This window comes from Spirosoma utsteinense, from assembly GCF_014282275.1.
Lineage (GTDB): Bacteria > Bacteroidota > Bacteroidia > Cytophagales > Spirosomataceae > Spirosoma > Spirosoma utsteinense.
This window is the reverse complement of record NZ_VFIA01000038.1, coordinates 1-47874: the sequence shown is the minus strand read 5'-3', so window position 1 is coordinate 47874 and position 47874 is coordinate 1. Positions and strand designations below refer to the sequence as shown.

At 52.7% G+C, this 47874-nt stretch carries 47 protein-coding genes; 20 read left to right on the top strand and 27 right to left on the bottom strand.

Translation table 11 applies throughout. From position 1 onward, the window contains the following. Window positions 1–266: 266 nt before the first annotated feature. Window positions 267–599: a hypothetical protein gene (locus FH603_RS22615; RefSeq protein WP_186740317.1), complete on the top strand. Its 333-nt coding sequence runs from the start codon at window positions 267–269 to the stop codon at window positions 597–599. 150 nt (window positions 600–749) lie between these two features. On the opposite strand, the gene FH603_RS22610 is transcribed toward FH603_RS22615, so the two are convergent. Together FH603_RS22610 and FH603_RS22605 are read right to left on the bottom strand one after the other, a co-directional pair. Next, window positions 750–1181, bottom strand: a complete 432-nt coding sequence (locus FH603_RS22610; protein WP_186740315.1) for a hypothetical protein — start codon at window positions 1179–1181, stop codon at window positions 750–752. Window positions 1182–1275: 94 nt separating this feature from the next. Beyond that, window positions 1276–1875, bottom strand: coding sequence for a phosphatase PAP2 family protein (locus tag FH603_RS22605; protein ID WP_186740313.1), 600 nt, complete (start codon window positions 1873–1875; stop codon window positions 1276–1278). A gap of 242 nt (window positions 1876–2117) precedes the next feature. Here FH603_RS22605 and FH603_RS28995 point away from each other — a divergent pair, with 242 nt between their 5' ends. Continuing rightward, entirely contained in the window at window positions 2118–2240 is a 123-nt protein-coding gene (locus FH603_RS28995; RefSeq protein ID WP_262891312.1) for a hypothetical protein, read from the top strand. 63 nt (window positions 2241–2303) lie between these two features. On the opposite strand, the gene FH603_RS22600 is transcribed toward FH603_RS28995, so the two are convergent. The 11 genes from FH603_RS22600 to FH603_RS22550 form a co-directional block, all read right to left on the bottom strand. Further along, window positions 2304–3020 carry an outer membrane lipoprotein-sorting protein gene (locus FH603_RS22600; protein WP_186740311.1) on the bottom strand — a complete coding sequence of 239 codons (717 nt, stop codon included), beginning with the start codon at window positions 3018–3020 and terminating at the stop codon, window positions 2304–2306. 84 nt (window positions 3021–3104) lie between these two features. After that, entirely contained in the window at window positions 3105–5666 is a 2562-nt protein-coding gene (locus FH603_RS22595) for a TonB-dependent receptor (protein ID WP_186740309.1), read from the bottom strand. Between the two features lie 164 nt (window positions 5667–5830). After that, window positions 5831–7342 carry a DUF1593 domain-containing protein gene (locus FH603_RS22590; protein ID WP_186740307.1) on the bottom strand — a complete coding sequence of 504 codons (1512 nt, stop codon included), beginning with the start codon at window positions 7340–7342 and terminating at the stop codon, window positions 5831–5833. Between the two features lie 52 nt (window positions 7343–7394). After that, window positions 7395–8972: a sulfatase family protein gene (locus FH603_RS22585; protein ID WP_186740305.1), complete on the bottom strand. Its 1578-nt coding sequence runs from the start codon at window positions 8970–8972 to the stop codon at window positions 7395–7397. Window positions 8973–8995: 23 nt separating this feature from the next. Then, complete coding sequence (locus tag FH603_RS22580; RefSeq protein ID WP_186740302.1) at window positions 8996–10132, bottom strand: formylglycine-generating enzyme family protein; 1137 nt, start codon at window positions 10130–10132, stop codon at window positions 8996–8998. A gap of 167 nt (window positions 10133–10299) precedes the next feature. Beyond that, a complete protein-coding gene (locus FH603_RS22575) occupies window positions 10300–10830 on the bottom strand; it encodes a ferritin (RefSeq protein WP_186740300.1) in 531 nt (176 codons plus the stop codon). A gap of 117 nt (window positions 10831–10947) precedes the next feature. After that, window positions 10948–11304 carry a hypothetical protein gene (locus tag FH603_RS22570; protein WP_186740296.1) on the bottom strand — a complete coding sequence of 119 codons (357 nt, stop codon included), beginning with the start codon at window positions 11302–11304 and terminating at the stop codon, window positions 10948–10950. A 218-nt stretch (window positions 11305–11522) separates the two neighbouring features. Beyond that, window positions 11523–12773, bottom strand: a complete 1251-nt coding sequence (locus FH603_RS22565) for a cation:proton antiporter (protein WP_186740294.1) — start codon at window positions 12771–12773, stop codon at window positions 11523–11525. 243 nt (window positions 12774–13016) lie between these two features. Next, window positions 13017–13907, bottom strand: a complete 891-nt coding sequence (locus tag FH603_RS22560) for a YitT family protein (RefSeq protein ID WP_186740292.1) — start codon at window positions 13905–13907, stop codon at window positions 13017–13019. Between the two features lie 22 nt (window positions 13908–13929). Then, window positions 13930–16224, bottom strand: coding sequence for an efflux RND transporter permease subunit (locus FH603_RS22555; RefSeq protein ID WP_186740289.1), 2295 nt, complete (start codon window positions 16222–16224; stop codon window positions 13930–13932). A gap of 176 nt (window positions 16225–16400) precedes the next feature. After that, entirely contained in the window at window positions 16401–16787 is a 387-nt protein-coding gene (locus FH603_RS22550; RefSeq protein WP_186740280.1) for a hypothetical protein, read from the bottom strand. 245 nt (window positions 16788–17032) lie between these two features. On the opposite strand from FH603_RS22550, the gene FH603_RS22545 reads away from it, so the two are divergent. From FH603_RS22545 to FH603_RS22525, 5 genes are read left to right on the top strand one after another with little or no spacing between them, the layout of a single operon-like run. Then, window positions 17033–17458: a MarR family winged helix-turn-helix transcriptional regulator gene (locus tag FH603_RS22545; RefSeq protein WP_186740278.1), complete on the top strand. Its 426-nt coding sequence runs from the start codon at window positions 17033–17035 to the stop codon at window positions 17456–17458. Between the two features lie 2 nt (window positions 17459–17460). Next, entirely contained in the window at window positions 17461–18792 is a 1332-nt protein-coding gene (locus tag FH603_RS22540) for a TolC family protein (protein ID WP_186740276.1), read from the top strand. A 20-nt stretch (window positions 18793–18812) separates the two neighbouring features. Next, window positions 18813–19931, top strand: coding sequence for an HlyD family secretion protein (locus FH603_RS22535; protein ID WP_186740273.1), 1119 nt, complete (start codon window positions 18813–18815; stop codon window positions 19929–19931). Beyond that, window positions 19931–21487: a DHA2 family efflux MFS transporter permease subunit gene (locus FH603_RS22530; RefSeq protein ID WP_186740256.1), complete on the top strand. Its 1557-nt coding sequence runs from the start codon at window positions 19931–19933 to the stop codon at window positions 21485–21487. Before FH603_RS22535 ends, FH603_RS22530 begins: the two co-directional genes overlap by 1 nt. Before the next feature lie 17 nt (window positions 21488–21504). Next, window positions 21505–21957, top strand: coding sequence for a MarR family winged helix-turn-helix transcriptional regulator (locus FH603_RS22525; RefSeq protein WP_186740254.1), 453 nt, complete (start codon window positions 21505–21507; stop codon window positions 21955–21957). Window positions 21958–21987: 30 nt separating this feature from the next. On the opposite strand, the gene FH603_RS22520 is transcribed toward FH603_RS22525, so the two are convergent. Then, complete coding sequence (locus FH603_RS22520) at window positions 21988–23541, bottom strand: M61 family metallopeptidase (protein ID WP_186740252.1); 1554 nt, start codon at window positions 23539–23541, stop codon at window positions 21988–21990. A gap of 194 nt (window positions 23542–23735) precedes the next feature. Between FH603_RS22520 and rpmH the strand changes: the two genes are divergently transcribed. From rpmH to FH603_RS22490, 6 genes are all read left to right on the top strand, one after another. Then, window positions 23736–23903 carry a 50S ribosomal protein L34 gene (rpmH, locus tag FH603_RS22515; protein ID WP_080241397.1) on the top strand — a complete coding sequence of 56 codons (168 nt, stop codon included), beginning with the start codon at window positions 23736–23738 and terminating at the stop codon, window positions 23901–23903. A gap of 104 nt (window positions 23904–24007) precedes the next feature. Next, window positions 24008–24409 (top strand): ribonuclease P protein component, encoded by a 402-nt coding sequence (locus FH603_RS22510; protein ID WP_186740250.1) that lies wholly within the window; start codon window positions 24008–24010, stop codon window positions 24407–24409. 76 nt (window positions 24410–24485) lie between these two features. Continuing rightward, on the top strand, window positions 24486–26156 hold the full coding sequence (locus FH603_RS22505; protein ID WP_186740248.1) for a S41 family peptidase: 1671 nt from the start codon (window positions 24486–24488) through the stop codon (window positions 26154–26156). Window positions 26157–26352: 196 nt separating this feature from the next. Further along, complete coding sequence (gene tsaB, locus FH603_RS22500; RefSeq protein WP_186740246.1) at window positions 26353–27045, top strand: tRNA (adenosine(37)-N6)-threonylcarbamoyltransferase complex dimerization subunit type 1 TsaB; 693 nt, start codon at window positions 26353–26355, stop codon at window positions 27043–27045. Window positions 27046–27158: 113 nt separating this feature from the next. Continuing rightward, a complete protein-coding gene (locus FH603_RS22495; protein WP_186740244.1) occupies window positions 27159–27938 on the top strand; it encodes a type III pantothenate kinase in 780 nt (259 codons plus the stop codon). A 263-nt stretch (window positions 27939–28201) separates the two neighbouring features. Next, a complete protein-coding gene (locus tag FH603_RS22490; protein WP_186740242.1) occupies window positions 28202–28873 on the top strand; it encodes a hypothetical protein in 672 nt (223 codons plus the stop codon). A gap of 51 nt (window positions 28874–28924) precedes the next feature. On the opposite strand, the gene FH603_RS22485 is transcribed toward FH603_RS22490, so the two are convergent. Continuing rightward, window positions 28925–29122, bottom strand: a complete 198-nt coding sequence (locus FH603_RS22485; RefSeq protein WP_186740240.1) for a type II toxin-antitoxin system antitoxin — start codon at window positions 29120–29122, stop codon at window positions 28925–28927. 120 nt (window positions 29123–29242) lie between these two features. Then, complete coding sequence (locus FH603_RS22480; protein ID WP_186740238.1) at window positions 29243–30094, bottom strand: SPFH domain-containing protein; 852 nt, start codon at window positions 30092–30094, stop codon at window positions 29243–29245. Between the two features lie 276 nt (window positions 30095–30370). Here FH603_RS22480 and lysS point away from each other — a divergent pair, with 276 nt between their 5' ends. Then, window positions 30371–32149, top strand: coding sequence for a lysine--tRNA ligase (gene lysS, locus FH603_RS22475; protein ID WP_186740236.1), 1779 nt, complete (start codon window positions 30371–30373; stop codon window positions 32147–32149). An 84-nt stretch (window positions 32150–32233) separates the two neighbouring features. Here the strand turns inward: lysS and FH603_RS22470 are convergent, their stop codons facing one another. After that, complete coding sequence (locus FH603_RS22470) at window positions 32234–32440, bottom strand: cold-shock protein (RefSeq protein WP_186740234.1); 207 nt, start codon at window positions 32438–32440, stop codon at window positions 32234–32236. Window positions 32441–32791: 351 nt separating this feature from the next. Between FH603_RS22470 and FH603_RS22465 the strand changes: the two genes are divergently transcribed. Continuing rightward, window positions 32792–33013, top strand: a complete 222-nt coding sequence (locus FH603_RS22465) for a PspC domain-containing protein (protein ID WP_186740232.1) — start codon at window positions 32792–32794, stop codon at window positions 33011–33013. Window positions 33014–33053: 40 nt separating this feature from the next. Here the strand turns inward: FH603_RS22465 and FH603_RS22460 are convergent, their stop codons facing one another. The 3 genes from FH603_RS22460 to FH603_RS22450 form a co-directional block, all read right to left on the bottom strand. Next, on the bottom strand, window positions 33054–34085 hold the full coding sequence (locus tag FH603_RS22460) for a glycosyltransferase family 2 protein (RefSeq protein WP_186740230.1): 1032 nt from the start codon (window positions 34083–34085) through the stop codon (window positions 33054–33056). Window positions 34086–34194: 109 nt separating this feature from the next. Then, complete coding sequence (locus tag FH603_RS22455; RefSeq protein WP_186740228.1) at window positions 34195–34524, bottom strand: YbaB/EbfC family nucleoid-associated protein; 330 nt, start codon at window positions 34522–34524, stop codon at window positions 34195–34197. A 95-nt stretch (window positions 34525–34619) separates the two neighbouring features. Next, complete coding sequence (locus FH603_RS22450; RefSeq protein WP_235985604.1) at window positions 34620–36281, bottom strand: T9SS type B sorting domain-containing protein; 1662 nt, start codon at window positions 36279–36281, stop codon at window positions 34620–34622. A 599-nt stretch (window positions 36282–36880) separates the two neighbouring features. On the opposite strand from FH603_RS22450, the gene FH603_RS22445 reads away from it, so the two are divergent. Together FH603_RS22445 and trxA are read left to right on the top strand one after the other, a co-directional pair. Then, window positions 36881–38158: a bifunctional 3,4-dihydroxy-2-butanone-4-phosphate synthase/GTP cyclohydrolase II gene (locus FH603_RS22445; protein ID WP_208493188.1), complete on the top strand. Its 1278-nt coding sequence runs from the start codon at window positions 36881–36883 to the stop codon at window positions 38156–38158. 136 nt (window positions 38159–38294) lie between these two features. Beyond that, on the top strand, window positions 38295–38600 hold the full coding sequence (gene trxA, locus FH603_RS22440; RefSeq protein ID WP_186740224.1) for a thioredoxin: 306 nt from the start codon (window positions 38295–38297) through the stop codon (window positions 38598–38600). Between the two features lie 26 nt (window positions 38601–38626). On the opposite strand, the gene FH603_RS22435 is transcribed toward trxA, so the two are convergent. Both FH603_RS22435 and FH603_RS22430 read right to left on the bottom strand, forming a co-directional pair. Beyond that, window positions 38627–39106 carry a hypothetical protein gene (locus FH603_RS22435; protein ID WP_186740222.1) on the bottom strand — a complete coding sequence of 160 codons (480 nt, stop codon included), beginning with the start codon at window positions 39104–39106 and terminating at the stop codon, window positions 38627–38629. 352 nt (window positions 39107–39458) lie between these two features. After that, window positions 39459–40397, bottom strand: coding sequence for a polysaccharide deacetylase family protein (locus tag FH603_RS22430; RefSeq protein ID WP_186740220.1), 939 nt, complete (start codon window positions 40395–40397; stop codon window positions 39459–39461). Window positions 40398–40942: 545 nt separating this feature from the next. Here FH603_RS22430 and tnpA point away from each other — a divergent pair. After that, window positions 40943–41404, top strand: coding sequence for an IS200/IS605 family transposase (gene tnpA / locus FH603_RS22425; protein WP_186740218.1), 462 nt, complete (start codon window positions 40943–40945; stop codon window positions 41402–41404). Window positions 41405–41605: 201 nt separating this feature from the next. Here tnpA and FH603_RS22420 read toward each other — a convergent pair whose 3' ends face one another. The 3 genes from FH603_RS22420 to FH603_RS22410 are packed head-to-tail and all read right to left on the bottom strand — an operon-like array spanning window position 41606 to window position 44543. Next, entirely contained in the window at window positions 41606–42775 is a 1170-nt protein-coding gene (locus FH603_RS22420) for an acetyltransferase domain-containing protein (RefSeq protein WP_186740216.1), read from the bottom strand. A gap of 40 nt (window positions 42776–42815) precedes the next feature. After that, window positions 42816–44294 carry an MFS transporter gene (locus tag FH603_RS22415; RefSeq protein WP_317171333.1) on the bottom strand — a complete coding sequence of 493 codons (1479 nt, stop codon included), beginning with the start codon at window positions 44292–44294 and terminating at the stop codon, window positions 42816–42818. 27 nt (window positions 44295–44321) lie between these two features. Then, complete coding sequence (locus FH603_RS22410; protein ID WP_186740214.1) at window positions 44322–44543, bottom strand: hypothetical protein; 222 nt, start codon at window positions 44541–44543, stop codon at window positions 44322–44324. Window positions 44544–44593: 50 nt separating this feature from the next. Between FH603_RS22410 and FH603_RS22405 the strand changes: the two genes are divergently transcribed. Next, entirely contained in the window at window positions 44594–45781 is a 1188-nt protein-coding gene (locus FH603_RS22405) for a cysteine desulfurase family protein (RefSeq protein ID WP_186740212.1), read from the top strand. 115 nt (window positions 45782–45896) lie between these two features. Further along, window positions 45897–46136: a hypothetical protein gene (locus FH603_RS22400; RefSeq protein ID WP_186740210.1), complete on the top strand. Its 240-nt coding sequence runs from the start codon at window positions 45897–45899 to the stop codon at window positions 46134–46136. 58 nt (window positions 46137–46194) lie between these two features. Here FH603_RS22400 and FH603_RS22395 read toward each other — a convergent pair whose 3' ends face one another. Both FH603_RS22395 and FH603_RS22390 read right to left on the bottom strand, forming a co-directional pair. Continuing rightward, window positions 46195–47316, bottom strand: coding sequence for a Fic family protein (locus FH603_RS22395; RefSeq protein ID WP_235985605.1), 1122 nt, complete (start codon window positions 47314–47316; stop codon window positions 46195–46197). Between the two features lie 200 nt (window positions 47317–47516). Further along, window positions 47517–47756 carry a hypothetical protein gene (locus FH603_RS22390; protein ID WP_186740208.1) on the bottom strand — a complete coding sequence of 80 codons (240 nt, stop codon included), beginning with the start codon at window positions 47754–47756 and terminating at the stop codon, window positions 47517–47519. Between the last annotated feature and the right edge of the window lie 118 nt (window positions 47757–47874).

Sequence of the window (47874 nt, the reverse complement as noted above, 5' to 3'; positions counted from 1 at the left end):
TGAGCTTTATATTGTTGTTTTTCAATGGTTTGCAACAAATCCAAGTCTTCCTTGATTTTAGTCGAGTAATTCATCCCACTAATATACGACATGAAGCTTCTGATTTAGTATAATTGTACTATCTGAATAAGTGGAAAGTGATTAAAAACGGGTTTATTCTTTCGGCAAGTAGTTTTCTAATAGTTAGTGTGATGGCTTGCCATCATAAAGAAGTTGCTAATTCCTTACTATCTAGAACTGATACACTAACTATTCTACAAACAGTTTTGGATGATGAAGAATTAATAAGCGCGGCCGTTTTATACTTTCCTAGGCGGCCTTTAAAAGTTGTTCAAAATAAGATTGTTGAGCCAGATTATAGGTTAATGTTTAATGACCAACCGGTTAAACTTTTAGTTGTAGAAGAGCAAGACATTGATATTAGAGAAGCCTATCCAAAACAGCTAATTGTTAACTTCACTAGGTTTAAAGCTATGCATAGAGATACGGTTCTCTTAGTGAGGATTGTGTATCCTGGAAACGCAACTGATGTTTATCAAATGTGTCGTAAGTATAGTGGTTCTTGGGAAATTTTATCCGACCAAAAAGGCAAGCTTTAATTTGAAAAACACAATTCAAGATTTGTTCCAAGAATTAGGTCAATAGTACTATCCCCAGAGCTGTTGTATAACTAATTTTATGTAAATCAACTTTTCTCAGAAAGGCGCAAAAATAGTGCTGACTTGATTTACCGGCTAAGTACAAAAAGACTAGTCTATTAAACTTACCGAATACCCTTTTATCACGATAGGCCGGGTTCGTGCAGAAGGTATATTTTTGAATTTGCTTTCCTGATCAAACATCGACAAAACAAATCGCTTCTGTGTTTTCAGATCGTCAATAATTAATTCCTCTCCATGCTCACCAACTAAGTAAATATTAGCTCTATCAATGTTCTGCGTCAGTAGCTTTTGTTGCGTTTCTCGATCTAAAATAAACTCATACTGCAATTTTTTACCTTGGAACACCCTAGCTCGGACGCTACCATGAGGCTCAAGCTTAACCATGACTTTTCCATTTAAGGTTTGTACCACAGTCGAACGATCAACACTAGAGGCTTCCTGATACGAAGCCAATAAGAGAAGTGCAGATAAGCAGATTGATAAAAATGATGATCTGCTATTAAAGTTGAGTCCTTTCATAACCGATGATATTTAGGTGTATTGATTTTTAAGAGCAAGATAAACAAACTAACTGTTAAAACTACATTTATAGTTAAAAGTTGTATAAGTGTGATTATGTTAATACAGCAGCTCCGTACAAGGCAGTCCCGGATACCAAGCCAATCAATGCCCCTACCAAGATCTCCAATAAGGTGTGCCTCCCTAACACTAGCCTAGAGGCTCCAATTAAGATTGCGAAAACCCCCATCATTAATCCCAAAGGTTGATTGATACTATAGACCGCCCAAGTTAGAAAAAAGGAAAGCGACGTATGTAAAGACGCTTTGATATACCGATTTACCCCGTATGAACTAACAACCAACAGCAATGTGCAGGCAGTTCCGTAGCAGAAGGGGCGGGGTTGATGTGTAATAAACAAAATTCCTGTCATTAAGGATATTGCCCCAATCAAGACTGGATAGAATTGAGCGCGTTGTCTTTGATCTGACACATCAAAATTAGTGTATTGACTCTGCTTAACTTTTTGGTAGTTGTACCATGAGATAGGTATGACTACTCCACCCAGTAGCAATGCGGAGATGATAATGGCATTTCTGGTCGGCAACTGTTGGAACGTTATATAGAGGACAAATAAAGAAATTGTAAGAAGGGGATGTCCTAGAACGGAGAGTGCCTTTGCCGTTCTGTAGATGAAGGGGGAAACCGTTTTCATGAGTAAGTACTTGGGGTGACCACCAAACAGAAGGTGACGAGTTATTGCTCATAAGCTTACCTACAAATTCTTCTGTCGTATAATCGATGTGGCTGTTGCAAAAGTCACAGAACTATTTGTTGAGCCAGCTAAGATCCCCAACGATGAATAGTTTTAGGCCATGAAATAGCAGGCAGAATCGTTTGGCCAAGTGCCTAACCGGCTTTTGCAACAGCCACATCACTTATATAACAACGTGAACTATGGATGATTTAAAAAATGAAATTATGCACGTTATTGTCATGGCTCCGGCCACCCAGCCCGACAAAATAAACGTATTGAATGTCAACTACTTAACCAGTAAGCTACCCATAATTCACTTTTAAAAACAGGAAAGCCACTCTGGGTAGAATGGCTTTCTGTAATGAACACAGGTAAAATGGCGGCTGTTATTTGGCAGCTTTCTTGAAAATAGCGTCATCCACTTTAGGATTGACCATAATCTTGGTCGTCAGCATGTTCAGCGTTCCCATCTGGGCATTGGCAATTTCCATGGTGTTAGCGAACTTGATACCGTCAGTGTCTTTATAGTCCGAAAATCCGATTTCTCCTGCCTGGCCGTTCATATCCATTTTCACTTTACTGACCATGTACGTAGCCGCATCGAGGTACTCATCGATCACCTGGCCATCTTTCGTGGTTATTTTGAGGTGGTAATTGTCTTTGCCATCTACCTTCTCGTTACCCACCAGCTCCACTTTATTACCTTTCTCTTTATAGCCAACCAGCGGGCCGAACGGGTCGAGCTGGCCGACCTGCTGCTTGATCTGATCGGCGGGCATGTCTTCGGGGTCGCCGGTGCCGCCCATCATGGCCGGACGAATCATCCAGCCCGTTGAACCGTCAACGACCTGTACCATCGAATTGCCCATCACCGACGATTCGGTGCGCATCGACTTACCCACGACGATCGTGGTTTTGCTGGGGATTTCCATGCCCTGCACCGACAGTGACCGCTCGGTAACCAGCGTCGTTACGCCTTTTAGCTTATCCATGCCGCCAAGAGCAGCCACGTGTTTGTCGACAATGTCGTCTACGGTTTGGGCATAAGCACCTACTGAGGCAAAGACAGCCAGCGTAGCCGTCAGTATTCTGTTCGTTTTCATTCGAATTGGTTTTTGTTTTAGTTGGTAGGTAAGATTGATTCAGGAAAGCAAGATACGGGCTGAACGGTAAAATCCGGTCTGGCCTTACTGCCGGGGCGTTCCTCCGCCACCAGCCGCCGGAGCCTGACCAGCTCCGTCGCTTTTTACGTCATCGTTATTAACCGACTTGGCTTTCTTGCGGGGCGCGTCCATCGTCATTTTCCCGATTTTATAGGTGAAAGTTACCCGAACACCCCGGTTATAAAGATATACGTCGTTCACCTGATTGAACTGGGGCGAGTTGAGCACGGTGTGGATATTGAACCGGCTGGTCAGGAAGTTTTCGGCGGCCAGACCTACGCTACCCTTCTTGTTGGCAAACTCTTTCTTGACGCCCACCGTGTAGAATCCGAAGCCGCCCTGGGTACCCTGTAACTGCACCTGCGTCCCCTGCATGAACCCGAAGGCCTGCGCCCCCCAGCCATTCTTGAATTGTGCCGATGCGAACGAACCCCCACTCAGGTTGAACCCGGTATTGGTCAGTTCCTGAGACAACCCATCGACGCCGGTCGTTTGCCCGGTCAGGCTGGTGTAGAAGAAATTCAGAAACACGCCCACGTTGATTTTTGAGGTTATGGCCACATTGGCAAACGTGTTAGTCCCATAGGTGTACTGGCGGCCAATGTTCTGGTAGGTGGTAACGATAGCTCCCACCAGCGTATCCGACGGTTCCCGTATCTGCGTGATGGCGTTGTTGGTTACCCGCCCGAAGAACGTAGCATTGACAAACGTCTTTTTGATGGTCTTGCTCAGGCCCAGCTCAAAGTTATTGGTTAACTCAGGCCGCAGGGCCGGGTTACCGATGGTGATGTTCTGCGGGTTAGCCGCGTTGAAGTTTGGGTTCAGCTGTTGCAGGCCGGGCCGCTGAATCCGGCGGTTGTAGGCCAGTTTTACGGTGGTGCCTTTGATGGTCTTCGAGGCATTCAGGCTGGGCACCAGCACGCCATAGTTACCGATACCGATAGGCCCGTCTTCTTTCGTACTGGCGTCGATAAAGGTGTGTTCGTAGCGCAGTCCCCCCTTCAGTGTATACCGTTTCTTAGTGGTGTAGGTATACGAGGTGTAGCCGGCCGCAATGTTCTGGTGGTACAGTAAGGACCCCAGGGTACCATTGTTCTCTGTCGTGAACCCACCCGTTGGCCCGGCCAGCAGGTACTGGTAATCGCTGTTCACCTCCCGGAAAATCCCTTTAGCCCCAAACTCGATCAACTGATTTTTTTTGATAGGCGTCTGGTAATCGGTCTGGAGGGTGAACTCCTGATTGACGTTTTTATTCAGGTTCCGCTGACGGCCGGTGAGGGCCTCGGAGCCGTTGAGCAGATCGGCGTCGAAGTTATTGGTCAGGTCGTTGCGGCTGTAGAGGGTCGAGATGCTCCACTCCTGCTGGGGTTTGAAGGTATGCAGGTAATCGAGGTTCATGTCGACGGTACCCGACAGGTTCTTCGACTCCACATTCCGGTTGGAGACAGAGCCAGGCGTTCCGTTGGTGAAAAGACGCGTAACCAGGTCCTGCTGGCTGATCATGTTCCGAACGCCATACCGTACCCCCGCCGTCAGACTCTGGTTTTTGGCCAGGTCGTAATCGAAACCAAGGTTGTATTGACCAAATAACCCCCGGCTGTCACCATCGCCCGTCTGGCGGGTCAGCGTCGACACTCCGCCGACTACGCTTGTCTGTTCGAGCGATGTTTTGGTGATGGTGTTGTACATAGCCCGGCCGAAACCACCCAGCGTGAAGCCCGCTTTACCCTTGCGGTAGCCGCCGTTGAGCGACAGCAGCGACCCCCGGTTACCCACGCCTGAATCGACGTTGAGGTTGAGGCCCTGCAAACTGTTCTTTTTGGTGATGATGTTGATAATACCGCCCGACCCTTCAGCGTCGTACTTGGCCGACGGGCTGGTGATAACTTCAACGGTTTTGATCTGATCGGCTGGGATTTGCTTGAGCGCGTCGGCCACGCTGCTGGCAATGATGGTAGACGGTTTGTTGTTGATCAGCACCCGGATATTCTGGCTACCGCGCAGGGACACGTTCCCATCCAGATCGACCGTAAGCAGGGGTACTTTACGCAGGATATCGGTGGCATCTCCCCCTTTGGCGGTAATGTCTTTGTCGGCATTGTAAACCAGCCGGTCTACTTTCTCCTCGATCATGGCAGCCTGTCCGGTCACGGTCACCTCATCGAGTGTTTTCGTACTTGAACTCAGTTTTATCGTGCCTACATCCAGACTTTGCCCGTTGGCCAGGGTCAGGCTTTCGATGGTTTTGTTACGAAACCCGACGAACGTAATCAGAACCCGGTAATCGCCGGCAACGAGCTTCGTCAGGGCGAATTTACCTTTATCATCCGCCACCGTTCCGTCTACGGCCTTTCCGGTGGTTTTGTTATACAGCGCGATGCTGGCAAACTCAATCGCTTTCGCCTGCGTCGAATCGACGACAGAGCCCGTTATTCGGGCGGTGCCTTTAGGACTCTGGTCACCCGCCGTACCGGGCAGCGCTTTCGGTTGAGCCGTACCGCCCCCCATAGGAAACTGAGCCTGGGCCGGGGTAAATAAACTGGCGGTTAATAACGAGGTGGCAAGAAGTAAAATTTTAGTTTTCATGGACTTGTGCTTGGACACTACAAAGGTGTATCCAGGAACAGACGCCCGAAAATGAAAGCGGATAAAGGCACGAAACAACCGGATGGACGCGGGTTAATGAGCGACGAACGGCTTACGATGAGCGAAAAAAAACGGCCTCACCAGCCCCAGGAATCCAATAAGCATCAGTTGTTGGTAGTGACAATAACGCGCTGGTAGCGGGTCAGTTGGGGCGTTCGGGCGTCGGTCACTTCCAGAATCAGGTGAATCGTTTCACCGCTAGCGGCATCGGCGGGCACCGTGAACGAAGCCTTTTGTTTGTCGGCATTGACGAGCTTAACTTTCCCTTTATACGTCCCAACTTCGTCATACTGCCACCAGTTGTAGGTGAGCGCGTCACCGTCAGGATCGGTAGCAGAGCCGCTCAGAAAAACGGCCTGACCGGGCTTCGCCGAGAGCAGTGCGCTATGGCTGAGTTTAACAACCGGCGGGTGGTTGGCTTTTTTGTACGACTTCACGCACCAGTCGGCACGGGCGGCAAAATCGTTTTGCAGCACCGGAATCCAGCGTGTTTGTGGATAGGCGGCATCCTGCTTTTTCGTAAACGGATTGTAATCGGTGACGCCTTTACCGTCCTCCCAGCGGTATGGATTCGAAGCCGACCGAACCATCCGTCCACCCCAGCCGCCGTACGAAATGTCGTCCATACTCCGCAGGCCCACATCGATCAGGTAGAAGAAAGCCGGCGAGTCACCTTCGGAAATAAAATCATACTGGCTGCGGTCGTACTTTTTCGCTTCTGCCATGTCGCCATGTGTGTGTTCGGGGTCGCCGGGTAGCTGGCGGCCATCGCCCCACAGGTAATAAGCGTCGAGCAGCGGACCATGCCCGAACTTGATCTGCTCGGCAAACCACGCCCCACCCAGATAGGGTTTCAGCTCAGCAGGCACCACGCGGGGCCACAGGTAGGCAAAGCTCCAGAACTGGTCGGAGTTGTAGAGCACTTTGATCGTCGGCCAGTTGGGCGCAATGTATTTTTGATAGGTCGCATCCTGATCGAGAACCGCATAGATCACAGCCTTGTCAGACACCTTTTTGGCGATAGTCGGCCAGTCTGCGGTATTTTTATAGGTATTTTCGATGGACTTGAGGGCCCGGGCTACGGTGTTGGTGCCACCCCATATTTGCAGATAGACCGGACTGGGGTCGTTATCGAGCAGAATTTTTTTGATAAAGTCCGAGCCTTCGGTGTCGGTGCTCATCTCACCCTCAAAATCGATGTTACCGACCTTGACCAGACGCTGGAGTTTTTCGGGTGTTGGGTATCCGGGGGCATGCTTGCTCAGGTTGGGATACACCTGGGCATATTTATCGATGTATGCCTGCATCCAGGTCGTACCGGGCCAGCGGAGGTCGGTTCGTTTGCCATACCGCTCGGCGGTGGATGGCATTTCCGACGTCATCGTTGTGCCTTTGCCGTCACCTTTATAATGCCACTGCGAACTACTGTAAACCAGTCCCACAATATCGAACTCGTTGGCATAGAGCAGCAACCGGACAAACGTATCGACATCGTCCACTTCACCATCGGTGGTAACGACAGTACGTGGTTTGGCAGACGGCGGGTTGGCCGTCTGGGCATGAAGCAATGGGCAAACAACGGTTACCAGCAGGGCCAGAAGCAATCGGACTTTCATAAGAGTGGGGGGATTAAACGGGCGAAGATACGGATTTGAAACACCCTACTCCTTATTGAGCCTTATCCTGCACCAGTTTCAACGCTTCCTCATCCTTGTACTGGACGATCTGCTCTTTCAACTGCTGCTTCAGGTCGACGGTAACCTTTTCGTATCCCTTTTTCCCGTATAGGTTGTTCAGGTTCTGCGGGTCTTTCCTGATGTCATACAATTCCCAGAAGTCGTCGGGACCGTAGAAACGGGCCAGGGTATACTGGCTGGTACGCAGGCCGAAATGGGGAGCCACGTGATGGGGCTGCGGGTATTCATAGTAGTGGTAGTAGGCCTGCTGTCGCCAGGGTGTTTTCTGGCCGGTCAGCAGCGGCAGAAACGATTTACCCTGAATTTCTTTAGGGATGGCGGTTCCCGTCAGGTTCAGCACCGTGGGTGCCCAGTCGATATTGGATACCAGGCTCTCTACTTTGGTACCGGGTTTGATAACGCCGGGATAGCGGATAACGAAGGGCGTTTTCAGCGACTCTTCATAAATGAACCGCTTGTCGAACCAGCCGTGCTCACCCAGGTAAAAACCCTGATCGGAGGTATAGATAACGACGGTATTTTTGGCCAGTCCGGTTTTGTCCAGATAGGCCAGCAACGTACCAATGTTGCGGTCCAGCGACCGCGCCGTGGCCAGGTAATCTTTCATGTAGCGCTGGTATTTCCACTCCGCCAGTGCTTTGCCGCTCAACTTCTTCCGGTCGAACTCCTTACTGACCTTATTTTCGTAATAGTCATAGAACGCGGCTTTCTGCTCGGGCGTAAACCGACTATACGATCCCTGACCGGCTTTGCTTTCATAGTCGGCATGTACTTTCAGATCATTGCTCAGGATCATGGTCTTATCGATGGTCATATCCTGTTTCTGAGCCGCTACGCGCCCTTTATAATCGTCGTAGAAGGTGGGGGGCAACGGAAAGGTAACGTCGTCGAACGACCCCAGATCAGGCAGATCGGGAAGCCACTCGCGGTGGGTGGCTTTATGACCGACTACCAGAAAAAACGGCTTCGATGTGTCGCGCTGGCTGAGCCAGTCGGTCGACAGTTGCGTCACCACATTCGTTACGTAGCCGGGACGCCGGGTTGTCTTGTTGTTGGAATCAATAAAATCGGAGTTGTAGTAACTGCCATGTCCCGGCAACACGTTGAGGTAGTCGAATCCGTGTGGCAGACTACCCAGGTGCATTTTCCCGATCCAGGCCGTCTGGTAGCCGTTCTTCTGAAGCTCTTCTGGAAAAACGGCCTGGTTTACATCGAACTGACGCTCGTTGAACTTGTAGCCGTTCATGTGGCTAAACTTACCCGTCAGCAGCGTGGCCCGGCTCGGCCCGCAGATCGAGTTGGTAACTACGTTATTATAGAGAATAGCGCCTTCACTGGCAATCCGGTCGATGTTGGGTGTTTTCATCAACTTACTCCCGTAGGCACTGATGGCCTGAGACGTATGATCGTCTGTGATGATAAAGATAATGTTAGGCCGTTCGGCGGCAGGGTTTACCGCTGGCTTAGGCCTGTAAGCGGGTATAGTTACCAGCAAAGCTGCTGTAACAACGACCCCGAGTAGGGAGCCAAAAACAATCTTTTTATTCATGACTTATTCGTTAAGGTCTTGTGCTATCGGGAGGCAACACAGCGAAAACCCGTATGCGAGAGGCCCGTATCGGGGCTGGAACTCATACGGGCGGCTGTTCGGTAACTGGTACAATAGGAATCATTACATAAAAAAGAGCCACCCCGCATAACCCGTTTGGAAACGGTGGGTTCCTGTGGATCGTAACTTTGGGCTGGTCCCTGCGGATTTCTGATATCGTTCTGCTGTGCCAGCTGCTCATAATAATCGGCCCGGTAGTAGTCGCGGCACCACTCCCATACGTTGCCCGCCATGTCGAACAATCCGTAGCCATTGGCTGGAAACGACCGCACCGGAGCCGCCCGCTCAAACCCATCGCTGACCATGTTTTGCACGGGAAACCGCCCCTGCCAGGCGTTGGCTTTGGCTTTACCGGACTCGATGGGTTCATTGCCCCAGGGGTATACCGCCTGTGACAGACCGCCCCGCGCGGCCCATTCCCACTCGGCTTCAGTAGGTAACCGCTTCCCGGCCCATCGGGCATAAGCCACCGCATCGTCCCAGGAAACCTGTACCACCGGATACTCATCCCTGCCTTCGATCGAGCTGCGGGGCCCTTCGGGATGTTGCCAGTCGGCACCCGGCACCCACTGCCACCATTGGCCATAATCGCGCAGTGAAACGGGTTGCGAAGGAGGTGTGAACACCAGCGAACTGGCGACGAAGAGGTTATCTGCGGGTTTGGGTGTGTTGGGCGGCAGTTGTTTACGAAGTTCTTCCCAGTCAGGTTTTTGCTCCGCCGTTGTCACGTAACCCGTTGCCTCTACAAACGCCCGAAACTGGGCATTCGTCACTTCCGTCGCATCCATCCAGAACCCGTCTACCGAAACCGGATGCATTGGCGATTCGTCTGGCCGACTCTGGTTGTCGTCGGCCCCCATCAGAAACCGACCCGCCGGAATGAATACCATACCAGACCGACTGGCTTTATTGACACCACCCGCCGTCTGGTCGCTTTTCACCGAGGCAAACCGCGTCGGCACGGCGGTTGTGTGACAGGTCGCGATGGGCGCGGTATCGGTTTGGGACGTCAGCGTTTTGTCGTCGGCCCGGCGCGGAACACAGGCACTAAGGCAGCTCGCAACAATGATCGAGCCCATCAGTAAGGAGCGTAAAGGCATGATACGCTTATGTTTCAACCTCAATTTCGTTGCGTGTCTTCACCCAGACACGTCGCGTAACAAGGCTGGATCAGGGTAGTTTCTACTGTACAAAGCCCGCCGAGTTTGGTAAGGCACAAAAAAAGCCAGCGCGTTGAGCGCTGACCTTCATTCAGGGTAGATTTATATTATTCGAAGGCGTTGCCATCGTACGATACTTCGGACAACTGTTTGTCCAGTTCAAAGATCTGATCGGCAGGAATCTGACCAAACAGTTCGATACAACGCCGGGCGATGTACTCTTCTTCCATTTGTTCCTTTATGTACCACTTCAGCAACTCTTCGGTGACGAAATCACTTTCGCGACGGCAAATGGCGACAATGCGGTTGATGGAATCCGTTACGGCAATTTCCTGCTCCAGCGCGCCTTCATAGATCGACCGTAACGTATCGAACTCCTGCTGAACGGGCGGAATCTCCGGAGAAATGGACGTAGCTCCCTGGTCGTTGAGGTAGTGGAAAAACTTCATGGCATGTTCGCGCTCTTCTTCCGACTGTTTATAGAAGAAACCCGCACTATAGTCGAACCCGTTTCGGTCGCACCAGCCAGCCATAGCCAGGTACCTGGACGATGAAACCATCTCCATCTGAATCTGCTGATTCAGCGCTAACTCAACGCTTTCTTTGATTGGGGTACGAAGTCTTGCCAAATCTTTCATAGTAGTGGTTTCTTGTGAATCAGTGATGGGTGATGCTCTAAATTAACAACAAAAAAGTGTCTGGCCATACAGCTCGTTTAGAATTACACACGTCAGTATAGCCTGTAAACGAATGAATTACGACAGACGACAACCGCACTCCCGCAGCAGACTGTTCAGGTCGAGCATGGCCTGTGCTCCGCCCAGTAGCTCACGCAGATGAATTACTTCGCAAAGCGTCAGGACATAACAGCGCTCAGAACGCGGGGGAGTCAGTATTTCGACATCGTCGGCAGCGTCGGTACTGAGCGCCATTTGCCGGACATCTACCGTATCGACCATACGCCGAAACTGCGCGAAATCCCGCGAAGACATCGGCGTAAAGGTATCCCAAAAGGCAAGGATCAGCCGGTTCGATGCGTCACACTGATAAACGGCACCCCGGCTGGTTTTGAATACTTCCTGATACGAATTTGGCAAATCACTCACGAGCATGACAAGGCTGGCTGATGCGACAAAGATAAAGACAGACAGTTGATTTAGACAAATTCTAAATTACTTTTCTTGCCGTTGTCGCCGTTTTCACCCTGGTAATGGGTATCCGTTCCGTTCGTCTCCCATTCAACTCGTCTGTACACGTCCAGCCAACGTTAAATCATGTACTGGTTCATTAGCCGGCTGGACGCTTTTCAGGCCAGACCCACAGCGTCGGCTCAGGAGTTCACAGGGTCCGATGCAGAAGTTGTCCGGCGGTCCAGACGCTTCATTACGGGTGTCGATGAAATCCCATGCAGGAATACGGAGATGAGAATTGTCCAGCCCGTCAGCGCCCAGATGCGCGCCGGATCAGCAAACGAAGCGTGTTGCAAACCGAACGCGATATAGAACAGGGAGCCGATACCCCGAATCCCGAAACTGGCAATGATCCAGCGCTTGAGGCCGCGTGCGCCGGTGCGCCATAACGTGAGCCAGCCACCCAGCGGACGAATAATAAGTACCAGCAACAGACCCAGCACGGCATCCTGCCAGGTTAAAGGCAGGAGTATTCCTTTAGCAATAGCCCCACCGAACAACAGCAGCAGCAAGGCAATAAGAAGCCGTTCGATCTGGTCGGTAAAGGCGTGCATATAGGTATGGTACTCATGGGTACGCTCCCGGCTTCGTATGGTGATGGCAGCGATGAATACCGCCAGAAATCCGTAGCCATGAGCCAGTTCGGTAAGTCCGTAACTGATCAGGGTTACGGCCAGCGCCACGAAGCCATACGCTGTAGTTTTGATACTGATCCGCTGTGGCAGGCCAAAAATCAGGTAAGACAGCAACTGGCCCGATAGCCAGCCGCCCAGCACGCCTACGCCCACCCGATAAGCCAGGTCATAAAGCGCCCAATGCGTCAGTTCGGCCGTTGACGTCACCGCCGACTGGGCCAGCGTGATGGCCAGATACACGAACGGAAACGCCATACCATCGTTCAGGCCAGCCTCTGCCGTAAGCGCAAACCGGACCGAATCTTCTCCGCCTTCGTTGGGGTCGCCTACCTGCACATCGCCCGCCAGCACCGGATCGGTAGGGGCCAGACCAGCAGCCAGCAGCAAGGCCGACGCGAGCGGCCAACCGGCCCATCCCCAGGCGATCACGGCAAAGACAGCAATGGTCACCACCATCGTCAGCCACACTAAGCGGATAGGTAACCGCCACCCGCGCAGGCTAAAACGCCGGTCTATCTTCAGCCCTGTCCCCGTCAGCGCAATAATCACACACAGTTCTGTCAAATGGGTAGTAAGCTCAGGGTACAGTAAAGGCGAGGGGTCTGGCAACGGCAGGGGTAACTGGTACAGCAGCCAGCCCCCAATTACGAACAGAATCGGGTAGGAAAGCGGGTATTCTTTTAACAAAGAGGGTAGCCAGGCTACCGCCAAAATAGCCACGGCCACAATGACCAGCCACAAATTATACGATCCCATATGCATTTATTCGGCGCTTCAGATCAGTATATAAGCCTCCCTGCCGGCAGTGCTTCGCACCCGCCGGACATCAGCATATACCGCTATACACCATTGATTATTAGAACTTAGATAACACCCAGACTAGTGAAGGGTTTTCAAATGACTGGTCGTATAGTGGTAACGGCATGCTACTAAAACATACCGTTATCCCTATACGACCAGTGATTGATGCCGACGATTCTTGCGTCGTTAGAAAGGGGTTTAGTGCAGCGGTCTTCCTTTTACCATACCGCCTTTTGTGTCGTCGATGCCGTGATTGACAATGAAAGCTTTATCGTCAATGCGGTTGATGCGATCCTTCAGGCGAGTCAGTTCGAGCCGGGTAACAACCGCATACAGAATGTTGGTATCCTGCTGGCTATGGCCTCGTTTTCCGTAGCCTTTCTCGCCCTTGAAAACAGTGACGCCCCGCCCCATATCCTCGGTGATCATATGCCGAATGGCTTGATGATGGTCCGAAATGATGATGACAGCGGTATATTCTTCAATACCATGAATCAGAAAATCCACTGTTTTGGAAGCCGACAGGTAAGTCAGCATGGCGTAGAGGGCCGTTTCGATGTTCAGGAGCACGGCAGCCGCGCCGAATACCAGCACGTTGATGACCATGATCACATCGCCAACGGTTAGCGCCGACCGGCGGCTGATCCAGATGGCCAGTACTTCGGTGCCGTCCAGCACCCCCCCTCCGCGAATGGCCAGACCAATACCAGCACCCAGGAAAAAGCCGCCGAATACCGAAATCAGCAGTTTATCGGTCGTTACAACCGGGTAAGGGACAACGACCAGACAGAACGCCAGCAGGCTAATGGCAATAATGGTCCGGATGGCAAAACCCGTCGAGATCTGACGATAGCCCATCCAGATGAAGGGAATATTGACGAGGATGACCAGCAAGGCCAGGTCAACGCCAGTGGTAATTTCCAGCAGCAGGGCAATACCCATGGCACCCCCATCGATGAAATTATTGGGCAGTAAAAAGCCCTTTAGCCCCATACCGGCACACAGCACTCCGGCACACAGGAAAGCCATATCTTTCAAACGCTGGATATGAGACTGAGACGAAGAGACAACAGTTGTTTGCGAAACCATACCCGTTTGTTCTTAAATGTGTTCATACGCGATAGCGTTTTAAAGTCAGTAATAGCGCAGGCAGCAGGACCAGATTGGTCAGGCAGGCCATTAATACAGTCGTGGCAACGAGCACCCCCAGGGCCGCCGTTCCGCCAAAGCCGGAAACAGCAAAAACCCCAAATCCACCCGCCAGGATCAGGGCAGTATAGATCAGGCTTATCCCCGTTTCGTGAATCGCCTGTGTAATGGCAGCCGATGGCTCAAAGCCCAGCTGAAGCTGACGTCGATAGCTGGTCAGGAAATAGACCGTGCCATCTGAAGCCAGCCCGAAAGCGATGCTAAAGATCAAAATCGTCGATGGTTTGAAAGCGATATCGGTATAGCCCATGATACCCGCAGTTACTACCAGTGGAATCAAACACGGTAGCTTCGACAGCAGGATGATCGGGACCGACCGAAACAGGATCATCCCCACCAGCGCAATCAGTCCAATGGCCAGCAGTAAACTCTCGTATAGGTTACCCAATAAATAATCGTTGCTCTGAAGGAAAACCAGGCTATGACCGGTCAGGCTAACCTTGTAGGGCGTTCCGGCAAAGAGCGAGTCCAGCCGGGGCCGCAGACGGGCCAGCAACGCTTTCAGCCGAATGGAACCCACATCGGCCATCTGGTAGCTTACGCGCGTAACCTGCCGGGCCGAGTCCAGAAACGATGGTGCCAGCGATGAGCTTTTTCCCGTCAGCGGAGTATCGCCAACGAGCTTTTTCAGCTCCATAGCGGGCGGCAGCACATAATAGCGCGGATTACCACCCCGGTAAGTCTGGTAGGCAAACCGGATAGCGTCGACCAGCGAGTTGGGTTTGGAAAACTCCGGATAATCGTCCATGATCCGTTCCATAGCCCGTATTTTGTACAGCGCCCGGCCCGCATTGCCCGTTACCCCATTGGGGGTGCCGGTATCGATCATTACCTCCAGCGGCAGGGCACCTTTGAACTGCTTCTCAATGAACCGCAGGTCGGTGTAGACCGGGTCGTTCTTGGGCAGGTCATCGACCACATACCCCTCCACCCGAATGCGGGTCAGGCCAAAGGCGCTCCCCAGCGTTACGATGGCAATAATGCCATAGATCAGTTTGCGACGATGATGCACCAGGTGATCGATCTGCGTGAGCAAACTCCGCCAGCGCCCTCCCTGCAACGTCTGTAGCTGCGCTGGCCTGGGTACGGGCAGGTAGCTGAGCAGGATCGGAATCAGCACCAGGCACACCAGGTAGACCGCCATAACGCTGATAGCCGCCACCACGCCAAACTCCATCAGCATCCGGCTATTGGTGAAGTAAAACACCCCAAATCCAATCGCTGTAGTTACGTTGGCCAGCAGCGCCGAAAGCCCGATCTGCGAGATCATCATCTCCAGCGCCCGTTGTTTGTCGCCGTGCTGCGCCAGTTCTTCGTGGTATTTATTAACCAGGAACACGCAGTTTGGCACCCCGATCACAATGAGCAGGGGCGGTAGCAAACCGGTTAGCAGCGTAATGTCATACCCGAAGAGAGACAGCGTTCCCACCGCAATGCAAACACCGATAGCCACGACCGTCATGGACAGCCAGACCACCCGGCCCGACCGGAACAGCAACCAGACCATCAGGCCCGTTACGCCCGCAGCCAGCCCCATGAACAGTTTCATTTCGCGGGAGACCTTCTTCATCACCTCCGTTCGAATGGACGGCAAACCGGAGTAATGCAGGTCGACATGGTTTTTCCCGGCAAACGCCTGCCCGTAGCGCCGGATGGTTTCTACCAGTTCGATCCGGTCGCGCGAGTTGAGCTTTCGCTCATCGAAGGAAATGGCCATCAGCGTAGCCTTCGTTTCCGGGTTGAAGAGCAGCCCTTCGTAAAAAGGCAGCGACAGCACCTGTTCTTTCAAACTATCGACCGCCAGCTGCGTTTTTGGGCGCTGCCGGATCAATGGATTCACCGTCCAGCTTTCCCCGTTTTTTCCGAGTGTATACAGCCGCGTTGTCGACAGTACCTGCTTCACGCCCGGCAGTTTACCCACGCGGTCGGTCATGTCATACCAGCCCTGATAAACAGGCAAATCGAACCAGCGGTCACTTTGCCAGCCAACGACCATGAGCGTACCGTCGGCACCGAAGCGCTGCCGGAAACGATCATATTGCTGCTGGGTTGAATCGGACAGAGGCAATACCCGGGCAACCTGGTAAGAGAGTTGCAGGCGGGTACCGAAATAAGCCATCAAACCGGTTAACAAAACGAGCAGACCCAGCCAGAAAGGGCGATAAGAAAGAATGGCACGGGCAACATAGGACCACATAGGACGAGTAGAAAACGGCGGTTGCTGAACAACAGGTTCTCAGGCAATCCGGTCATGAAAAGCAACCGGAATAACGATAGAACCTGATTTAACAACGAGACGGGAGTGATGAGAATACCGCTTGACCGACGAACGATCGTTCTGTCTGGTCATAAAAAATTGAAAAAGAAACCGCGTCAGGGCGCGTTGATGGCAATCTGATGCTCGAAGATGGGGAGCAGAAAGCCGAACGAAAAATAAGAATCATGACGTCGGCCCGGTAAGGCAATGCCCTTCAACCAGTAAAAGGCCGACAGTACCCAGGGTAAGACAAGCAGCGAAGGCAAAAACGAAAACCCTGCATGCGGACCAACCAGCGCCACCGCTTCGTAGCCATAGACCAACGACGAGAAGTCCGATTGGTCGTCAACACTTGGAGTATCGACAGACAGGGTATAGAGCTGCCTTGCCGGAACCGACGATGAGTCGATGGCCCGGATAGGCAACAGCACCAACAGCCAGACGGCAAGTAAGCCCCCTATCCATTTTATTGCCTGCCCGATATATGGAACCTTCTTTCCCATGATAGATAAGTAAAGTACGCTTTATTTCTCGGGAAGAACAACCGTTTTCCAACGCTCTCCCCTCCCGCCTGAGCAGGACGCCCATCTAAATTCCTGATCGCCAACTGGTTTCTGAAACACGCAGGAACCACGAAGCGTGCGTAACCAATGAAGGCGACAAGAATACAGATTAAATTTGTCTAAACGAAATTTGTTTAAACAAATTTGTGTTAGATATTTGTCCCGGTTCCTATAAAGAAGACGCCATGAACTACCGTAACGAGTACCACCGACTAATTTCCAACCTGCACAAGACTGATGGATATATCGTCAATTTCTTCCAGCAAAAGCTGGCACCGTTCGATCTGTCGGTACAACAATATGTGGCCCTGCGCCGGCTGTCTGAGGTTTACCCCGATAGTCTGGCAGCGGGCGAGTTAAAAGCCAAAATGGACGATCTGAACTCAGATATGACCCGGCTAACCGATCGGCTGGTTGCCAAGAACCTGGTAGTGCGTGAGGTTGACCCGCAAAACCGCCGACGGGTGATGCTCCGGCTAACGGAAGAATCCCACCAGTTTGTTGAGAAGGTAGCCAGTGAGTTTAAGGATCTTGAATCCATTGTAAGCCCGCTAACCGACGAAGAAGTCAATATAATGAATACGCTCCTGGATAAAATCAGAAAACAGTAACCATGAAAAAGTACGTAATTGGGGCTGGTGTATGGCTGATGAGCCTGAGCTGGGCAACGGCTCAACCCAGCCCCGCGAATCTGCCCCTGGATCGGGCAGTTCAACTGGCTCTGCAAAATAACAAAGGGATAAAACTGGCCGATTCGCGGACCAGAGCCGCCGAGGCCCGCGCCCAGGAAGCTAAAGACCGCAGCCTGCCCCAGGCAGCCGCTTCCCTGGCTTACTCCCGCTATAGCCTGACCGGGCCGTTCTCGCTGGGTGAAGGTAGTGACGGTAAAGCACTGCTCGGTATTCCGGCGGGGGCTTTCAACGCGACCATTGGCGGAGTCACGCTCAGCAAGGAAATCTTCGGCGGCTTTGCCGAAAAGTCGGCTCGTCTGTCGGCTGACCTGTTAGCCCGGGCCAGTCAGCTCGATGCCCGGCGCAACCGGGCCGAACTGGTTTACACCGTCACCGATGCCTATTACAACATTGTCAAGCTCGTTCGGTCAACGTCGGTGATCGAGCAGAATATCCGGCAGTTCGACGAGCGGGAACGGGATGCCCGAAACCTCGAAAAGGAAGGCATTGTAACGGCTAACGAAGTGCTGAAGATCCAGTTGCAGAAGAACAACCTGCAACTCAGTCGTCTGCAGGTGGACAAAGCCCGCCAAACAGCGCTGTATAACTTCAACCTGCTCCTCGGTCTCCCCGACGATCAGGCAGTGATCATCGACACCACCCTCAGCAACCCCGTTACAACGCTTGAGCCGCTTGCCGGTTTCCTGACGCGGGCCGGGCAGGCCCGCCCCGAAGTGCAGGCCAACATCCTGCGGGTACAGGCCGCCGATGCTCAGGTTCGCAACGTCAAAAGCAGCCTCTACCCCCACCTGGGTGTATCGGCAGGTTACAACTACATCAACCCAACGACGCGGGTTATTCCCGAAGCCAGCACCTATGTCAGTGCCTGGAATGTGGGCGCGGGGCTGACCTATAATATTGGTTCGCTGTATAATTTGAAAGGCCGGTTGAACGGAGCCAAAACAGCCGCCGAGGAAGCCAGCCTGCAAGGCCAGCAACAGACCGACCAGATCCGGTCGGAGGTTGTTACCGCTTACAATACGTACCAGCTGGCACTGGAACAGCAGAGCGTCATCCGAACCGCTGTAGGGCAGGCTCAGGAAAACTACCGGCTTACCGAATCCCGTTTCCGCAACGGGCTGGTTGGCTCAACAGACCTGCTGGAAGCCAACAGCTTTCTGCTACAGGCGCAACTCAATGTTATCAATGCCACAGTCGATGCGCAGCTGGCCTACCAGCGCCTGCTGAAAGCCACTGGCAACAACCTCAATTAATCGTAGTTAGACACACAATCATGAATACCAAGGTTTTAATCCGCGTAGGGGGCGTTATTATTCTGCTTGCCGCGCTCTTTTTTGGCTACAGCGAGTTCCGCTATCTGCAACGCTATGAAACAACCGACGATGCCCAGATCGATGGGGACGTCGACCCGGTAACGCCTAAGGTGGGCGGTTATGTAAACGAGATACGGTTCAAGGATAATCAGGCCGTACGGAAAGGGGATACGCTATTCGTACTGGACGACGCTGACTACCGTATCCGGGTAGCCCAGGCCGAAGCCGCCCTGCAAAGTGCGCAGGCGGGTGCCGGGGTAAGCCGCTCCAATGTAAATGTAGCAGCCGCTACCATCCAGAGTTCGCAGGCCAGTGTGGCTACGGCCCGCAATCAGGTAGCCACGGCGCAGGCCAACGTAACGGCCGCGCAGGCGCGGGCCCGCCGGGCCAACCAGGATTTTGAGCGCTATCAGCGACTGCTGGCCGAGAAAACAGTACCGCAGCAGCAATTCGACGCCATTCAGGCCGAACGGGATGCGGCCCAGGCACAGGCACAGGCCGCTCAGGCCCAGCTGCAAACGGCTCAGTCGCAGGTGAGCGCAGCCAGTACGCAAACCGGCGTTACGAATTCGCAGCGCCGGTCGACGGAGAGTCAGATTTCGGTAGCGCAGGCAACCGTCAAACAGCGGCAGGCAGATCTGGACCTGGCCAGGCTCCAGCTTTCCTACACCATCGTGCGGGCACCGGCGTCGGGTATCATTTCCCGCCGGGCCGTTCAGGTGGGTCAGTTGATCCAGCCGGGGCAGGCGCTGTGCTCGGTGGTCGGGCAGGAAAGTGTGTGGGTTACGGCCAATTTCAAAGAAACGCAACTGGGTCAAATGCAGTTAGGCCAGCCGGTCGACATCGACGTTGACGCGTTTGAAGGGCAGAAACTAACAGGTCGCGTCGGTTCTTTTGCTGGCGCTACGGGGGCTAAGTTCTCCCTGCTGCCACCCGACAACGCCACCGGCAACTACGTGAAAGTAGTACAACGGGTACCTGTACGCATTGAAGTTGAAAAAAATAGTCCGCTCTATGCCCGACTACGCCCCGGAATGAGCGTGAGCGTTGCGGTGGACTTACAGACTAAAGCAAACTAATGAAGTTAGGCTTCGATAAATGGGTGGTCGTTATCACGGTGACAACGGCCGCCCTGCTACAAACCATCGACTCGTCGATCGTCAACGTGACGCTCAATCAGATGATGGGTAACCTGGGCGCGTCGCTGGGTGATATCAGCTGGGTGGTAACGGGTTATGCAGCCGCCACGGCGGTTATGATCACCATGTCGGGCTGGCTGAGTGCCAAGCTTGGCCGCCGGAACTACTTTGCCGCTTCCATCATCCTCTTTACGGTGGCATCGGTCTTTTGTGGCACTTCCACCAGCGTATGGGAACTGGTCTTTTTTCGGGTCATCCAGGGTATTGGCGGAGGTGGTCTGCTCACCACGGCACAGTCGATTCTGATTCAGACCTTTCCAAAAGAAGACCTCGGCATTGCCAACGCCATCTTCGGGATGGGCGTCATCATTGGCCCCTCCATCGGCCCTACTCTCGGCGGTTATATCACCGACAACCTGTCGTGGAACTGGGTGTTCTATATCAACATTCCCTTCGGTATTCTGGCTACGGCGCTGACCTATATGTTCATTAAGGAACCCGCCGAAAAAATGCCGGCGGGTCGAATGGACTGGCTGGCGCTGATCCTGCTCATCATGGGCATTGGCGGGTTACAGATCGTACTCGAGAAAGGACAGGAAAACGACTGGTTCGACTCGGGCTTTATCACGGCCATGTCCATTGCCGCAGCCGTTGGCCTGATCGGGTTCATCTGGCGCGAGCTGAGCGTTAAACTGCCTATACTGGACCTGAGCCTCTTGCGCCGACGCCGGTTTGCGGTGGGTACGCTGTTCAACTTCATCCTGGGTTTCGGGCTGTTCGCGTCGGTCTTTATCATCCCGGTTTTCTGCCAGACGATCCTCGGGTTTACAGCCAGCCAAACGGGCTTACTGCTCATGCCGGGCTCAATCATGACCGGCCTGATGATGCCGGTAGTAGGTGGCCTGTTGCGAAAGAACTACATCTCCCCCATCTGGTACGCAGCCATCGGCTTTTTACTGTTCTTTGGCTTCTGTTTCGACCTGTCGGCCATCAGCCTCGAAGCAGGACCGGATTATTTCTTCTGGCCGCTCATCGTTCGGGGTATCGGGATGGGAATGATTTTCATTCCGCTGACGACCGTTACACTGGCCGATTTAAAGAGCATCGAAATACCACAGGGGTCGGCCCTATCGAACATGATCCGCCAGTTGGGAGGTACCTTCGGGACAGCCATCATGACTACGTACATTTCGACCCGTACCGTGCTGCACAGCTCACGGCTGGGCGACAATATCTCGCAGTATAACCCCCTGTCGGCCGAACGGCTCCGGCAATACACCGGCCTGTTCCTGTCCAAGGGCGATGCCCTGGTTACGGCCACCAGCAAAGCCTATCGGCTGATGCAGGGCTCGGTGATCAAACAGGCGCTGGTGCTCACCTATGCCGATGCCTTCCTGATCATTGGCGGCTTTTTCCTGGTGTGTGTTCCGCTGCTGCTGCTGTTCATCGGCAAGAAGATAGAAACGCCCGAACACGTCGACATGGCGATGGAGTAAGCAACCACAACCACTGCATGAAACCACCACATACCCCTTCAGCTGACTCAGACGCTACCGACTGGATGGGGCATCTGCATCAGCTGGAGCGGTATGTGGATCGGTATCTGGCAACCGGCATGGCGCAACAGGATCACGCCCTGCTCAAAAGTGCCCACCTTCTGCTTCTCCGCCAGCTCGGCGGAGGCATCACCAGCGCCGAGCTGGTTCATACACTTGGCATCACGAAGCAGGGCGTTAGCCAGCTGGTTCACCAGCTTATGCAGGGTGGCTATATCGTGTCGAAACCCGCGCCGAACGATTCCCGCGCCAACCGACTGTATCTAAGCGAACGCGGGGAAGCTGGCTTAGCGATAGCCACCACGCTGCTGGATCAGCTTCGGCAGCGCTTCCGGACACAGTTGGGTCAGGCTGATTACGAAAGTTTTGCGGAGCAGTTGGCGCAGGTCGTGGCTTTCATCAAGAAATAAGTGCTACGAACGTCAGGCAACCCGGCTCGTCTACTTCGCCACGACACTCTTTCCGTCCGTTTCACCCAACTCGCGTTCCTCGTACGAGCTTTCGCCCGGAATACCACCCAGCCATTGTACCCGCTGTTTCCATCCCTCAGGATCGTTATGCTCCAGCAGCCGGATGCCACCGGGCAATTCAGCCTCTTCATAGACGATCGCCAGCCCAACCCAGGCGAGGTATTCATTCAACAGCGACTCCAGAGGCTGGTTGCCAAAAATACACAGGTCGTAATACCAGGTCAGCGATTCGCCCGCTACGGCTTCGGTCACGGCCCGGTAATCGTCCAGCCGGTAGCCGACAAACGGCTTCCCGTACTGCTCCCACATGGTCCGCATCACGTCGTCCAGCGAACGGGCGTGGTTCGTAAGCCGACGGATGTGCAGGTCCAGAATCAGAGCCGCAATGGCTCCTTTGTGGTATACCGATACTTTGCGGTCAGGAACGCCTTTCTCATACCCATCGAGCCATAAATCCCAGGACGATTCGGCCAGCGACTGAGCCGCCCGTCCGTTGTTTTCAAAGTGGCGCTTGAAAAGCACCTGAAGTTCTTTAAGATAGGCGCTGTCGTCGAACACATCCGACTGGCGCAGTATCAGATCACCATAATAAGTGGTAACCCCCTCGGCCACGAAGCAGGTTTCAAAGTAATTTTCTTTCGTAAAATCATACGGCAGCAGTTCGGCCGGCCGGATGCGGATGATATTCCAGGCGTGAAACAACTCGTGCGACGCCACACCCAGTAGATCCTGATACAGCCCCTCCCCCTCGTCGTTCGGACCCAGCACCAGCATGGTCGAATTGCGGTGTTCAACGCCGTGGTAATGCGCAACGGGCAGAATAAGCGTCAGGAAATGGTAATCCCGTTCGGGAAATTCACCGTACAGTTCGATCTGTTTCTCCGAGAACAGGCTAAAATCCCGGACGATCCGGTCGGCATCGAAGGTGGGGTTACCGTCGGTTCGGCGCCCTCCCTGAATCCAGACATGAAATACTGTATCCTGAACTTCATACTGCACATGCTGCATGATCGGCGCGGCCATCAGCGGGCAGTCGACGAGTTCATAGAAATCGGCCGCCCGCAGCAGCCTGTCATCGTCCTGCTGCAGGCCACAGGCCACCATCCAGTTGGCAGGAATACCCAGTTCCAGCGTACAGGGCTCGTTGATACGCCCTTCGGCATACACGCACAGGTTCACCGGATTGACATAGAGCAAGGTGTCGCTCACGAAGCTACTGCCTGCATTGAGCAGATTGGGGGTCGGCAACAGCGCGTAATAATTGTACCGAACGGTTAGCTCCGAAGCCCCGTTGGTTTCCACCAGCCAGCGGTCTTTTGTGGTTTTACGGAACGGCAGCGGCTTCCCGTCTGCATCGACGATTGTAAACCGCTGTATGTTTTTAGCGAACTGCTGGAGTTCATACCGACCCGGTCGCCAGGCCGGTAACTGAAACGCAACGAAAGGGGTAACAACGTCGGTTAACCGCGCTTCAACGTCAATATAGTGGGCGGCAGTAGGATCGGCGGATAAGCGATAATGCATAAATATCGGGTAAAATGGAAGGGCTTGTACGGAGGTAACAAAGACAAACCGGTATCGTTTCCGGCTCAGGCTCTATTGTTTGGGCATTGCGGGTCGTCAGATAGTTCAAATCTAAATCAGGGCTTGATAAACTGACGCGGTTCGCGTATCTTTGCGGACTCATTTGAAAACTAGGGTTTCAGCACACATATATCATGAAAAGAACGTATCAACCATCGAACCGGAAGCGGAAAAACAAGCACGGCTTCCGCGAGCGGATGTCAACCGCTAACGGTCGCCAGGTGTTGGCCCGCCGTCGCGCCAAAGGTCGCCACAAACTGACCGTCTCGGACGAGAAGAAAGGCGAACGCTTTAAACTGTAACAAAAAGTCGTAAGTAAAGGAGAGTCATAGTAGTCGCAAGGTGTCAGCGATTTATGCCTTACGACTACTACGACTCTCCTTTACTTACGACGATCACAACTGGTATGCTGCAAACCTTCACCAAATCGGAACGGCTTTGTAGCAAAAAGACGCTGGGTGAGTTATTTAAAAAAGGTAGTGCGTCGGTTCAGACGTTCTACCTTTTTCCGTTCCGGGTTCTCTACATCCCGCATCCCCCCGATCAACCTGGCGATCTCCCCGCCATTGTCATCACCGTGCCCAAACGGGGCTTCAAACGCGCCGTCGACCGTAACCTCATCCGTCGCCGGGTTCGCGAGGCTTACCGGCTTAACAAAGCGATCATGTATCGGGAGCCAGCCGGCCCGGCCCCTTCAGGCCCCGGCCCATCGAGACCAGCCTACATTGCGTTTCTTTATACCGCCAAACAGATAATTTCGTTTGAAGAGATAGAAAAAGGAATGAAATTAGCGTTGAGGAAACTGTAGCACCGAATCTCCAGATTCGGCCGTAGCAAAACAGGTTTACCGCCGAATCTGGAGATCGGCACTACATGACTCATCCATGCGCTTCCCCAAACGCCTAACGCTTTTAGCCTCGTCGGTCCTTGTGGCAGGGGGCATCGGCTTTTTATCGTTCAAAACCGATGACCGGTTCTTCGAGATTGCCCGCAACCTCGACATTTATGCATCGTTGTTCAAAGAGCTTAACCTCTATTACGTCGATGAGGTGAACCCGAACCGGATGGTCAAAACCAGCATCGACGGCATGCTTAAGGCTCTCGATCCCTACACGAACTTCTTCGCCGAAGACGAAATCGAGGATTACATGACCATGACCACCGGCCGCTATAACGGCATCGGGGCGCTCATCGGCCAGCGGCAGGGCAAGAGCATCGTGCTGATGATCTACGAAGGAACACCGGCCGAAAAGTCGGGACTGCGCATCGGCGATGAGATTCTGAAAATAGATGGAGCCGACCTCAAAGCCCGCAAAGGCGACGGGTCGACAGATACCGGCAAACTGCTGAAAGGTCAGAACAACACGGCCGTAAAGCTGACCGTTCAGCGCTACGGTCAGAAAGAACCCGTTGACCTGAGCGTTATCCGCGACGTGGTAAAAATGACCAACGTGCCTTACTACGGCATGATCTCCGACGAAGTTGGATACATCGACCTCAAGGATTTTACGGGAACAGCTTCGCGCGAGGTGCGTACGGCGTTTCAGGAGCTGAAAGGCAAAGGCATGAAAAAACTTGTGCTCGATGTGCGCGAGAATCCCGGTGGATTGCTCAACATGGCCATCGACATCTGTAATACGTTCATTCCGAAAGACTCGGAGGTGGTGACGACGAAGGGAAAAGTGACGGAGTGGAATAAAACCTACACGGCCCTGAATCCACCGCTCGATCTGGAAATGCCGATCGTCGTGCTGACCAATAGCCATAGCGCGTCGGCAGCAGAGATCGTATCGGGAGTGATTCAGGATTATGACCGGGGGGTTCTGATCGGTCAGCGAACGTATGGCAAAGGGCTGGTGCAGACCACCCGCGAACTGTCGTTCAATACCAAGCTAAAAATCACGACCGCCAAATATTATATCCCCAGCGGACGCTGCATTCAGGCCATCGATTACAGCCACCGCAACCCCGACGGCAGCGTCGGTAAAATCCCGGATTCGCTCAAAACGGCCTTTAAAACCAAGGCGGGCCGCGTTGTGTATGACGGTGGCGGTGTACTGCCCGACATTGCGCTGGAAGCGCCTACGCCGACCCCGATTGCGTTAAGCCTGACCAACAAAGGGCTGATCTTCGATTATGCCGTCAAGTACCGTCACGAACACCCGACGATCAAACCCGCCCGCGAATTTCGCCTGACCGATGCCGAGTATACCGACTTCGTGAAGTGGGCAAACGATAAGGAATACGACTACACGACCCAGGTTGAAAAGGACCTTGGTACGCTGGAAGCATCGGCCAAGAAAGAAAAGTACTTCGATCTGATCCAGGATCAGTTGAAGGCGCTGAAGACGAAAGTATCGCACAGCAAAGACGCCGATATGATGACCTTCAAGGCCGAGCTTAAAACGTTACTGGAGCAGGAAATAGCAGGGCATTATTACCTGCAAAAAGGCTTGAAAGAAGCATCCTTCGCCACCGACCCCGAACTGAAAGCCGCCCTCGATCTCTTCAAAGACATGGGCAAATACACGTCTATTTTGAAGGGAGGAAAATAAAAGGAGGAAAGGAGGAAAGGAGGAAAGGAGGAGGGAGCTGGCGCATGCTGAAAGACGCGCCAGCTCCCTCCTCCTTTCCTCCTTTCCTCCTTTCCTCCTTTCCTCCTTTCCCCCCTTTCTCCCTTTCTCCTTCTCCTCCTTTCCTCCTTTCCTCCTTTCCTCCTTTCCTCCTTTCCTCCTTTCCTCCCCTCCCCCCATGCTCCTTCTCTCCCTCGATACCTCAACCACTGTCTGTTCGGCTGCTCTCCATCAGGATGGCACTTTACTGGGTTGCTACGAACTGTTCACCGAGCGCACCTCGTCGGCGATGCTAACGACCCTGATCAACGAGGTGGTGCAGCATACCGGCCATGAACTCAACCAGCTCGACGCCATTGCCGTTGGGAAAGGACCCGGCTCGTACACGGGCCTGCGTATTGGCGTGTCGACGGCCAAAGGACTATGTTTCGCGCTCGATAAGCCGTTATTGTCGGTGAATACGCTGGCTGCCATGGCCGAGCAGATTCGGGCGTTCTACCCCGCATCCTATACCCTTTGCCCCATGATCGACGCCCGGCGAATGGAAGTCTACTGCGCCTTTTACAGCGCGGCCGACGGTCGGGAGCTACATCCTACAGCCGCCGAGATCATTAATGAGCAGTCGTTCGGTAGCTGGCTAGCAGATGGTCCCGTCGTCTTTTTTGGTGATGGAGCCGCCAAATGCCGGGCTGTGCTGGGCGAACACCCCAACGCCCTGTTCCTGGATAAACTCGTTACTCCTTCGGCCCGAACGGTAGGGGTCTTGGCGGGTCAGGCCTTTACCGAAGGCCGGGTTGAAGATGTTGCTACGTTCGAGCCATTTTACCTGAAAGAGTTTATGGCGGTGAAACCGAAAGCGGTGGCTTTCTAACACAGGCAGTTGCTTCCGGAAAGCTGGTGATCAATCGACGCGGGAAAGAGATTGCGGGATTCTGGCGTTTTTAGCCGTATTTCGCCCCGACAACCGTTTCTACTCCGCTTCTCGTGCAGATTATCGTTGACATTGGCAATACAGACGCCGTTTTCGGTCTTTATACCCAGGCTACCTGGCAGCATATCTGGCGGACGCCCGCCCGGCCCGACGAACCCGCCGAATCGTATGAGAAACGACTGAGGCTGTGGCTTCTCGAAGCGAACATCTCGCTGAGCGCTATCCAAACGACCGTTGTCAGCAGCGTCGTGCCAGACCTGACGCCCACGATGCGAAGCATGCTCGGTGGATTATTCGGTATTGAACCCATTGTGGTCGGACCAGGCGTTTACCCATTGCTACCGCTTGAGATTCTGCGTCCCCACGAAATTGGGGCCGACCTGGTTGCCAACGCCCTGGCGGCCTACACCCTCTACAAGCGTAATTGCGTGGTCGTTGATTTTGGAACGGCCCTGACGTTCACAACCGTGTCGGGCGATGGTAAGATTCTGGGCGTAGCCATTGCACCGGGTTTGAAGACGGCCATCCGGTCGTTGTTTGCCAATACGGCTCAGTTACCGGAAGTGCCCATCGAAGTGCCTGACTCGGCATTAGGTCAGAATACGACCCAGGCCATTCAGGCAGGCGTGGTGCTGGGGTACGAGGGCCTGGTCCGTTCGTTGCTCAACCACATCCAGGCCGAACTCAACGGCGACTGTATAGCGATTGCTACCGGCGGGCTATCGGGCCGGATTCCATCGCTCCATGTCGCTTTCAGTGCTGTCATCCCGTCGCTGACGCTGGAAGGAATCCGACTGATTGGCGAGCATGTGACAACGACTGTAAGTCGGTGACCAGCAGGCGGTGAGCTTCCTCTACAGCCTGAGTATGTTATTCCTCAACCGCCCTGATTTTCAAAAGATTAGTTCCTGTCCGAACAAATTTGTAGTCGTTGACTAACCCGTTAAAAGTCAATAAATTGACTTGATTCGTAGGGGTAAAGTACAACTAAACGAATTCAAGTGCCATCCTTCTCCTACAGGCTGGTAAGGCTCGAAACTGGCATAGAATTTTCTGTTTGCCCGCTATCTCTCTTAGACTGAGAGTAGACAGCGTTATGAAACAGTATATATTTTTGACATTGATAGGGCTGAGCCTTGCGGGAGGCAACGCATCAGCCAAGCCGCCGACGGTGTGGCATACAGGAGTACTACTCCTGTCGAACGGTACTGAATTGACCGGCGATTTAAATTATAACTGGAAAGCTGAGATTGTGCAGATCCGGCTGGGCGATGGAATAAAAGCCTATTCAGCTTTTCATGTCAGGGAGTTTACCTACTTCGATGATAAAATTAATACCCTCCGCAAATTTGCATCGGTCGAGCACCCCATCCGGTCCTCGTTGCGTCGTCTGATCGTGATGGAGCAATTGATGGAGGGGCCAATGACCGTCTACCGTCGGTTACGTCATGCCCGCGAACCGATCGCGAAGCGAAACCTCTCCTCCTTCGGTAACGACGCAGAACTGACCCAGAACCTCGACAGCTTCGATTATTTCGTTTATAAAGACGACGGCGTTGTTAAACTGGACCATTTTGTACGTGATATATGGCCGGTTATGCAACAGGAGTATCATAAAGAATTGACTCAGTATGGGACAACGCTGCTCATCGACAGAAACACTACCCTGGCCCGCCTGCTGTTTATCAACCAGTACAATAGTCTGAAAGCCAAAACCGCAGATGAATCGGCAGGGGCAGCAGCGCCAGGCATGTATGGTGGCCTGTAACGGAACGAGCGAATGCTACCAGTTTCAGGAGCCTAGAGCAGGCACAGGCAATCAGGCCTCCGATTGAGGGGGCGTTCCATCCTCATCGACCGGATTCGGATTCCGCTTTTTTCGCTTGCGCAATGCGTCATTGAGCAAATACTCGATCTGGCCATTGACACTCCGGAATTCTTCCTGCGCCCAGCGCTCCAGCTCTTTCAGCGTTTCGGGTTGAATACGTAAGACAAATGCTTTTTTTTCAGCAGCCATGAGAAAAGGGACGAAGGGGAGAATGGAGGAAAGAGATGAGGGGAGGATAGCAGTCTGGCCTATCTTATCAGGCTGCGTCAGCCTCCCCTTCTTCCCTCCTCGCTTTCCTCCCTCCTCTTTTTAATTATACAGCGTTCCCGCATTGACTACCGGGCTAACCGATTTTTCGCCACACAGTACCACAAGCAGGTTACTCACCATAGCGGCTTTCCGTTCCTCATCCAACGAAATTACCCCGTTTTGTTCAAGTCGTTCCAGCGCCATTTCCACCATACCAACAGCACCCTCGACAATTAGCCGACGGGCGGCTATCATGGCTGATGCCTGCTGACGCTGTAACATGGCACCGGCAATCTCGGATGAATAGGCCAGGTGGCTAACCCGCGCTTCGATAATGTCGACACCCGCCCGTTCGAGTCGCTCGTTTAGTTCTGCTTCCAGGAACATATTGATCTGACCCGTGCTGTCGCGTAAGGTCACCGACGAGGTTTCGTCTTCCATATGGTCATACGCATAGGAGTTGGCCAGTTTCCGGACGGCGGCTTCGGACTGGATCTGTACGAAGTTCACGTAGTTGTCTACCTCGAATAAGGCCTTGGCCGTATCTTTTACCTGCCAGACAACAACAGCCGCAATCTCGACGGGATTACCCATTTTATCGTTGACTTTCAATGTCTGCCCGTTCAGGTTGCGGGCGCGCAGGCTTATTTTGGTTTTGTTATAGAGTGGATTCACCCACTGCAGGCCCGTTTCTTTGATGGTGCCTACGTAGTCGCCAAAGAAAGTAGCGGCCATGCCCTCTTTTGGATAAATAACGACGATACCTTTTAAAATGAACATACCCGCAAAGCCAAGCAAACCAGCCAGAAGCCCACCCTTATAAGTCAAGGCAATAGCGGCTGTAGCAAAACAGACCAGGGCAATCCCCAGATACAGGTACCCGGAAGCGGACGTAAGTTTTTTCTCCTGCATGATCGTAACGGTTTATGTCGGTTAACTAGTATCAATTTGATATCACAATGATAGTACACCTTTTTACCTTTTCCTGATAAACTTGCCAAACGGTTAGGCGGCTCCATCAGCGGCTTCTTCGGCTGTATCACTGTAAACGCCAATCCTTTTCGCTATTTTTGCGCCCTGAATAATAAGAAACCAATAAACCCCAGGGTGTAGCAAACAGCCCGTTTTCCCGGTTGAAGGGAACAACAAGCCATAGCGTCTGTAGCCTGGTGGTTAATTCAAAAGGTAATGCTGAGCGAACAAGAGATAAACCGCCGACATAAGCGCGAAGAATTAATGCGGATGGGCATAGACCCCTACCCCGCCGATCTGTTTGACGTAACCCACACCATCGACGCCATCCGTGCGGCTTTCAGTGATAAGACCGGTGCCGATACGCAGGGGGGCTACGAACCCCATCTTGATTTCTCGACCGATGCTCAGTTTGGTACCATCCGGCTGGCCGGACGATTGATGAGTTTCCGGATTATGGGCAGCGCGTCCTTCGCCGAAATGCAGGACTCCACCGGTCGCCTGCAGCTGTATTTCCGGCGCGACGACCTGTGCCCGGACGAAGACAAGACGCTGTACAATACCATATTCAAAAAGATGCTCGATATCGGTGATATCGTGGGTATCGAAGGAAATGTGTTCACGACCCAAACCGGCGAGTTATCCATCCACGTCCGGTCGTTCAAAATCCTCAACAAGTCGCTGCGGCCGTTGCCGGTGGTAAAAGAAGGGATCAACGAAAAGGGCGAGAAAGAAACGTACGATGCCTTCACAGACCCTGAGCAGCGTTACCGCCAGCGGTATGTGGACCTGATCGTAAATCCACAGGTGCGTGATGTGTTTATAAAACGCACCAAACTGGTCAACTCGATCCGGCAGTTTCTGAGTCAGAAAGGATACCTGGAAGTGGAAACCCCCATTTTGCAGCCCATCCACGGCGGGGCAGCCGCCCGGCCCTTCCAGACGCACCACAACTCGCTCGACATGACGCTGTACATGCGGATTGCCAACGAGCTGTACCTGAAACGACTCATCGTGGGCGGCTACGACGGCGTGTTCGAGTTTGCCAAAGACTTCCGCAACGAGGGCATGGACCGCACCCACAACCCCGAGTTTACGCAGGTTGAGTTCTACGTAGCTTACAAAGATTACCTCTGGATGATGGATACCATCGAAGAGATGGTGGAAAAGGTAGCGCTGGACGTAGCCGGTACGACCAAAGTAACGGTGGGCGACAATGTGATCGATTTCAAACGCCCCTGGAAACGCCTGACCATGTTCGAAGCCATTCAGGAGTATACCGGCGTCGATGTATCGGAACTGGACGAAGCCGGTTTGCGACAGGTAGCCGAAGACCGGGGTATCCGGGTCGACAGCACGATGGGCAAATCGAAACTGATCGACGAACTGTTCGGCGACGCCTGCGAGCCAAACCTGATCCAGCCGACCTTCATTACCGATTACCCCGTCGAGATGTCACCCCTGACCAAAAAGCACCGGAGCAAACCGGGTCTGGTGGAGCGCTTTGAAGCTATCTGCAACGGGAAAGAAATAGCCAATGCCTATTCGGAGTTGAACGACCCCATCGATCAGCGTGAGCGTTTCGAGGAGCAGTTACGGCTGGCTGAACGGGGCGATGAAGAAGCGATGGCCCTGGACGAAGATTTTCTGCGGGCCCTGGAATACGGTATGCCCCCTACCGCGGGTGTTGGCCTGGGTATCGACCGGCTGGCTATGATCATGACGAATCAGCCTTCGATCCAGGACGTTCTGTTCTTCCCGCAGATGCGACCAGAGAAAAAAGCCGACCTATCGACCGATAGCGACTTTGTCGAAGCAGGCGTCCCGGCCGAATGGGTACCGGCGGTACAAAAGCTGGGTTACCTGACGGTGGATCAGCTTCGCGCAGCCAGTCCCAACAAACTGTTCAACGACCTCGGCGGTGTTCGCAAGAAACTGAAGATGGACGCCCCCATGCCCAGCATGATCGACGTTCGGAGCTGGACCGGCAATTAATACGTTAGAGGCCAGCATCAAGGCTACGAAAAACCCCATCTGATCGTCGGATGGGGTTTTGTATTTTTAGTCGGACTGTATAGCTCAGTAGTCCGATTCCAGTTTCAGTACTTTCACGGCGTTGAGGCCTTTTTTGCCGTCAACGACATCAAATTGAACCCGGTCTTTCTCGCGTATGGTGAGTCCATTAAGACCGGTAATGTGGACGAAGATGTCCCGGTTGGTATCGTCTTCAACGATAAATCCGTAGCCCTTACTCTCATTAAAGAACTTTACTATACCTGTTTGCATAAACTGAAAAGAATTAAATTAGGAAATATGTAGAGGGTTAGTTGGTAACAAAGGGTGAAGAACGGCATCTACCAGATAAAAAGTTGACTCATCTAACTGATAGTCAGCAATGTTTATTAAGATAAGGGTAACCGATCGCCAGGGGTTGAATCGACATTCGTTTCGCCACAAATAAAGTAAAAATGTTCTGACTTCAGGTAGCTATACACTACTTTTTGACGATATCAGCTACGTTTAATTCTTTTTTCTTCGTAAACGGCAAACAATCTACAGAATGAATTCGTTAGCTTTGCCAGAGGTGGCATCAACGTATAGGCTTTATAAAGCGTTGATTTTGTAGCGTAAACTGGTATGGAAAAGATTAGATATTTCGTTGAAAAGCAGGCTTTTGGTGTATGCACCCGCCTGGGCGAGAAGATGAGTATCTCTGCCAGCAGCATCCGGCTGTATTTTATTTATACGTCGTTCCTCACGCTCGGATCGCCCGTGGTACTGTATCTGATTATGGCCTTCTGGATGGAAATGAACAAACACCTCCGTCGGCACGCTCACCCAACTGTTTGGGAGTTATAGGTATGTATAAGGTATAAGCAGTATGGTACACTGCCTGTTTTCATAGGTCAGGCATCTCTTTATAGCGTTTCTTCCCTTTACCGAAATATTGCCAGACAATACTGTGCGGGTAAAGATCAACTTCCTTCGTCTGCTGTTTCTTCAATAGACTCCGTTGCCGGTTCAGTTGCGGCAAATGGGCATAGAAAGCACCATGCGCCCGTATGATAGCCCATACATCGCGCCACTGCCCGACTTTCAAAAACAACAGCGACGACAACCCGTCCAGCACCAGCCGCATACCAATCTTACCCCACAACCAGCCATCGGCAGGCCAGTTTTTGTAGAGCATGAACAGGCTGTTTCTATAGTTCAGGAAGGTTTTGTGCGGATTTGATTTATGGAGCGTGCCTCCTCCAACGTGGTAAACCGTCGATCCGCCACAGGCCCAGACTTCGTAGCCGAGCCGTTGCACGCGCCAGCACCAGTCGATCTCTTCCATGTGAGCGAAAAAGGCGCTGTCGAATCCGCCGGTCTGGTGGAACACATCTGCCCGAACGACCAGACAGGCACCCGTTGCCCAGAAAACACGCCGGTCATCGTCATACTGGCCTTTGTCCTGTTCGAACGTAGCAAAAACGCGCCCCCGACAAAACACGTAACCCAGCCAGTCGACAAAACCACCGGCCGCACCGGCATGCTCGAACAGATCGCGCTGGGCGTATGACCGGATTTTGGGCTGGCAGGCGGCTATAGCCGGATTGGCATCCAGGAGGGTGAGCATGGGTGAGAGCCAGCCCGGTGTTACGTCAATATCGGAGTTGAGCAGGACATAATACCTGGCCCCGCCATACTGCTGCCGGAGGTGGGTCAGGGCCAGGTTATACCCCCCCGCATAGCCCTCATTCCGGCTTAATTCAATAATTCGGACCGTCGGGCAGGTGGCGCGCACGAAGGCTACCGAGCCATCGGTAGAAGCACTATCGGCTACGTAAACAGGGTGACCGTCGGCATTGGCCAGTACTGTTGGCAGAAAATCAGCTAGGAAGGAGTGACCGTTGTAATTAAGAATGACAATAGCGAGGGAATCCACAGAAATCAGTCAATGAGTTAAACAGGCAGCAAGTTAGTCAGCGAATAGCCAATTCATCTGATAACGCCACACTAACCGACCAATCGACTGACTAACGGCGCAACGCTGGCTACATCAGCCCATCCAGATTCAGGCCCGGAATATTGGGGAGTAACCCTTCGGTAGCCTGCCGCAGATGTTCGCGGGTTTTTGTTTCAATGTTGCCCATAGCCTTATTCGTGGCGGCTACGATCAGATCCTGTAACATTTCCCGATCATCCGGCTTGATCAGGTCAGGGTCGATCTCGATGCTCAGCACGTTCTTCAGGCCGTTGACGGTCACTTTGACCAGACCCGCCCCCGCGTCACCCGTTTCGGTTATGTTACGCAGGCCTTCCTGGGCATCTTTCATTCGGGACTGAACTTCCTTCATTTTCCCGAACATATCCATCATATTCATAGTAGTCGCAGATGAGTTAAAAGTAGGTACGTTTATCCAGTATGAACCGCAACCAGACGGCAGGTCCAGGCCGATATCGGCCAACATACGACGGATTATCGTATCAATAACACCGTACCCGTTCGAACAGTTTTAAGTCCGGCCCGATCTTGCACTTCTATTCGGTACATGTAGTGTCCTGCGGCTGCGGGCTGGCTGCTGGCCGTACCATCCCACCCCTGATTTTTATCCGATGTGGCATAAATGACCTCACCCCACCGGTTGTAGATGGTCATACTGAACCGGTCGGCGTACACGCCTTTTGCGATGAAGACCTCATTCAACCCGTCGCCATTGGGCGTGAAGGCGTCAGGCGTCAGAATGGTAGCTTCACGTTGGAGGGTGAAAAAATTGGAGTAACTCACCCGTCCGGTATTGGATACCGCCACGATGCGGTATTTCTGCGTCTGCGATTCTGAGTCGTTCAGTCCTGGTGGTTCGAACCGTAAATTACCGCCTGCCTGAATTTCCCGCTGTGTACCGTTTAAAGAATCGATTACTTCTACCGTGTAGTTGACCACAGAACCCGGTGCAAACGGTGACGGGGCTGTCCAGTCGATGCTGCCCGGCGACTGCGACCCCAGAAATACGGTGCATACAGGCGCTGACGGGGGTGACGACAAGCCACAATTAGCCAGGTAGGTTAGTTGGTAACAGTACGACCCTGCCGATGTGTTGGCCGTTGAGTCGACGAAGGTATTCCGGTTAACAACGGTCCCGATGGGCTGAAACGTCCCCGGCGAGCCGCTGGCCCGACTAACGACCAGTGTATAGCTGGATGAGGTGCCGGTAATGGGCAGGCTGGCAACCAGACGCGGGCGGCCACTCTCGACTGATACGATCACACTCTCGAAATTACCCGGCAAATCGCCGTTGATACCGGTTACACAGACGGGTGCCGACGTAACAACCGTTTCAACGGTGCCGGTAATGGTGGCTTCGAGGGTATAGCAATACTGCGTACCGCATTCCACCTTGTTGATGTCGACGTGATTGGCAATATTCCGGTCGAGCAGCGTGATCAACGGGGAGCTGTTGCGATAGATCCGGTACCGACGAAACTGGCTTCCTGCCGATATAGCGCCTGCATAAGGCTGCCAGGACACATCGTTCCGTTTGTTTCCCGCTTTGGCATCGATGACCAGACTACAGACTTCGTCCGAGCGCTGCCCCGCATTATTACAGGCATCCTGCGCTACCAGTTGAAAGCATTGGACCTGAGTGGCGTTTGTTTGTACGGAGAATGTGCCGCTACCTGTTCCCCGCTGTCGGGTAGAGCTAAAAATACCACTGGCATCTTTCTGATAGAGTTCTACTGCTACGCCCGTTCCAGCCTGGTAATCGATGGAAATACTGTTGCTGCTGTTGGTAATCAGCTTTGTGATAGCGGGCTGGGCGCTCGCATTCGACACCGTAACGGTTTGTAACGTAGACTGTGAAGCCGTGAGTGGCGTTTCGCAACTGGCCGGTGCTGCGTATCGCCCTGTTATCCGGATCGAATACACACCGGCGTTACCATACGTATGCGCCTGTTGGGTTGCAATTTCAGCTCTTGTCAAGGGGTTACTGTTCTGACCGTCTCCCCAATTGATCACATAGCTATCGTACTGGCTGGTACTGGCATCCAGTTGAACGTCTACCAATGCCTGCCGCCCGGAACATGCTTTGGCCGTAAACTTCACCGGGTCCAGGGGAAGTACGGTTACTTCTTTACACAAGATGGTACCCGTCCCGGAGTTATTTCCGCTAGCACCCTGTAATATCGTATAGGAGCCAGGTTGGGAGTAAACCGTGGTTGTAGCAGTAGTAAGGACAACTTTATCGATCGAACTTTTGCCGTCATACTGAAAGTTATATCCTACACTACTTAAATTGCCTGGCACACCCGTAATAGTAACGGGGGTGCCAACGCACACCCTGGAGTTGTCGACGCTGAATTCTCCTTTATAAAGTGGATTGATACATACGTTTTGTGCCTGAACGCTCAGGCAGGCAAACAGTGTAAAACAAAATCCGAAAAGTATGATCAGTTTTCGTATAGGCCATCCGGATTTCGCTCCTCTATCTATCAGCCACAATCGTGAAATTCGCACGGAGTACAGGTTTTGTCGTTCGTATAGATTGTTGGTTTCTACTCGTAGAAACGGACCACCAGACATTTTCGCGTCCGGCGCGAAACGTATCTCGTTGAAAAAGAGTTTTCCGTGTATAGTTTGTACGTTTTGCGAGAAAGGAACGTGTTACCAATCTGAAAGAAACAATTAACTATGTGTTGAAAACTCAAATCTACGACCACCGACACGCATCAACCAAACAAATGAGCAATAATAGTACCAATATAGATCAGCCCGGCCATATCGACCCTGCGCCTATCCGGCTCGATCGAATCGAAGAGGCCATTGCCGATATCAAAGCGGGCAAAATTGTGCTGGTCGTAGACGACGAAGACCGTGAAAATGAAGGCGATATGATCTGCGCGGCCGAAATGGTTACGCCAGAGATGGTCAACTTCATGGTACGCGAAGCACGAGGACTTATGTGTGCGCCCCTCACCCAGCAACGCTGCGATGAGCTGGGACTGGATATGATGGTGACCAGCAATACATCGGTTCACACCACGCCGTTTACCGTCTCGGTCGACTTGCTGGGCAACGGTTGTACTACCGGCATCTCGGCCTCCGACCGCTCCAAGACCATCCAGGCGCTGGTTAGCCCCACGACTACGCCTGACGATCTGGGTCGGCCGGGTCATATTTTTCCCCTGCGGGCCGTGGAAGGTGGCGTCATTCGCCGGGCGGGCCATACCGAAGCAGCCGTCGATCTGGCTAAGCTGGCCGGGCTGTCGCCGGTTGGTGTGCTGATCGAGGTGCTCAACGAAGACGGTACAATGGCGCGTTTGCCCCAGTTGCGTATCATGGCCGACCGGTTTGGGATGAAGCTTATCAGCATTCAGGACCTGATCGAATACCGGCTTCAGACCGAGTCATTGATCCGGCGCGAAATCGGTGTCGACATGCCCACGGAAAACGGCCATTTCGATCTTATCGCCTTCCGCCAGAGCAATACGGGAGATATGCACCTGGCGCTTGTAAAAGGCACTTGGGAATTAAACGAGCCGGTACTGGTCCGTGTTCACTCGTCGTGTGTTACGGGCGACATCTTCGGTTCCTGCCGCTGCGACTGTGGCGGTCAGCTTCGTGCTTCAATGAAAATGATCGAAGCCGAAGGGCGGGGTGTTGTCGTTTACATGTTTCAGGAAGGACGCGGCATTGGTCTGCTCAACAAACTGAGGGCGTATAAGCTACAGGAAATGGGACGCGACACGGTGGAGGCTAACCTCGACTTGGGCCTGCCCATGGATGCCCGTGATTATGGCGTTGGCGCGCAAATCCTGCGTGACCTCGGCGTCCGTAAACTGCGGCTCATCTCCAATAACCCCAAAAAACGGGCAGGTCTGATGGGCTACGGTCTGGAAATTGTGGATACAGTTCCCATAGAGATTGTTTCTAACCCGCATAACGAACGGTACCTCCGCACGAAGCGCGACAAAATGGGTCATACCATCATGAACGAGCCCATCAACGAAGAACAGTAAAACAGTTGGTCAGTCAATCAGTTGGTGAGTTGGTCAGTCGATGAGTGGCTGACGCAGCTACCAATTACTCACCGACTGACCAACTCACTAACTGACCGACTCACTAACTGATTGACTCACCAACAGGATTAACGATATGAACAAACCTTCTTTCGGCGACCTCATCAAGGGTGAGACGCCGGTACTGGTCGATTTCTATGCCGACTGGTGCGGCCCCTGCAAACAGCAGGCACCCATTCTCAAACAGCTCACCGACCGTGTTGGCGACAAAGTACGCGTTGTCAAGATCAACGTAGATAAGGCTCAGAAAGCAGCCGATCAATACCAGATCCGGAGTATTCCTACCATGATCCTGTTCAAAGATGGTAAGATTGTCTGGCGGCAGTCGGGCGTTCAGCCGCTACACACCCTGGAGGGCCTGGTAAAGCAGTTTGGCAGCTAAGCAACGCTCGATTGGCTAGTCAAGGGTTATTTCTGCTGCGCTAATCCAAAATTTTTCAGATTCGTCAGCGCCGTGACGCTGATGATTTTCCATTTCCCGTTGATCTTCTCGACCACCCGCGACTCCTTCGATGTTGTTTTGCCGTGGCTATCCAACAGTGTCTGATCGTAGGTCACAAAGGCCATGTTCCCGTTCTGGTGAATACTATAGTCGGCATTCTGAACCGTTACATTATCGGACAGCTTCGAGCTTTTGAACTGAGTGGCAAACTGTTTTTCGAGTTTGTCCCATCCCTCGATCAACATAAAGTCACCCCCATACAGATTTGCTGCGAAGTGAATGTAAGGTGTATGTGCCCAGGCATCGGACCATACCTTTTTGTCGCGTTTAAAAAAGCCTTCTGTCTCGTTTCGAAGTACCCGTTTGATAGCTTCATTGTCAACCTGCGCCACACTGGTTGCCAGGCTGCTGAGTATAATCGCAATCACCAACACATACGTTTTCATGGCCGTAGACGATTTGATACACAGGGAAGGTAGAACTATTTATATCAGTATACAAATAGTTTATTGACTTTTTCTCATCAAGAACCCCTATACGTCGAACCTGTTTAGTATTACTGGCAGTATGTGGTTGGTCGTGGCCTGGACGGCCACGTCCGGGAGTGAACTGGAAATACGCTTACCCGGACGTAACCGTCCAGGCTACGTCCGACCGCCTAGCTGAATAAAACACGGGCCAACATGAAATTCTAAACAGGTTCATCATGGTCGAGCCACAAAAAACCGTGATACAACATTGGGGCGTTGTATCACGGTTTTTTTTAGTAAGATGACGATTAACCGTCGCGGTCAGGCGTCAATCGAAACTCTGGATCATATTGCGGTACATGGTCGTTGCTTTCCACTGGCCACCGGCAATGATGCGCCGAACGGTGAAGAGCGGCATGGAATCGTCGCGTTTGTCGGCCAGGGTGAAGGCAGCTACGTAGCCACGCTTCTGGATTTCCGGCAGCGCTTCTTTATTCCACAGACCAAACGGGTAAGCAAAGTATTTCACGGGCTTACCGATAATGGCTTCCAGTTTAGCCTTTGGCTCTTCGATCTGTATTTTCCAGTCCTCTCCCGTGTACTTCTTCACGTTATGGTGATCCCAGGTATGGGCACCAATCAGGTGGCCCCGATCGGAAAGATCCTTGATCTGCGCTTTGTCCATGTAGGGCTGCTTACCCCGCCGGCCAATGGCTACGGTCATGATAAAAAACGCGCCTTTGAACCCATGCTTATCCAGAATAGGAACCGCCGTCTCGTACTGGTCGAGGTCACCATCATCGAAGGTGAGCATGATCGGTTTGGACGGCAGTGGTGCGCCGGTCGTCAGGTAGGCATACAACTGGTCGGGCAGGACGGTATGGTAGCCGCTATCGGCCAGCATCTGCATCTGCTCCCGAAAAGCGGCCGTCGGGATTATGTAATCTTTAGCCGATTTGGAATCCTTCGGGCGCCAGTCGCGAATCTGGTGATAACACAGGATGGGCACCTGAGGCCGGGCCAGTATGGTAGCGGCATCGGCGATTTTACTGGCCGGAATCGATGTCGGATCCGGGGCAGGCGTTGTGGTAGCCGTTTCGACTTTGGTATCAGTGGATTTGTCGGCAACGGGTGCGTCCGTCGACACACCTCTTTTTTCGGTTTCGGTTTTATCCGACCCTTTGGACTGGCAACCGGTTAAACCACTGGCAATCAATACAGACAAGCAAACAGCTGTTACGAGGGGTGTAATTTGACGAGTAAACATAGAGAGTAAGTATGCTCAAACATAAGCAAAAGTGCTGTGGTGTTTGTAGAATTTCTATGTACCGATCAAAATTAATTAATTGGTTTCACCGGCGTTCAATTTATCAATGATCGCCACAATGACATCACCGGCCAATGTCTACCGACGCTTGCTACCGGGTTCTACCGACGCTGCGCTGTTGCGTCCCTACTGGACGATAATGCCGGACGGAATTGCTACCGGGTTCTACCGACGCTTCGCTGTTGTGTCCCTACGGGACGGGGAGCTTGCCTGTCGAGTCTCTATCATACTGAAACCTGGCCATTTAAGGATCCTTTAAACGCTAAAACAAGACACCCCATTTTAGTTACCCAAACTACCTTACTACGTCAATAAATACATCCAAGCGCCGGTAGCCAATTGCGTCCGGTGTTATCGTCCCGTAGGGACACAACAGCGCAGCGTCGGTAGCAAGCCGGTAGCCAATTCCGTCCGGTATTATCGTCCCGTAGGGACACAACAGCGCAGCGTCGGTAGAACCCGGTAGCAATTATAACCCCACGAGTATGCCCAATACATATACACAAATTCACATACAGCTCGTATTCGCCGTCAAAAACCGGGCCGCCGTGATCACACCTACCTGGAAATACGACCTTTATAGTTACATGACGGGTATCATTCAAAACCATTCACATAAGTTACTCGCTATTAATGGCATGCCCGACCACATCCATATTCTGATTGGTATGCGGCCAACGCAATCACTTTCAGAGTTGATGCAGCAACTCAAACAGGAATCGTCCAAATGGATCAATGACAAGCAACTCACAAGCAGTCGGTTTGCCTGGCAGGAAGGGTATGGTGCATTCTCTTATGGAAAAAGCCAACTACCTAACCTGATCCGGTACATCGGCAATCAGGAAGAACACCATAAGAAGCAAACATTCCTGACGGAGTATGAGCAACTGCTAGTCATTTTTGGTATTGACTATGACGATCGTTATCTATTCAAACCGTTAACCTAACCAACCCCAAAACCCCCACCAGTCACGCAAGACCCCACCCGTCCCGTAGGGACACAACAGCGCAGCGTCGGTAGCAAATTCCGTCCGGCATTATCGTCCCGTAGGGACGCAACAGCGCAGCGTCGGTAGCAACGCGTCGGTCGCATCGGCCCATCGGCCCATCAATGCGTCGGCCCATCAACGCATAGACACCCCGTCAAATCAACCATACCGGAGCCAGCCGATTTCGGGATGGTCGGCTTTGTAGCGGCCATACCACCGGCAGAGCGGATACAGCAACACCACTACGCCCAGCCAGACGGCATAAACTACCGGTAGCGACACCCCGGCACCCGGCGGCCGACCGAAGCTCAACGCGCCCAGTGGCATATCGCTCAGCCGGAAACCCTGGATCAGCACCATACCAATCATGGCCATTTTCACCAGATACCAATGAAGGATGTAATAGAACAGCGGCACTTTCCCGTAAACCGTCATCACGCGGGTGAAAGCGTTATCGACCCCGTCGGCCAGCCACAGCATCACGAACATAACCCCCAGCGTGACGGCTGTGTACAGCAGCGACGGTGGGTATTTGTTGACGTTCATGAACGACAGAAAGGTGAAGAGCGCATCCTTCTGGACCGACCAGGGCACGCTGCCATACACGTTGATCGCCCGAACGACAACGAATACGCCCAGCGCCAGCAGGCCGTAGTACAGCAGTCGCTTCCGGCGCTGGTCCAGCGGCAGCGTGAACATCGGTCCGCAGGCGAACCCAACCAACATAATGCCGAACCAGGGAATGAGCGGATACGCGACGAGCAGCATGAAGTTAGCGCTGACGGGAAACACCTCCGTCCGGAACAGCAACGCCCAGCCCAAGTGGGCCGCCGGATTCGTAAAGGCTGGCAGCAGCGCCAGCAAACCGTGCAGGACGATAATGCTCAACCCAATGATTCCCAGCCGACGCGCGGGTAGGGTCGACAGCCAGGACAGTAGCACCAGTCCCCCGCCAATGGCGAAAATGACCTGGAGCATGAGCGACCGAAACTGGATATCGGTCCAGAAGGCGAAATTGATTACGGTAACTTCCAGCAGGATCAGCACCAGCCCCCGCTTCCTTAAAAACGAGCGTGCCTCCGACTGCCCATCCCGCAATCCGGCACGGCGTTGCAGCGACAGATAAGCCGATGTACCCGATAAAAACACGAACGTCGGCGCGCAGAGATGCGTGATCCAGCGGGTCAGGAAAATGGGAGCGGTCGTGGTGGCGAGGTCGGTAGGGTCCTGGGTGAGCGCAGGCGTATGAAGTAGATCGCGGGTGTGGTCCAGCGCCATGATGACCATAACGATGCCCCGAACAATGTCTACTGTATTAATCCGCTTCATGATACCTGCGTTTAGGCAGGCAAAATACGAACAATATAGGTCAACCCGCCAGTGTCGATACGCCCTCCCCGGCAACGTCGGCATGCTGAGGGTCCAGCGTCGTTTTACCGCGGGTAAGCGAGATCGCGGCTGCCGTTAACACCAGCCCCGTCATAACCCAGTACACGGTACGCATACCTGCCAACTGAGCCATCACACTCGCCGGGTCGACCTGGTGCGTTTGCGCGTATCGGTTTCGGATGCTGTACCAGACAGCCGCGGCCATGGCAATGCCAACCACTAACCCCATGTTACGCATGAACGCAATGACACTGCTGGCCACTCCACGCTGCGCCAGCGGGGCCGCGTTGAGGGCACTGCTGCTGTTGGGCGACTGAAACAGGGCAAACCCCAGACTCACCAGCGAACTACGCCAGACTACATCCTGCCAAACCCAGTCGGCCCGCAGGAACGAGAAACAGAAATAGCCAACGGCCGCTATCATGAGTCCGGTACTGGCCAACCAGCGCGTACTGACCCGGCTCGACAGATAGCCGCCAATGGGCGCAATAACGCTCAGCGTCAACGGGCCCGACAGCAAGACCAGACCCGCCATCTGGGGGGTAAAACCGAGCAACTGCTGTAGAAAGAACGGGATGATAAACAGATTACCACCTGATGCGATAAAGCCCAGCCAGGCCGCCAGAATAGCTGATGTATACGGTCGAACCCTGAACAGACTCAACTGTAGCATGGGCAACGGTGTACGGCTCTCCCAGACAAAAAACAGAGCGAGCAGTAGTGAACCACAACCCAGCAGCCCCAGTACCAGCGGGTGGCTCCAGCCGTAGTCCGGCTCCGGCCCGAAGTCCAGCCCCGTCAGCAGCGTCGTTACGCCCACCAGAAATAGCCCCGCCCCCACCAGATCGAACGGCTGGCGGGCCTGCGTTGGACTAGGCGGCAGTACCACCGACGCCCGCCAGATGGCGATGATACCAATGGGTACGTTCACAAAGAATATACTCGACCAGCCAAATTTACCAAGCAACAACCCACCGACGACCGGCCCCGTGCTGGAACCGGCGGCTACGATAGCGCCCATAAGCCCTAGGGCCTGGCCACGCTCTTTCGCCGTGAACGTATCCGAAATGATGGCGGGCGCAATGGCAAAGATCATGGATGCCCCCAGCCCCTGAACGATCCGAAAGCCAATCAGCGACAGGATGTTCCACGAAAGGCCGCACAAGAGTGAGCCAATGACGAAAATGATAAATCCGGTTATATACATCGACCGCCGACCCAGCCAGTCCGACAGTTTGCCCATGATGAGCAGCGTACTGGTTGTCGTCAACAGGTAGCTAAGCACCACCCACTCGACGCTGTCACCGGCATCCAGCTCCCGGCGAATGGTAGGCAGCGCAATGTTGACGATGCTGCTGTCGAGGGTAGCCATGAAGGTCCCAAAGGCCAGCGTAGCCAGCACCAGCCATTTGTTAGGTGCCGCAGCGGGTGATGAAACGGTTGTATTGGAGGATTGCACAGGTCAAACACAAAATAGATCAAATTCTTAACTCACGCTTTCCACGCCTTGTTCCGAAAGATGAGCGTAGTGGCCGACAAAGCGAAGGACACCCAACCCACCCGTCCCGTAGGGACATAACAGCGCAGCGTCGGTAGCAACAGAAATAAACACCATATTCAACCCCGTCCCGTAGGGACACAACAGCGCAGCGTCGGTAGCAGGCGTTGGTAGCGTCGGTTCGTCACGCGCACCCACGTAAAACGACACAACAACCACCCCCTTACCAAACGTCTTCCCTTTGTCCGTATCTTCACCCTATGATTTACTTGGACAACAACGCCACCACAAAGCTGGACCCGCGCGTGCTGGACGCTATGATGCCGTTCCTGACCGACAACTTCGCCAATGCAGCCAGTACACATCCGTTTGGTGTTTCGGCCAGCGACGCCGTAAAGCAGTCCCGCCAGCAGATCGCCGACTTACTTGGTTGCGAAACCCATGAACTGATCTTCACATCAGGAGCCACCGAAGCTATCAATCTGGCCATTAAAGGCGTTGCCGAGAGTTATAGCCCTAAGGGTAAACACATTATTACCGTCCAGACCGAACATAAAGCCGTGCTGGATGTTTGTGCTTATCTGGAAAAACGCGGTTATGACGTGACCTATCTGCCCGTTCAACCGGATGGTTTATTAGACTTAGCTATCGTAAAAGCCGCTATCCGACCAGATACGATTCTGGTATCGGTCATGCTGGTGAATAACGAAACCGGTGTTATCCAGCCCATTGAACAAATTGCCGATATCGCCCACGAAGCGGGAGCCTTGTTCATGACCGATGCCACCCAGGCTGTGGGTAAACTGCCGATTAATGTGGATAACCTGAACATTGACTTACTCGCCTTCTCGGGGCACAAGTTCTACGGCCCTAAAGGCGTGGGTGGTTTGTTTGTGCGGCAACGGCGACCGAATAAAGTTAAACTGGAAGCAATTCTGCACGGTGGCGGTCACGAACGCGGTTTGCGTAGCGGCACGCTTAATGTGCCGGGCATTGTGGGTTTGGGCAAAGCCGCCGAACTGGCGCGACTGGAAATGGCTGGCGCATCTGAGACCGCTCCGGCGGACCGGCAAAGGGCTGGCGCATCTGAGACGCGAAAGGTCGCGTCTCTACGTGGGGAAATTGAAACGGAATTGCTCACTATTCCGGGAACGCGGATTAATGGCTCGCTAACGAATCGTCTGTATAACACGACAAACATCTATTTCGAAAACTGCGATTCCGACGCACTTATTATGGGTTTGGAAGGTATCGCCGTTTCTAATGGCTCGGCCTGTACGGCGGCCTCCATTGACCCCTCGCACGTTTTGCTGGCCATGGGCCTGAATGAGACCGAAGCTTTTTCGTGCCTACGCTTCAGCCTGGGCCGGTTCAACACCGAAGCCGATGTGGTAGCGACTGTTGCCGCTATCAAGGGCGTTGTGGAAGAGTTGCGGGCGTTAGTATGAGACGATTAACCGATATCACTATGTATCATGTACAATTACGGTACTTTTTTGTACATGATACGGTGGTCGTGTGCATTTCGTGTACATGACTTGCTGTAACATCCATGCTCAAGCAATGAGTTATGGGCAATTCTCTATTAGGACAGCAGAGAACTTCTTCAACTGTACATTACAGGTCGTTGACTTTGCGTTCCTGCAAAACCACCCGCACCCGCAACACAACAAATACCGTCAGTCAACCAACTTCAAACGGTTTCGCATCGAGCGTGGCAACGTAGTCTGGGGCCGCGACTGGGATTTAATTTTCCCCGTAGCGCAGTTGCATCAGGGGTATGTAGGGCCAGCGGTGTATTGATGGCTTCTTCAAAACCGCATCCTGTGCACAATGTAGCCTGAGAATCTGGCATCAACTTCTATTCCTTTAATAAGTCGAACAAACGTGTATTGATAAACAAGGTTTCCTTCCACTTCTGCTCAGAACGTAGCAAGCCTAGTTTTTCAATGGTGCGTAAGTATTTGGATGCGGTTCGTCGGTCAACAGCCAGCCGATCAACAACGTATTCAATTTTGCTGTACGGATAAAGAAATAAAACTTCTACCAACTCTTTACTGTACACATTGGGTGCTTCTCGCCGAATATGCTCTGCAGTCTGCTCAAAAAGAGCTTGAATCTGAAGAATTTGCCCAATGGTTTGCCGGGCTGTTTCCTCAACCGCCTTTAGCATGAACAAAATCCAGTCTGCCCAATTCTGCCGCGTTCGAACCTCCTGTAATAAGCGATAATAGTCGGCCTTGTTGTGAATAATATATCCACTCAGGTAAAGAACCGGCTCGGTTAGCAACTCCTGTAAGATCAAATACAACACATTGATAATTCGCCCGGTACGACCATTACCGTCATAAAAGGGATGAATACTTTCAAACTGATAATGCTGAATAGCCAACTTGATCAGTGGCGAAACGTCATCCTCCGTATTCGTATTTAAATAGAGTTCCAGATTATGCATCAATGTCTGTAGCGTATCCGGGTCGTCGGGCGGGGTATAAATAGTTTCCTGCGTCCGGTCGTTCCGTAAAGCTGTTCCCGGCAGCCGCCGGATACCCGCCTGATTGGCTTCGAGTTCCTGCTGAATGGAAACGATTCCGTTTGTACTCAAAAAGCCGCGGCTCCGGATAAATCGATAACCCGTATACAATGCTTGGCGATACCGAAGAACTTCTTTTGTGGCGTTGTCTGTAGATAGCTCTTTCGTAGCTAAAGCCTGATAGAGTCGATCACTGGTTGTAATGATATTTTCAATTTCGGAGCTGGCCTGTGCTTCCTTGAGTACCAGCGCATCGACCAGTATAGCCGGGTTCGGCAACAGCCGGGTCATACCTTTCAACTCAGCTAGTGCCCGCATAGCCCGGCTTTCTTGCCGAAGAATGGGTACACTCTCTACCTGCTCGCGCGAAGGTGGCAACAAAGGCAACTGATTATAAGGCTGCTCAGGCAGGAAATTCATCATGTACAATAATACGCCTTTTTTGTACATGATGCAGAGGTCGTGTACATTTCGTGTACATGATAAGGCGGTTTATGATTGAGCGAGGCAATATTATTTTAAGGAAATACTGGAATTTGATTTTCCCCGTCGCCCAGTTTAATCAAGGGGATGTGGGGGTCTGCAGTTTATTGAATAATTGGCAACTACTTTAACTATGGGTTTATGAAAGCCTAATACTATTGATCCTTTTAACTTTTTTCAAGCAACTCCTTTAGCTTTCTAATTCTTATATCCTTATCATCTTTAGCTGGCCATATTGACAAGCTCATATCATAGTAAAGCACATTAGCAGAACGGCTTGTAAATGCGTAACGCTGTAGGTCTTCAAAATCAATATTGATAACTTGTTTCAAATATTCTTCATAAGTAACGGACTTATATCGACTCAACTCATCAGTTTTCTCTAAAACATCCACCATTAATTTCAAAAGAGCTTGGTCGTGACGTAACCGTGGACTCTTCGTCTTTATTGCATGGTAACACTCGTCGTCTCATGCCGCTACTGTGGCAACCAAGATGCCGTTCGGCGCAAAGGGCTCAGCACCA

Excerpts from the sequence above, each read along its gene's own strand:
- FH603_RS22470 (WP_186740234.1), bottom strand. The coding sequence starts at position 32,440 with ATGCAAACAGGTATAGTAAAGTTCTTTAATGAGAGTAAGGGCTACGGA.
- FH603_RS22545 (WP_186740278.1), top strand. The coding sequence starts at position 17,033 with ATGAACTACCGTAACGAGTACCACCGACTAATTTCCAACCTGCACAAG.
- FH603_RS22605 (WP_186740313.1), bottom strand. The coding sequence starts at position 1,875 with ATGAAAACGGTTTCCCCCTTCATCTACAGAACGGCAAAGGCACTCTCC.
- FH603_RS22555 (WP_186740289.1), bottom strand. The coding sequence starts at position 16,224 with ATGTGGTCCTATGTTGCCCGTGCCATTCTTTCTTATCGCCCTTTCTGG.
- FH603_RS22595 (WP_186740309.1), bottom strand. The coding sequence starts at position 5,666 with ATGAAAACTAAAATTTTACTTCTTGCCACCTCGTTATTAACCGCCAGT.
- FH603_RS28995 (WP_262891312.1), top strand. The coding sequence starts at position 2,118 with ATGGATGATTTAAAAAATGAAATTATGCACGTTATTGTCATGGCTCCG.
- FH603_RS22590 (WP_186740307.1), bottom strand. The coding sequence starts at position 7,342 with ATGAAAGTCCGATTGCTTCTGGCCCTGCTGGTAACCGTTGTTTGCCCA.
- trxA (WP_186740224.1), top strand. The coding sequence starts at position 38,295 with ATGAACAAACCTTCTTTCGGCGACCTCATCAAGGGTGAGACGCCGGTA.
- FH603_RS22530 (WP_186740256.1), top strand. The coding sequence starts at position 19,931 with ATGAAGTTAGGCTTCGATAAATGGGTGGTCGTTATCACGGTGACAACG.
- FH603_RS22560 (WP_186740292.1), bottom strand. The coding sequence starts at position 13,907 with ATGGTTTCGCAAACAACTGTTGTCTCTTCGTCTCAGTCTCATATCCAG.
- FH603_RS22435 (WP_186740222.1), bottom strand. The coding sequence starts at position 39,106 with ATGAAAACGTATGTGTTGGTGATTGCGATTATACTCAGCAGCCTGGCA.
- FH603_RS22510 (WP_186740250.1), top strand. The coding sequence starts at position 24,008 with ATGCTGCAAACCTTCACCAAATCGGAACGGCTTTGTAGCAAAAAGACG.
- FH603_RS22610 (WP_186740315.1), bottom strand. The coding sequence starts at position 1,181 with ATGAAAGGACTCAACTTTAATAGCAGATCATCATTTTTATCAATCTGC.
- FH603_RS22485 (WP_186740240.1), bottom strand. The coding sequence starts at position 29,122 with ATGGCTGCTGAAAAAAAAGCATTTGTCTTACGTATTCAACCCGAAACG.
- FH603_RS22505 (WP_186740248.1), top strand. The coding sequence starts at position 24,486 with ATGCGCTTCCCCAAACGCCTAACGCTTTTAGCCTCGTCGGTCCTTGTG.
- FH603_RS22420 (WP_186740216.1), bottom strand. The coding sequence starts at position 42,775 with ATGAAGCGGATTAATACAGTAGACATTGTTCGGGGCATCGTTATGGTC.
- lysS (WP_186740236.1), top strand. The coding sequence starts at position 30,371 with ATGCTGAGCGAACAAGAGATAAACCGCCGACATAAGCGCGAAGAATTA.
- FH603_RS22535 (WP_186740273.1), top strand. The coding sequence starts at position 18,813 with ATGAATACCAAGGTTTTAATCCGCGTAGGGGGCGTTATTATTCTGCTT.
- FH603_RS22430 (WP_186740220.1), bottom strand. The coding sequence starts at position 40,397 with ATGTTTACTCGTCAAATTACACCCCTCGTAACAGCTGTTTGCTTGTCT.
- tnpA (WP_186740218.1), top strand. The coding sequence starts at position 40,943 with ATGCCCAATACATATACACAAATTCACATACAGCTCGTATTCGCCGTC.
- FH603_RS22580 (WP_186740302.1), bottom strand. The coding sequence starts at position 10,132 with ATGCCTTTACGCTCCTTACTGATGGGCTCGATCATTGTTGCGAGCTGC.
- FH603_RS22445 (WP_208493188.1), top strand. The coding sequence starts at position 36,881 with ATGAGCAATAATAGTACCAATATAGATCAGCCCGGCCATATCGACCCT.
- FH603_RS22520 (WP_186740252.1), bottom strand. The coding sequence starts at position 23,541 with ATGCATTATCGCTTATCCGCCGATCCTACTGCCGCCCACTATATTGAC.
- FH603_RS22565 (WP_186740294.1), bottom strand. The coding sequence starts at position 12,773 with ATGGGATCGTATAATTTGTGGCTGGTCATTGTGGCCGTGGCTATTTTG.
- rpmH (WP_080241397.1), top strand. The coding sequence starts at position 23,736 with ATGAAAAGAACGTATCAACCATCGAACCGGAAGCGGAAAAACAAGCAC.
- FH603_RS22600 (WP_186740311.1), bottom strand. The coding sequence starts at position 3,020 with ATGAAAACGAACAGAATACTGACGGCTACGCTGGCTGTCTTTGCCTCA.
- FH603_RS22540 (WP_186740276.1), top strand. The coding sequence starts at position 17,461 with ATGAAAAAGTACGTAATTGGGGCTGGTGTATGGCTGATGAGCCTGAGC.
- FH603_RS22455 (WP_186740228.1), bottom strand. The coding sequence starts at position 34,524 with ATGAATATGATGGATATGTTCGGGAAAATGAAGGAAGTTCAGTCCCGA.
- FH603_RS22570 (WP_186740296.1), bottom strand. The coding sequence starts at position 11,304 with ATGCTCGTGAGTGATTTGCCAAATTCGTATCAGGAAGTATTCAAAACC.
- FH603_RS22400 (WP_186740210.1), top strand. The coding sequence starts at position 45,897 with ATGAGTTATGGGCAATTCTCTATTAGGACAGCAGAGAACTTCTTCAAC.
- FH603_RS22525 (WP_186740254.1), top strand. The coding sequence starts at position 21,505 with ATGAAACCACCACATACCCCTTCAGCTGACTCAGACGCTACCGACTGG.
- FH603_RS22575 (WP_186740300.1), bottom strand. The coding sequence starts at position 10,830 with ATGAAAGATTTGGCAAGACTTCGTACCCCAATCAAAGAAAGCGTTGAG.
- FH603_RS22490 (WP_186740242.1), top strand. The coding sequence starts at position 28,202 with ATGAAACAGTATATATTTTTGACATTGATAGGGCTGAGCCTTGCGGGA.
- FH603_RS22395 (WP_235985605.1), bottom strand. The coding sequence starts at position 47,316 with ATGTACAAAAAAGGCGTATTATTGTACATGATGAATTTCCTGCCTGAG.
- tsaB (WP_186740246.1), top strand. The coding sequence starts at position 26,353 with ATGCTCCTTCTCTCCCTCGATACCTCAACCACTGTCTGTTCGGCTGCT.
- FH603_RS22465 (WP_186740232.1), top strand. The coding sequence starts at position 32,792 with ATGGAAAAGATTAGATATTTCGTTGAAAAGCAGGCTTTTGGTGTATGC.
- FH603_RS22585 (WP_186740305.1), bottom strand. The coding sequence starts at position 8,972 with ATGAATAAAAAGATTGTTTTTGGCTCCCTACTCGGGGTCGTTGTTACA.
- FH603_RS22480 (WP_186740238.1), bottom strand. The coding sequence starts at position 30,094 with ATGCAGGAGAAAAAACTTACGTCCGCTTCCGGGTACCTGTATCTGGGG.
- FH603_RS22405 (WP_186740212.1), top strand. The coding sequence starts at position 44,594 with ATGATTTACTTGGACAACAACGCCACCACAAAGCTGGACCCGCGCGTG.
- FH603_RS22550 (WP_186740280.1), bottom strand. The coding sequence starts at position 16,787 with ATGGGAAAGAAGGTTCCATATATCGGGCAGGCAATAAAATGGATAGGG.